This is a genomic window from Acinetobacter sp. AG1, from assembly GCF_001005525.1.
GTDB classification, from domain to species: domain Bacteria; phylum Pseudomonadota; class Gammaproteobacteria; order Pseudomonadales; family Moraxellaceae; genus Acinetobacter; species Acinetobacter modestus.
The window spans coordinates 1-56,978 of sequence record NZ_LBMZ01000101.1 but is presented as its reverse complement, the minus strand read 5'-3'; the positions used below and the strand labels follow the sequence as shown (position 1 = coordinate 56,978).

Below are 56,978 nucleotides of genomic sequence, written 5' to 3'. Positions count from 1 at the left end.
GTGAATTACGCCCATATGTACATATACGTTTCGGTATCAATGCATTAATCCAGAGACAAAGTTTTTATCATCTCGTGAACTATGGTTCTTTGTCTGAAAATGCTCAGGGTGAGGCTGTTTTAACGTTAAAAAGTGGTGATTTGATCTTGCATTTGAGCACCTGAGGTTTAAGCTTAAAAGATTAGATAAATTAGTGCTCACGTGTGTATGACAGCTGTTCAACCTATGCCTCTCTTATTGGATCCTATGCCACATGCATCTGCTGATGCGCCAATTGGGGTTTTTGATTCGGGTATTGGTGGATTATCGATTGCACAAGAAATTGCACAACATTTACCGAATGAACGCATTCTTTATTATGCAGATACAGCGCATGTTCCCTATGGTGCGCGTTCAGACCAAGAGATTCGCAAGCTTACTGCTCAAGCAATTGAGTGGTTGTATCGACAAGGTTGCAAAATTGCAGTTGTCGCTTGTAACACTGCTTCAGCTTTTAGTTTGGATTATTTGCGAGATTATTATGGTGAGCGTTTTCCAATCGTAGGTTTAGTTCCTGCGTTGAAGCCTGCTGTGATCCAAACCCAATCTAAAGTTGTAGCAGTGTTAGCAACACCAGCAACTTTTCGTGGTCAATTGATTAAAGATGTCATGCTCAAATTTGCTGAACCTGCTGGGGTGAAAGTTCTCGCTGTAACCAGTTTAAAACTGGTACCTTTTGTAGAGTCGGGCCAGCAAATGAGTCAAGATTGTTTGAATGTATTGCAAGAGATTTTACAGCCTGTTGTTGCTCAAGGTGCGGACTTTTTAGTGTTGGGTTGTACCCATTATCCCTTCCTAAAAGATGCGATTCGTCAGGTTTTTGGTGAAAAGTTAAAGTTAATTGACTCTGGGCAAGCGGTTGCACGACAAACAGCATATATTTTGATAAAAAATAGGTTATTATGTGACAAAATAAGTCATAATATTACACGTATTGAATGTTATGTCAGCGGTAATAATGCGATTGAGTTATCATTAGTGCTCAAACATCTAGTACCAGAACAAATAACATGGACGATTCGCAATTTGGATGAAATTACTGCTTAAGTGCGTAAAATCTAATCATATTTGTGGTTTTATCTAGGTTATCTATTAATAAAATTTAAGCAAAATAGCTTAAAATTATTGATCAGTGAATTGAGGCTTAGCCTATGCAGGATACCCGTTATCAAGTGTTTATTTCTACGTCTGGCAATGAAATGCAACCAGAGCGAGCAGTCTTGACTCAAACTTTGGTTGGGATGGGTTTCTTTTCGTGGGGCTTAGAACAGCGCACACCATTAAGTACCTCTATTGCTCGTCGTCAAATAGATGACTGTGATTACGTCGTAATCTTATTAGGTAGCCAGTATGGCGAACAATCCGTTTCAGGTGTTGGTTACATGCATCTGGAATATATTTACGCCATGACGAAGCAGAAACCTGTGATTGTATTCATGCATGAAGATCCAGAATCACGTGATGCTGTATTACATGATCATAAATTAGAATTAAGAGAAAAATTCAAAGAGTTTAGAAAACAGCTTCAACATGAAGTTGATCAAGTTTTTACTTATCGGACTTTGCGTGATTTAGAACTTGCGGTACGTTCGAATATGCCGCAAATGTTAGAGCGTTATCCAGTAGTCGGTTGGGTGCGTCCGCAAAATACGCAGGTTTTACAAGATGAAATTGACAGTTTGCGTGCAAAAGTAAAACAACTTGAAACTGAAGTTGGAAGTCGAGAAGTAGATCCGATTGCAACTGTTCCAAAGGTATCAATGCATGAGATTTATTCATTTGAATATCGTATGCATGCTTATCAAGATGGTAATTTCAAAGAAGTTAAACCATTTCGTAAAATGACATGGGCACAATTGCTGAATGTGTTAGGTGCCTCATTTGTAATTCCTACGCCCGAAGAATATTTTTCTAAACGTATGAATGAATTTTTAAATGAAACAGGTCTTGATGATGCACGTGTAGAAATGCCACGAGCGCATGCTGTCTCTCGCGCGCAAATTAATATTCGTGCACTCCATGAAATTAAAACACAAATGCGTCAAAATGAATGGATTGTACCAACTGGTCGTGATGATCGCCAACGGATGTTATGGCAATTGACCTCAAAAGGGCAGAAGTTATTAGAAAGTAACATTTTGGATAGTAATCGGGTTTTTCAATTTAAGACCATGCATTAATTCAATTTAAAAAATAATCATAAAACTGCTAAAGTAATTGAAGAAATTCAGCTATAGCGGAAGCGATCTATGTCAGCTACACCAAAACCAAAAGTGACTGTGGTTTTAGCAAATTTAGGTACGCCAGACGAAGCAACTGTCTCAGCAGTACGTCGATTTTTAAAACAATTTTTATCCGATACACGTGTAATTGAAATCCCGAAACCGATTTGGTGGATTATTTTACATTTATTTGTATTGACATTCCGTCCTAAAAGAGTGGCTGAAGCTTATGCTTCCGTATGGTCAAAAGATTCACCAATGCGAGAAATTGTGCTTGAGCAAACGGAATTGGTGAAGCAACGCTTACAATCGGAAAGTCAGCATTTTGATTTGACGGTTGTTCCTGCTATGACCTATGGGCAACCCAGCATATATGGTGTTTTTGAGCAGCTTGAAAAAAATCCACAAGAGCACGTTATCCTTTTACCTTTATTTCCGCAGTATTCCGCAACATCAACAGCCCCTCTGTATGATGCTTTTGCAAAATGGATTCCTAAACAACGCCATTTACCCGGCCTTACTTTAATCAAAGATTATTATCAACATCCTATGTTTATTCAGGCATTGGCAGATAGTGTTGTCGCTTATCAAGCCCAATATGGTAAACCTGAAAAATTATTGATGTCTTTTCATGGTATCCCGCAGCCGTATGCGGATAAAGGTGATCCCTATGCTGATCGTTGTCGTATGACAGCGAAACTCGTCGCTGAAGCCTTGCATTTAAATGAAGGCGAATGGGCAATTAGTTTCCAATCTCGCTTTGGTAAGCAAGAATGGGTCAAACCATATACGGATGTGGTCTTACAGCAGTGGGGTGAGCAAAAAGTTAAATCAGTGCAAGTGTTGAGCCCTGCATTTTCGGCAGATTGTTTAGAAACATTGGAAGAGTTGGCCATCCAGAATAAAGAACTGTTTCAACATGCGGGTGGTGGGGAATATGCTTATATTCCTGCTTTGAACAGCGATCAAGCGCATATTGATTTGCTTGCTAGTCTAGTTCAGGCTAATCTTGATGCCCTTACTCATACCTTAGCCCATCGTTAAATTGACGTTTTATTTCGCCAGAGGTTTTTATGCTGCAAGTCAAAATTGTACCCGTTACTGCATTTGCCCAAAATTGTTCTATTCTTTGGGATAGTGAAAGTAAAGATGCTGTTTTGATTGACGCAGGTGGTGATGCCGCGGTACTCAAACAACAAGTAGAAGCACTCGGTTTAAATGTTAAAGCACTTTGGTTAACACATGGGCATCTTGATCATGCAGGTGCGGTGGGTGAACTTGCTGAGACATGGAATATTCCAGTGATTGGGCCGCATAAAGAAGATCAATTTTGGTTGGATATGATTCAGGAAGTTTCAGCACGTTATGGTTTTCCAATTCCGCAACCTGTCAAAGTTGATCAGTGGCTTGAGGGCGGCGAAACATTGAAACTGGGTGAGGATGAGTTTGAAGTCCGTTTTGCGCCTGGTCATACTCCAGGTCATGTGATGTTCTATAATGCTAAACATGGTTTGCTATGGACCGGTGATGTATTGTTCAAAGGTTCGATTGGACGTACTGACTTTCCGAAAGGCAACCACCAACAACTGTTAGATTCGATTCAACGTGAATGCTTTAGCTTGCCTGATGAAACTCAGTTTATTTCAGGTCATGGACCGATGAGTACCATCGGCTATGAAAAGCAATTTAATCCTTTTGTGGCAAGTAAAGCGGGTTAGTCCTCGTAATCATCTTCTTGGCGTTGCAAGCCTGATTGAGGGGCATCTTGAGTAGGTAATTTGTATTCATCGCTCGCCCAAGCCCCGAGATCGATTAGTTTGCAACGCTCAGAGCAGAATGGACGAAATTCATTACCTTCCCAAGTGCTGGCTTCACCACAACGAGGACAGGGAAATGTACGTGGCATAGAAAATTCCTAAAACATAAAACAAATAGATTAGGCAAAAGTAAAGTGAGTTGTTAGACTTATGCCGATTTCTAGATAGTTTGATGAGATTATGTCGATTCGTCAATTTCAAGCACAACGTATGCAAGCCCCTCGTGATTTCATTGCCATTCCTAGTACACCGATTTGTGTCGAAATTGGTGCTGGAAAAGGCAAACATGCCTTGTTGTTTACGGGGCAAAATCCGCAAACCACGTTGTATGCGATTGAACGAACCAAAGAAAAATTTCTGGCTATGCAAAAACAGCATCAACTAGAACCGCGTGAATATCTCAATCCGATTCACGCCGATGCTTTACCTTGGATTGTGCATGCCTTATATCCTGCACAGGTCGAACAATTTTTTATTCTCTATCCAAATCCAGAACCGCATAATCCTGCACAACGTTGGCTGAATATGCCATTCTTTGAGTTCCTACTTTCTCGTCTTCAGCCCAATGGCTCGATTACGCTCGCAAGCAATATTCCTGAATATATTGATGAAGCTGAACACCAGTTGATTGAGCTGTGGAAATTGCCATATGAAAAGCAGAAAATTGCAGTAGATTCTGCACGTACTCATTTTGAAATTAAGTACTTAGAACGTGGTGAGTTGTGCCAACAATTGATCATTCGAAAACCAAAAGGTTATACAACTCGTTTTGATGATTTTGCACCATTGCAAGGGCAGAATATTCAAGAGAACCTTGATGTCTAAACGCATTGCGATTATTGGTGCAGGTCCAGCGGGCTTGATGGCTGCTGAAGTGTTGAGTCAATACAACTATCAAATTGATGTGTTTGAACAAAAGCCTTCTGCAGCGCGCAAGTTTTTAATGGCGGGCAAAACAGGTTTAAATATCTCACATGCTGAGCCTGTAGACGTATTTATACAACGCTATGATCGTACAGATTGGTTGAGCCCTTGGGTGAAACAATGGGATGCTCAGTGGATTCAAAATTGGATGCAAGGTCTTGGGATCGGTTCCTATGTTGGCAGTTCAGGACGTGTCTTCCCTGTAGAAATGAAAGCAGCACCGTTACTTCGTGCTTGGTTAAAGCGATTGATGAATGATGGCGTAAAATTTCATTATCGTCATCGTTGTGTGGATTTATCCAACAATCAACTCACGATAGAGAATCAGACTCAGCAATTTAGTGCAACTTATGATGCGATTGTGTTGGCTTGTGGTGCGGTATCATGGTCACAACTCGGCAGTGATGGCGCTTGGCAGCAATGGCTTTCTGCCGATGAAATTGAACCATTTCAGGCTAGCAATGCTGGGGTACTGAAACAATGGTCGCCGTTTATGCAAGATTGTTTCGGTCAGCCACTCAAACGTGTTGATGCGTGGGTGAATACAGAAAGCAAAACGCATGGTGATATCATCATTACGCACTATGGTTTTGAAAGTGGAGTGATTTATAAACTGGGGCGTGATCTCAGAGCACAGCTTGCCCAACAGCAACTTCTAAAACTTCACCTAGATTTACTTCCAGATCTCAGTATTGAACAATTAGAAAAGAAGCTACAAGGCAATAAGAAGCAGTCACTTACTAACCTTTGGCGTAAAGCAGGGTTGGATCAGGTCAAAATTAATCTGCTTCGGGAGATCGTCGATAAAAGCTTATGGTCAGATGCCAAGCAAATGGTGCAGCAGATCAAGCATCTCAGTATTTCTTTAGATGGCTTCCGTCCAATCGAAGAGGCAATTAGCTGTGCGGGCGGGGTCAAGCAAGATGTTTTATCTTCACAACTGCAATTGAAATCTAATCCTTATGTGTTTTGCTGTGGCGAAATGCTGGACTGGGATGCACCAACAGGCGGATATTTGCTGACGGCTTGTTTTGCCACAGGGCGAGCAGCAGGGCAAGGCGTACAACATTTTTTAAGCAGATAAATACGCTGTTTTGTACTTTGTTTGATATGTGAATAGTGTTAGTTTTGAGTAGTCAATAAATATAGGATGCATGATGGTATGTCTGAACAAACGCCAGTATATCAAGGGAGTTGTTTATGTCAGGGCATCCGCTACGAAATTCAGGGTGAAATTGGTGAGATAGTCCAATGCCATTGTCAGCGTTGCCGTAAAGCTAACGGGACGGCTTATGCCACCAATGCACCGATTAGTAGTAGAGATTTTAAAATTGTACAAGGTGAGCACCTCGTTAAAAAATTTGCTGTTGCAGGTGTTTATCGCTGGTTTTGTGGTGAATGTGGTTCACCACTCATTAGCTCACGTGATGCGCAGCCAGAATTGTATCGTTTAAGAATTGGTACGTTAGATACACCTTTACAGCAAAAACCAAGCATGCATATTTTCGCGGCGTCAAAAGCAGAATGGGACTGCATTACAGATGATTTACCACAATATACCGAACGCCCGTAAGTAGGTAGTGTAAGCATCATGATTTTTGAAACCTCTGAGTTAGATGCCAATCAGATCTATCGTTTGTTGGTTGGGGGAATTACGCCTAGACCCATCGCATGGATCAGTACAATTTCTGCTAGTGGCGTAGCCAATATAGCCCCTTATTCATTCTTTAACGTTGCGAGTTGTAATCCTCCCATTCTTTGGTATTCACAAGTCAATCCAAGAAATGGGCAAGATAAAGATACTTTGAGAAATTTAATCGAGACGCAACAATGTGCGATTCATATTGTAAATTCACACCTACTTGAACAGATGAATTTATCTTGTGCTTTATTGCCCCCAGAGCAAAGTGAGTTTGATTTTGCTGAGATTGAGTCTGAACCGAGCCATGCGGTCGCAGCCTTGGCAGTAAAATATGCACCAGTGCGTTATGAATGCCAATTAAGAGAGGTGATTCAACTCAGTAGCTTAGCATCTGGAGGTACAGTCGTATTGCTAGATGTCAAATCGATTTATGTTGATGATCGGTTATGGGATGGGCAGATGATTGATCAACAGCAACTCGATAGTGTTGGGAAAATGGGTGGCGATTTTTATAGTTTAACAACAAATTTATCTAAACTGGTTAGACCCAACATTACAATAGAAAATGATGCTAAAAAAGGAGGTTAAAGACCTCCTTTATCTTATTTTGCAGTCAGTGCTTTACCTTCAAACTTCACGCCATCCCAACCATTTTGCATAAACTGACGGATATTTTGATGATCTGTTGCTTCAGGTGTCGCTAATACAGATGCATAATGTTCCGCAAATAAACTGAGCGTATCCGCTTGATTTAAGCCTTCGATTTGAGCAAAGCTGAGTACTTTTGCGCTGCCTTGGTTTTCGGTTTCAGCATTTGATTGTGCGCCATTTTGAAAGGCTGTTGGCGTATGTTGATAACGCGCTTCAATAAATGCCAATACGTCTGCAAACTTTGCTGAACCATCTTTAAGTTGTGCCAATAAGCTTTGAGCCATTTCAAAATTCCATGTTTGATGAAGTAATGCCCGCATCATAACATTTAAAATACAGCATCGCATTTGAACTGGACGTTGTAATCTTGGCAGTTTATGCTCAAAGCGAGCATCAATCTTTTGAATAATAATGAATAGACACCGTTTAAAGTGGTCCTCACCATGGTCTACATTGCGATTTTTCGCGCCGATATTAAGCTGTCGTTATGTCTTGCAACTCCGTCGTATGATGATGCGCATACTTCCTTTTATGCGTTTACAAAGTCAGGTTAGCAATGTGGTTTATTTGTCTTGGTTGGTGGATGTTGAGCAAGTTCGCCAGCGTTATCCAGATCCTGTTGTGTTATGGGAAAAGCAGGGCAAAACCATTTTTACTATTTTAACTTATCAGCACCAGCACTTTGGCTTTACTTTCCTTGGAAAACTACGCCAGTTAATGCCTTCACCTCGGCAAAGTAATTGGCGCTTTTATTTAGATGAATCAAAGCCCAAGACTGTAATCTTTGAACAGGTGATCGTTGATCAAGCTCTGTATGTGATCGGTGGTCGCCTCGCCAGTGATGTGATGCCTGCACAATATGCACCAAATTTTCAGCATCAACGAGATGAAAATGCGATTCATACTCATATTCGCATGGATGAAGATTATTCTTTTAGCAGTGATATACACATCACTATGCAGAAACGTTTACCTGAGGCTTGGCAAAGCTTATTTTCCTCATGGGAGGAGGCTGTTCAATTTTTGGTGGATCAAGATCATGCGTGGGCTGAATGGATTGACCAACCGACTCGGATGTCGCAAGGGGATATCAACATGCCTGTGCAATTTCAACAAATTCAGGCTGCTGAGATTGATAAATTACAGGCTCCTCAATTGTTGCAACAATTTGGTTTAGATGATGATGCCGCAGTTTTCACTTTTGTGATTCCTAAACTGGATTTTTATGTGGTGGGAGAAAAAGTATTGCCAGAATCTCAATAAATTGTGGATAACTTTGTGTTTATACACAGCAGTTGAGTTGTCTAAAAATTATGTTATTTTAGAGCAAAGGAGATGGCATTCCTCCTATTACAAACCGCCGTTTTGGCTAATGATGCCTACGTTACCCTGAACAGGGGGCGTAGGTTTGTGCGTGCTCTGTTCCCATTTTGGAGTTCGCAAATGAAAAATTTTCAGAAAATTAGCTATAAACTCATGACGAATATCATTTTAGCTCCAGCGCAGTGTGTGGAGTAAATCATGTACTATCCTTTACTATCAATCGCACTTGGCTCGGTATTAGGTGCATGGTTACGTTGGTTTTTGGGATTAAAGCTGAATCCTATTTTTCCCAATATTCCTTTAGGAACGGTCACGGTCAACTTTGTTGGTGGCTTTATTATTGGTTTTGCAATTTCCTATTTTTCTCAAAGCTCATTGAGTCCCAATTACAAACTGTTCGTGATCACGGGCTTTTGTGGTGCATTGACCACGTTCTCAACATTTTCGGCTGAGATTATTACCTTATTGCAAAGTGGTAAATTGGGTTATGCCTGTGCTGCGATTTTGATTCATGTGCTTGGATCATTGCTGTTTACCATCTTAGGTATGAGCCTGCATCAATGGTTTAGTGCTACATAGCCAAGGAGTGATGAAATGAATGGATTTTTAATTACTTTTTATACAACACAAAACCATAATGTTCAGGGGAAACCGATTAGTGAATGGTTGTTGGCAGTCGCAAGTCAAATGAATTTGCGTGGGGCGACAGTATTAGCGGGTTTGGAGGGTGTTGATCATCAGGGTTTATTTCATTCTGCTCGTTTCTTTGAATTAGCAGATCGACCTATACAAATTCAATTTGCAGTAAGCTCTGAACAGGCAGTCGAATTATTGAGTTATCTGAATAGTAAAGAGATTTCTTTATTCTATGTGAAAACACCGATTGAATTTGGCATGGTGGGTAAATCAACTGATCGCTAGGATCTATAAAATCTAGACATAAAAAAAGAAGTCTAAGCGGAGGAGATATAACCTTAGACTTCCAATATTAATAGCTTAATGAATGAAACTTAAAACAAGATTAACCTTTGCGATTAAAACGTGCAAAGCGTTTGTTAAAGCTGGCAACACGACCTTCATTACTTGCTTGGCGTACTTCACCTGTATAAAACGGATGCGATGCACTTGAAATATCCAGGGTAACGTATGGATAGACTTTCCCTTGATATTCTTTGCTTTGTTTGGTTTGTAGTGTGCTACCAATTAAAAAGTAGGCATCAGCATTAGTATCATGAAACAAGACTTGTTGATAAGCAGGATGGATATCTTTACGCATTTTAAATGACTCCTATTTTTAAGGTATGTTATAACATAACAATATATGGAGTCAATTCTAATGCTTTCAAGTGAGTGATCTATAAATTGTAGGTAAAATATTTCACCCCCTTTATTCAAAATAAAGGGGGTGGTTTTTAGTAATTTGGAACAAGCTCTTCAAATAAATCATTTAAGTTGTCGTGAACTTTAAGGTGAATCAAGTTCCAATAATGTCCTGAAATCGTACGATTGACCATGAGCGTATCTGGAGAAGGTTTAAATACATCCCAATATTTCAGCGATTTTTTAACAAGTCGCATTCCATCGTGATGCGATGAATTTTCGGCAAAGTCATAATGTGTACTTAACGGACGTAACAGGATTTCAATCCATTGTGTATACAATTCAGTTGGAAATTTCTGCTTTTCAGCAATGGAATGCAGTTCAACCAATAAATCCTCAACCTGAGCAATATCCTCTTGGCGAGCTGCATTGACCAATGCTTTAAAGTGTTGAATGATTTCAGGGGATAGCGTTTTGACGCTACCGTAATCATAAATAATCACACTGCCATCTTCACGGAAAGCGAAGTTGCCTGGATGTGGATCACAATGAAAACGCTTCAAGAAAAACATTTCTTGTCCTAAAGCGCGAATCAAACGACGACCGATTTGATTACGGGTTTCAACTGACCATGTACTTGCAGTTTCAATGGAATCACCTTGTTCAAGGCTTAGCGTCAGTACGCGGCGAGACGAATAATCCTTATATACGGTTGGTATGATGATTTGATCATCCAACTTCTCATGAAAAATTTTAAAAACCTCGAGGTTTTGTGCTTCGATTTCGTAGTTCAATTCAGCAGAAAGGCTGTCCTGAATTTCTTGAAATAGTTGATCTTGTAGCTTCTTATCAATCTTAAGTACGCCCATTAAGCGTAATGCGAGGCGGACTTGCTTTAAGTCACTTTCACAGGCTTGGTCAACCCCTGGATATTGTACTTTCACCACAACTGCTTGCCCATTTGGAAGTACCGCACGATGTACTTGACCAATCGAAGCTGCTGCAAATGGTTCGGTTTCAAAAGAGCTAAAAATTTGGTTTAAGGGTTTGCCTAACTCTTTTTCGACTTGCTGCTGGATCGCAGCAAAAGGCATGGCAGGGGCTTGGCGTTGTAATTTAGCAATTGCTTTCGCCACTTCGGGTGGAAAGATATCTTTATACTGTGAGGCAATTTGCCCGACTTTCATCACAGCACCTTTCATTTCACCCAATGTATCGGCAATCTGTAAGCCAATATCTTGAAATAGTTGGCTGCGTGCTGCGTTTTTTTGTTCTTCATCTGCGGTGAGATTACGAATGGAGTTGGCAACACTTTTACTGGCAATACTTGCGGTCATACCAGCCAGTTTTAAAAAACGTCTACTGGGAGAGCTTGCATGTTTTGCCATATTCGCTTGACCTCATTCGATTCAGTTTTAAAGTGATATCCTGATCATAGGCGACAAAACTTAAATTGCCTAGATGGAAATGTTAAGGGATGTAAGTAGATATTGAGATTGGATTAGATCTCACAAGGATGCATAGGATATATATTGGTTGGAATCTTTAGATGTAATCTAGCCCGATCTTTTAAGATTTAGCCAAAGTTTTATTAGATTGATCGCACATTTTGATCAAATTGAAAGATGACATCCTTGTCATCTTTCAATTAAAAAATTAAACCAGCATTAAGTTTTTATGAGTTGAGATTAACGTGTTGCGCTAATCGTTTATTGTTTAAATATAAACGACCAATCAAGAATACGCAGGCAATACTTAAACCGATAATCAATCCTAACCAAACACCTGCAACACCCCAAATCGTATAACGCGCCAGATATAAGCCTATTGGGAAAGCAATGACCCAGTATGCCATAAGAGTAATCCACATTGGTGCTTGCGTGTCTTGCATGCCACGTAGACAGCCTGCAGCGCTTACTTGCCATGCATCCATTAGCTGATACGCCATTGCGAACCACAAGAGATACATCGCGACAGGAATAACATTAATATCATTGGTATAGATTGCCACAATATAGGGGCGTGCTACAGCAATCAGTGTCATGGTCAAAGCAGCAAAAACGGTTGCACTAATCAACCCTACTTTTTGAACTTGGCGCATCGCATACCAATTTTTCTCTCCATAATAAGTACCCACACGAATCGTGAGTGCAATGGCGAGAGATAAGGGAATCATAAATAACTGTGAAGTGACTGAAATCGCAATCTGATGTGCTGCAATCGCATTTTCACCAAGTGGGCTGAGTACAATTGCCCCCGTACTAAAAATACTCACTTCAAAGAAAACAGCTAAGCCGATTGGAAGCCCAAGTTTAAGAATTCGTTTGACCCAAAATAAATCCGGTTTTTCCCATTTTGTGAAAATGGGCGCTTGTTTATAAGCCTTAGCTTTTGAAATATAAATCGCCAGTGTAATAAACATCAGCCACTGTAAGATTGCTGTTGCAAAGCCACAACCCGCACTCCCTAAAGCAGGGATAGGTCCCAAACCGTACATAAAAATAAAGTTCAGTGGAATCAGAACCAACAATGCAATTAAGCTAATCGCAGTCACAGGTCGTGGGTGCCCTAAGGCTTCAGAATAACTACGTAAAGCTGCGTACATCATCACCGCAGGCATACCAAAGCCAATCGCATGTAAAAACAGGCTTGCTTTGGGTAATAAACTTTCAGGTACTCCAAAGAGAGGTAAAAACATCGGCATACATTGCAAAATCAACATAGCAACGATGCCGAGGATGACCGCAACCCATAAGGATTGACGTGCAATAGTCGGAATTTTCTCTGGTGTTCTTGCACCGCGTGCTTCAGCGACTAAAGGTGTTGTTGCGATCATAATTCCTGCAAATAACAACATAATTGGAATCCATAAACCAACACCGACAGCAATTGCTGCCAAATCAGCAGCAGAAAGATGACCTGCCATGATGGTGTCAATAAGACCAAGCCCAGCCTGAGCAAATTGGGTGATCAAGATCGGAAACATTAAATGAAATAATTGCTTAAGTTCAAACCGCTTGGTTGTCGCGTGAGACACAAAAAATACTCTTATTGAATTGAGGGAGAATTAGCGTTGTAGAGTGAATATCACACCAATAAAAATGACAATACTGCCGACAAGACGTTGCCAATTGATAGGTGTTTTTTCTGTACCTAACCAGCCGAAATGGTCAAGTAACATTGAAATGGTCAATTGGCCGAAAATAACTAAGCCTGAAAAAGTTAAAAAACCTAGTTTGGGTGCAGTATAAATGCTCATGCTGATGGCATAAACCCCAAGACATCCACCCACCCACAGAAACCATGGGATTTGGGATAGTTCTCCAAGACTCGGTTTTGCTGTGCTTTGAAAATAAACCATACATGCAAGCACAATCGTCCCTACCAAAAAAGATAATAAGGCAGCTTGAAGAGGTGAGTGTAAATGTTCTCTAAGTTGTGAATTAATTGCAGTTTGAAATGCCATTGCAATACCGACACCTAATGCAAGAGGAAGAATAAATAGCAATTGGCTGGTGATTTTGATCATTTTATCAATCTAATTGTTCTTCGTTGTTTCAGTCTAACCGAATAGTGAAGTGATGATAATAAGCGGATTGATAGAGTCATGTTAAAATAAAAGGGTTCTGTTGTTGAGCTTCCATTTTGAGTCATTTAAATCCAGCAAATATTCCACTTTCACTTTATATCCATATGCCTTGGTGTGTGCGTAAGTGCCCTTATTGTGACTTCAATTCACATGCTGTTCCTGATGGGGAATTGTCTGTGGATTTAGAGCAACAATATCTTGAGGCACTGGTGGCTGATTTTGAGACTCAAATTGAAATGGCGCAAGGTCGGTCAATTCATAGCGTATTTATTGGTGGTGGAACGCCGTCTTTAATTTCAGCACAAGGCTATCAGTGGTTGTTTAGTCAATTAAAGGCGCGATTAGACTTTGAAGTAGATTGTGAAATCACATTGGAAGCTAATCCTGGAACGGTTGAACATGATCCATTTGCGGATTATCTTGCTGTTGGCATCAACCGTTTATCATTAGGCGTACAAAGTTTTGATCCTGAGCATTTACAGAGATTGGGTCGTATTCATACAGCGAATAATGCTTTAGATGCAATCCAACAAGCGCGTCAAGCAGGCTTTGAGCGCGTTAATGTTGACCTCATGCATGGTTTATCACAGCAAACGCAAGAACAGGCTTTAGAAGACCTTAGATTAGCTGTAGAACATGGTGCAACACATATTAGTTGGTATCAACTGACCATTGAGCCAAATACGGTGTTCTTTAGAACCCAACCCGTATTGCCACAAGATGAAGTTTTAGAACATATCCAAGAATTAGGTGAGGCTTATTTAAAAGCGAATGGTTATATCAATTACGAAGTCTCAGCATGGCGTAAAGAAAAACCCTCAGCACATAATTTGAATTATTGGAGGTTTGGTGATTATTTAGCGATCGGTGCAGGTGCACATGGCAAAGTGACTCGCTCAGAGGGTATTTATCGTTTTCAAAAGACGCGGCTGCCAAAAGATTATTTGGCTAAAGTACCTGCTGAACATGTGCAAATGAAACGTATCGAAGCAGATGAATTGCCATTTGAATTTATGATGAATGCCTTGCGTTTAAATGATGGGGTGGATGCGAAATTTTATACTCAACGCACAGGGCTTGATTTGCAAGATATCAATGAGACGCTGAATCAATTACGTGACAAAAAACTTTTGGTCGATGATGTAAATCGAATTGCTTGCACAGAGCGGGGGCATATCTTTTTAAATTCGGTGTTGGAAAGTTTTTTATAATTTAGGTGAAAGATTGCTTTGAGCAAGGATGCTTAAAGCAATCTAATGGTTGTTGTCATCTTTTAGAAAGATAATTCGCACAAAATAAAAAACCTCATCATTTACGATGAGGTTTTTTAGAATCTGGTGGGTCGTCCGCGACTCGAACGCGGGACCAACGGATTAAAAGTCCGCTGCTCTACCAACTGAGCTAACGACCCATAAGGGTTCAAAACATTAGATGGTGGGTCGTCCGCGACTCGAACGCGGGACCAACGGATTAAAAGTCCGCTGCTCTACCAACTGAGCTAACGACCCATCTCGTTTTGATGTTGCGTATTCTAGCAACTTATTCAGCTAACACAAGAGGAAATTTAAAAACATCTGCATGATTGTTTATAAAAAGCACGATTTCCTCTTGTTTAGCTAAAAAATAAACTAGAAACGGTACTGATAGCTTTGAATGTTATCAAAGATTTCAGTATTTACATCACTATAGCTGTTTGTACCTGGTAATAAAACCAATAAACGTTCAGATGTTTTGCTCGGATTAAATGAGTCTTCTTTCAGTTTATTTTTTTGGTATTTAAATGTTCCAGTGGTTTCTACTTTGGCTTGAATGCGTAAAAATACTGGAATTGCATATGATGGTAAGCATTTTTTAAATACATTCACCATAGCGCTTAGATCAGCTTCGTTAAGCTCTGCACCATCAACCAACGTTATTGCTGCCATACCTGCACGACCATTGGTATTTGGAATCTCTACCCCGTATACCACAGCTTCCGCGATCTTTTCATATTCGCAGACCATATTTTCAACTTCAGTTGTAGAAACGTTTTCACCTTTCCAACGGAAAGTATCGCCTAAACGGTCTACAAACTGCGCATGACGGAAGCCGATGTCACGAACCAAGTCTCCAGTATTGAAGTATGAGTCACCCTTGTTAAACACATCTTTTAAAATCACAGATTTGTTCTTCTCTGGGTCTGTATAGCCATCGAAGGGTGATCGGCTAGTGATCTTACCGACGAGTAAGCCGACTTCACCTGTTTTGACCTTTTTACAGTTGCCTTTCTTATCGCGAACTAACTCATTCTTTTCTTTGTCGAATTCAACGATTGCATATGGGGTAGGAGAGAAGCCAACTGTATTGTCAAAGTTAAAGATATTACTAAAACCAACATTGCCTTCACTTGATGCATAAAGTTCAAGTACTTCTTGCACGCCAAAACGTTCTTTGAACTTACCCCAAATGTTTGGACGCATACCGTTACCAATCATTTTGGTAACACGATGAGCACGATCCTGTTCAGTTGCAGGCGCATCGATGAGGTAACGGCAAAGCTCACCGACATAACCAATCGCTGAAGCATTAAACTTCTGAACATCTTTCCAGAATGCGCTAGTTGAATATTTACGACGTACTGCAAGCGTTGCGCTACCTGCAATTACACCACACCAGCACACCACAACTCCCGTTGCATGGTAAAGCGGTAAGGTAACGTACATCACATCATCTTTACCGAGGTTAAGGATATGTCCATACGTACCGTAAGCTAGAGTCCAACGGCTGTGTGTGAAAATAACAGCTTTTGGTAGGCCAGTTGTACCAGAGGTATAGATATAAAATAAACCATCTTTACCCGTTACTGTACGCGTTGTAGATGGATTAAATTTTGGAAATTGATCAATTTGTTGTGCCAGATTGACATAACCCTTAGGTGCAATGCCTGCATTTTTTCGTGTTTCTAGATCAGCAAACCAGTGGAAACGATCTTGTGGCACTTTTAATTCTGGGCGAGCTTCATCAATCGCAGCACGGACTTCTTCACCTGCAATCACTGCAATTGGATTAACCAAATTAATGCTATGAGCAAGGACCTTACCGACTTGTGATGTGTTTACGAGTGCGATCGTGACACCAATTTTAGCTAAAGCAACAATCGTAGCAATCAGTTCAGGACGGTTTTCAACCATCACTGCAATTACATCACCCTTTTTAGCACCAAGCGATAAATAGTAATGCGCAATTTGGTTAGCCCATTCATTTAGTGCTTGGTAGCTGTAACTTTGATCTTCAAATAACAGTGCGATGCCTTGAGGGTTACGCTTGACTGCTTTTTCAAAGGCAATGCCTAAACCAGCAGGTGAAGTTGGCGTTCGTATATATGCTTGTTTAAGTCCATTGAGGATATGAGGTACTTTGGTGATGAAGTTTGGAAGTCTAGTAGCAACATCACTAAGGGTAATAATATCGGTCTGCGTAGTTTGGCTCATATCAATCCTGTTTATTTTTCGATCAGTCCAAAAATGGCTATCTGTTAGAACACAACCATTAACATCATTGTTGTTGATGCTGTTTTTACTGGTAAGTTCCTAGAGCAATCAACCTAATCTGACAAAATAACAAAAAAGCCTAGTCATCGAAATGACTAGGCTTTGCCTTATTGAGTGCAATTTAGCAAATTATTCATTGCCTGTTGTGCTCTTTTTAGGTGGTCTTCCACGAGGGCGACGAGGGCGGCTAGATTTTTCCTTTTCTGCCTTCGCTGCTTCATCCTCTAGTTCTGCTTCAGTTGGCTCAGCTTTTTCAACAGCTTGAACAGTTTCAGTCGTTTCAGAAACCACTTCAGCTACGATTTCAGCTTCAGCTGTTTCAGTCGATGTTACTGGCTCAGAAGCTTCAACTGGTGCAGCTTCTGCTGGCGTAACATCAGTACTGTCTAGTTCTAGTGGTTGTTGCGCTGGAGTGGTGGCTGTGGCTACTGTTTCATCTGCAACAATATTAACGACTGGTTCTGGCACTTCTTCTTTCGATTCAGTGCTTTCAACAGGTGCAGCAGTCGTATTTGCAGCGATATGAGCTTCCTTAGCTTGTTCAGCGGCAAGTTTAGCCAAGCGACGACGTTCGCGTGGATCATTTGCAACACGAGTAGCAGGTGCTTCTGGTGGAGTTAGTGCCAATACAGGTGCAGGTTCAACTTCTTCAGTTTGCTTTTGAGTTGGAAGTTCAGCATCACGGGTTACGGGACGTTTTTCTTCAGCAACAGCTTCAACCACTAAAGTGTTTGCATATTGCTCAGCAAACTTCTGTAATGCACGATTAAATGTTGTCACTAAGCCGAATTGCTCAATCAAAATAGTACAGTCTTCACCATATACATGACGAATCAGACTACTCATCGTGTACTGAGCTAACGTTGGAATTTGTGACGGTACAACTTTAGGCACAATGGCTTTAGGCGATGATTGTGAATCACGATGACGACGACGTGAACGTGGATCATTGCTAGCACGTTTTACGGGTGCTGGAGCGGCTTCAGTTGATGTCACTTCTTCAACTTCTGTAGCCACTTGTTCTGTTTGAACAGGTTCAATGACTTCAGTTTGTTCTACAGCAACAGGTGCTGTTTCAGTTTTTGTAACTGGATTAGCCTGTTGTTGATTTAATGCAACAATTTCACTCTGACCTTGATCAATATTTACGATCAATGCTGTGTTCATTGGTTCTGCACGAGGTGCATCAATCACATCAACTTTAATTTGTTGAGGATTCGCTACAGTTTCAGGTGTAGCGACAGCAGTTTCATTTAAAACACTTTGGTCACGATGACGGTTTGGTCGATTTGGACGCTGTTGGTTATTGCGATCACGACGTGGCAACGCGTTTGTATCATTACCATGTCCAGCATCTTGATGCTGCTGTTGGTTTTGATGTTCTTGTGGTTGCTGACGTTTTTGCTGACGCTTTAACTCACGTTGTTCTTGACGTGATGGTTGCTCTTGACGAGAAGAAACTTGAACATTTTCTTCCTGCACTTGATTTTGTTGTTCATGTGCATGTGAATGATGTTCACGTTGTTCTTTATGTTTACGTTTCTTCGGATTTTGCGATTGATTTGGGCGATGAGCTTTTTCATCTTTCTCAAATGTTTCGCGTGCTTCTTGTTTCACTGGTGATTGTGAAATGTAAGCATTATTTACGGCTGGTACTGCAGTTTCAGTGATAGCAGCAGGTGTATTCATTTGACCAAACTGACCACGGCTGACTGCACCGTTATTAATCATTTGTTCAATTGCTGCGGCAGCATTTTGTGCAGAACGTGATTGATCAGTCGTTTGTGCTTGCTTTTGAACGAATAAGTTCTCTAACCATGCGCAAGGGCTTGCTGACTTTTGTGCAACAGCTTGTTGTGCTTGCTTAGGTTGAGCAGCTTGTTGTTGAGTTGCTTTCTTTTGCTGTGCAGCTGCATTATTTTGTGCAGGTGCTGCATGGTGATGCTCTGCTTCTTCTAAATGCCATTCAGAAGACTCATACCCCAATTCTTTTTCACTTGAACGGGTTGCTTCAGTACGTTCATAACTCGATGGAGCAAAGCCATCAGGATTGTACTGGATTTGATAATGTGGGGTTTCTAAGTGCGGGTGAGGCAATATGGTCACACGAACATTTGATGTTTGCTCAAGATATACCAGACTGTGGCGCTTTTCATTTAATAAGAATGCTGCGATTTCAACTGGAACTTCAACTTGAACTTCACCTTGACGCTCGCGTAAAGCAATTTCTTCGACCTTGCGCATAATCGAAAGTGAGAGTGAACGTAAGTCACGTACCATACCTGTGCCATGACAGCGTGGGCAAACGTAGCCAGTCGCTTCTTCTAAAGAAGGGCGTAAACGTTGACGGCTCATTTCCATGAGGCCAAAACGTGACAGTTGACCGAATTGAATACGCGCACGATCGCTTTGCGTTGCTTCACGTAATTTCGCTTCGACCATACGTTGGTTACGGTCTTTGGTCATGTCGATAAAATCGATCACGACTAAACCACCAATATCGCGTAAACGAAGTTGACGTGCGATTTCTTCAGCTGCTTCCAAGTTGGTGTTTAACGCAGTTTCTTCAACATCATGACCACGTGTTGATTTCGCCGAGTTAATATCGATTGAAACTAAAGCTTCAGTTTGGTCAATCACGATTGAACCACCAGACGGAAGTTTAACTTCACGTTCATAAGCGGTTTGGATTTGGCTTTCAATACCGAAATGAGCAAATAAAGGCTCATTCAAGGTATAAGTTTTTAACTTATCAAGTTGGCGTGGCATGACTGCTTTTACGAAGTTATAGGCTTCGTTATAGGCTTGTTCACTATCAATCAGGATTTCTGCAACATCATCACGTAAGTAATCACGGATCGCGCGTGTCACTACACCTGCTTCTTGGTGAACTAACATTGGTGATGGGCCAGAACCTGCTGAACCTTGGATTTGAGCCCAAAGGTCAAGTAAATGTTGCAAATCAAGTTGCAATTCTTCTTGTGTACGACCAATACCCGCAGTACGAACAATGACGCTCATGCCACGAGGTACATTTAAAGAAGATAGAATTTCTTTGAGTTCTTCGCGCACAGAACCTGAAATCTGACGGCTAATACCGCCACCTTTCGGGTTGTTTGGCATAAGTACTAAATAACGGCCTGCAAGAGAAATAAAAGTAGAAAGCGCAGCACCTTTGTTGCCACGCTCTTCTTTTTCAACTTGAACCAATAATTCTGTGCCTTCAGTGATGAGTTCACGAATATTTGAAGTTTGACGAGGATCCGCTTTGAAATACGAGTTTGCAATTTCTCGCATAGATAAAAAGCCTTGACGCTGTGCGCCGTACTCAACGAAAACTGCTTCTAAAGAAGGTTCAACGCGAGTGACATGACCTTTATAAATATTTGATTTTTTTTGTTCACGAGTACGATTTTCTAAATCGAAATCGTAAAGACGATTACCAGTAATCAGTGCAACGCGAACTTCTTCGGCGTGGGTTGCATTAATCAACATACGTTTCATGGGTGTGACACCTAATAGTGATGCACACAAACAACCAGCCCGATACTTTTGAGCAAACATCAAATTGGCGCGATCAAGATTCAGAAGCAGCTTTGTACATGATGCTCTGAAACCACTGACTGTAAATATTCAGTTTGTGCTTTGATACGTTTATTTCGATGTCAGCAATAGTGCCTTAATCTTCAGCCTAATGATATTTCATCCATGTTTTGCATCTGTGAAATATCGTTAGACCCAGCATAATCAAAGTTCCTAGACGCTTCACTGGCGGGTGAGCGGTGCATTGGATGGTGACTTTCACTGTCATTAAGCATTGAAGTCGATCCATCTGGAAGTCTCGTGATACGGAATGATCATCGTATCTCTGCTTAGCAGTTCCAATGCATCAACGCTTTAGCCTGAATGCGACATCAGGGAGCAAATTGTCTGATGTGGATCAGTTTACGTTTAATAACCAACAAATTTGTTGGCAACATATTTTTTCTGAACAAACTGTATGTGCTGATGCACAATTAAACGCAACAGTTTGCCATTTTGCCGATATAATAAGCCTTCGGCGTCGGCATAATTCTTTAGGACCTATCCGAGTTATTGGTGAATATCTCGTCGATTTAAAATTTTATCTAAATAAAATTTCTGATCTGATGCTCACTTACGGTGGTATCCGTGCGCTGAATATATCAAACCTTGCGGCATCTGCCTATGGGCTAAGTTTAGGTTTCTTGTGAAATAACTTAGCTAAATGATCAATTTTTAATCATATTTAGCAAATCTTGGATTAATCGAGCGTATGAATTCTACACAACAATGGCAAAGTGTCACTTGGTTTGACGTGGATGAGCATCAAGACGGGCAGCGAATAGATAATTTTTTATTTACCCGATTAAAAGGTGTTCCGAAAAGTCGAATCTACCGTTTGATTCGTGAAGGACAAGTACGTGTAAACAAAAAAAGAATAAAAGCAGAAACACGTTTGAATATTGGCGATCAGATTCGTGTCGCACCAATTCGTTATGAACAAAAGGATGAAAGCGCGGCACCAGTGAGTGATGGCGTGGCGCAAAGCCTGCTTAGTCGTGTGGTTTACGAAGATGAAGGCTTATTAGTGGTGAATAAACCGTCTGGGATTGCCGTCCATGGCGGCAGTGGTGTGGCGTATGGTTTAATCGAAGCCTTGCGTGCCGCGACAGGTAAAAAATACTTGGAACTGATCCATCGTATTGACCGAGATACTTCGGGCTTGGTGATGATCAGTAAGAAACGTAGTACCTTAAAACTGCTTCAGGATTTACTACGCGAGCATAAAATTCAAAAAACGTATGCGGCGATTGTCAAAGGACAAGTCAGTTTGGATCAGCAATTGATTGATGCACCCTTATTACGTTATGAACTAGCGAATGGCGAACGTCGTGTTCGTGTGACTAAAGACGGTAAGCCGAGTAAGACTGACTGGAAAGTGGTTGAACGTTTTAAGACAGCGACTTTGGTGTATGCATCACCGCTTTCGGGACGTACCCATCAAATCCGTGTACATGGTTTAAGTATTGGCCATCCTTTAGTTGGGGATGATAAATATGGACATAACACAGACTATAAAGGCCCTGAAGCACGTCGTTTATGCCTACATGCCATGCGTTTAGACATTCCAAACTATCCAAGCATTGAAGCACCAATGCCAGAAGATATGCAACAAGTGATCAATGAATTGAGAAAACAGAAATGAGTCAAAATATCGAACTGGTGATTTTTGACTGGGATGGCACTTTATTCGATTCGGTTGGGCAAATCGTAGCTAGTCTGCAATATGCAGCACAGCAATTTGAACAACCTTTAACGGATGATGCCGCAAAAAGTATCATTGGCTTAGGTTTGCCTGAGGTCATGCAAATCTTATTTCCGCAGGTTCCAGATTTACAGCAAGATATTTTGCAATGTTATGCAGATCATTATGTTGAAAATTCAAAAGGCGATGCATGGTTTAATGGTGTGGCAGAGTTGTTGGCTGACTTAAAACAACAAGGGATCAAGCTTGCAGTTGCGACGGGTAAAAGTCGTAAAGGTTTAGATCGTGTATTAAGTCAAACCAATAGTCATCAGATTTTTGATATTACCCGTGCAGCCAGTGAAACCAAGTCTAAACCTGATCCATTGATGTTGCAGGAGATTCTTGCTGAGTTGGGTGTAGCAGTTGAATGCGCCATTATGGTGGGGGATACCAGTTACGATTTAGGAATGGCAGAAAATCTGAATATGCCACGTATTGGCGTAAGCTATGGGGTGCATAGTATTGAAACTTTGCAACAATACCAGCCTTTAACGATTGCTCATAATGTGCAGGATTTACATGTTTATTTGCAAAGTATATTAGAACGCGCAGCGATTACTGAAAGTTAAGCGATTCACATTATTTGCAAAGATAAGATGGTGAGAAAGCTGATTTTCTCATCATCAATAATAACAATAGGGATAGCATGAGTCGTTCTATTCGATTACTGAATTTATTACAACTACTTCGACAATATCGTTATCCAGTCACTGCACAAGTTTTGGCTGAGCGTTTGCAGATTAGTCAGCGTAGTGTTTATCGTGATATAGACACTTTGCGTGAACAAGGCGTTCAAATTGATGCAGCAGCAGGATTGGGGTTTCAGCTTAAAGAAGATTTTTTGCTTCCTCCAATGACCTTGAATGAAAATGAAATTGAAGCCATGTTTTTAGCCCTATATTGGCTCAAAAGTATTCCTGACCAAGCTTTGAATGAAGCATCAATTTCAGTGTTAGCAAAATTAAATGCGGTATTACCTGAACATCGACAAAGTTTATTACAGCAAACCACATTAAGAGCATTTAACGTGTGGTTACCTGTCAATCAAATATTGGTTGAGCAAGTCAGAGTATCGATTCGATCTCAAGTTAAAATTTTCTTTGATTATGTTGATGAACAGCAACGTATCAGTGCGAGAACCGTTTGGCCGTTTGCACTTGGGTATTTTAATGACAAGATTGTGCTCGCTGCTTGGTGTGAATTACGTAATGATTTCCGAAATTTTCGACTTGATCGTATGCAAAATCTAAGTTTAAGCCAAGAACTCTATCCACAATTCAAACAACAACTTTTTCAACAATGGTGGACTCAGGAAGTATGCCGTTCGACTACTGACAAAAACTGACAATGTGAACGATTAAGTTTTAATAACACCAATAAACAAGGAAATATGAAAAATGGCACTTCAATTTTATACAAATACTCAGTCGCGCGGTATGGTTGTTGATTGGTTGCTCATTGAACTGGGGGTTGCCTGTGAGCGAATAGAAGTAGCTTACCAGACAGAAATGAAGGCACCAGAATATTTAAAAATAAACCCTTTTGGAAAAGTTCCTGTTCTAGTCGATGGCGATATAGTGATTTATGAGCTTGGAGCCGTGTGTGCATATTTGACAGATAAGTTCGCAGATAAGGGCTTAGCACCAGCACTCAATGACCCTAAGCGAGGGTTGTACTATCGTTGGCTTATGTTTATTTCTGGACCTTGGGAAGCAGCATCGACCAACAAAATGTTGGGTGTAGAGATAAAATCTGATCAGAAAATGTTTGTTGGCTATGGTGATTATGAAGAAGCTTATCATGCCTTTATTCATGGCTTAAATGAGGCTGATCCATATTTATGCGGGCAACAATTTACCACAGCAGATGTGATGGTTGCAGCAATGTTATTTTGGCAGTTGAAAATTGGTCAAATACAAACTCATCCCGTAATAGAACAATATTTAGAAAATGTAAAACAGCGTGAAAGTTATCAAAAATTTGTAGCATTTTTTAGTGAACCAGCCTAAGTAGACAAACTAAAAGCCGATTTAAATCGGCTTTTTTCTTAGCTTGCATAAAGTGCTAACTGTTCTAGTTCGAAAACTTGTCTAATTTCTTCCAAAAATTCTTCCGCTGCTTGGCTTGGTGAAGTGCGATGGAAACTCATAAATACATCGAGACTCGGCAGAGGGTGGTTTAATGGGCGAACAGCGATTTGATCCGTCGCAAGTGCTTGCATATAAGAAGGTAAAATCGCGCAACTCAAACCACTATGTACTGCTTGAATACATTCAGCGATCGTGTTGGTTTCATGGAGCGATTTAAATTTAATTTGATGCTGATCTCTGTATTTCAGAATCGTTTGAGCCAGTGGTTGAGAAAGTTTATGTGATAGGATGGTCAGTTCCAATCCATTCAGTTGCTCAATATTTAACGCATTAAACTCCACTAAAGGATGCTGTTTGGGCAAGATAAAAATTAACGGTTCTTTCAAAACCAATTGACTGGCAAAATATTCATTTTGAAAGTCTTGATTAATAAAAATAATGTCTAAATCACCTTTTTTTAATTCTGCGATTTGATCACTTTCTTTTAAGTTTAATGTATTGATTTGCAGTTTAGGTGTTTTGAAACGTAACCTAGGGAAAATATAGGGAAAAATTCTAATTTCAGCAGAAGGTACAAATCCGATTCTAAGGCATTGTACTTTTGCTGCCGCAACTTGTCGCGCCATAGTAATGGCTTTGTCCGCTTGGTTTAAGGTTAAACGTGCTTGTTCTAAAAAAACCAGACCTTCCTCAGTCAATTCAACTTTACGTTTGGTGCGATAAAATAATTGAACACCAATATCATCCTCTAAATCTTTGATTTGTTGGCTTAAAGAGGGCTGAGCTGTATGCAATTTTACCGCAGCCTTACTGAAGCTTAATTCCTCGGCAACAGTAATAAAGTAACGTAAATGGCGTAATTCCATTAGACTGATCCAAATATGTCTTACTATTATTGTAAAGTATGAGTGTTAGAAAGTACTTCTCGATGTCCATTATATAATAGCTGTTTTTGTAAACAATATACTTTCTCTTAAAATATAAAAAATGTATTAGAGAAATAAAAAAACTATATAAGCTAAATAGTGGAAAAGTTTGATATGTACCCTAAAATTGTATTGACTCGACTGGATAAAATCAGCATAACTAACAAGCTTATGTTAGGATCAAGTTCGATTATTTAGAGACAGTTAAACCCTCTAAAAAAATCATACAATTAGATCGATTTTAAAAGTTAGAGTAAAGGACTGCTCATTATCCCAATTCTATCGGAATTTTGTGCGATTCAATTCCAGCAAAGAAGAAGTACATGAAAGATAAGCCGACATTAACCTATCAATTGCCGACCCAATCTTGCTTGAGCCATACTTGGGGGAAACCTCCATTTCCACATGAGCCTTCTGATCATTGTGGTATTGATCGTTTTTATAATTTAGAAAAACCGCTTACACCGTTTGACCGTAAAGGTTTATTTAAATGGCTAGCGACACGAAAATCTTATACTTGGAATGTTGATCGCGCACATGAGGCTAATTTGCGTAATCAAATGCTTGAGTTACCACAAAATAGACCACACGCAGATTTAAATAATTGGCAGATTTGGTTTGTAGGACATGCAACGGTTCTGATCCAAATAGGCCCTTACAACTTCTTAACCGATCCTGTTTGGTGTGACTATGTTAGCCCAAAGCAAGGTCAAGGCCCGCAACGAGTTTGCCCAGCAGGGATTGCTCTAGAAAAGCTTCCAACGATTCATGCAGTACTATTAAGCCATAATCATTATGACCATATGGACTTGGCAACGTTGGAGTGGCTGCATCAGAAATTTAAAATGCCGATTTATACGGGTTTAGGTAATGGTTACTACTTAGCAAAACATTTACATGTGATTGAAATGGATTGGTGGCAAGAGATTCCTTTTCATGACGAAATCAAGATAGCCTATACCCCAGCACAACATGCTTCTGGACGTGGGGCACGGGATCAAAATAGAGCTTTGTGGGGTGGTTTTTCGCTTCTAGCAAAGACAGGACATTGTTTCTTTGCGGGTGATACAGGTTACGCAGGGCACTTCAAACAAATTCATGAGCGATATGGTGATGCACGTATTGCATTATTACCCATAGGCGCTTATGAGCCACGAAAGTTAATGCGATATGTGCATATGAATCCACAAGATGCTTTTCACGCTCATTTAGATTTGCATGCGCATCGTTCATTGGCCATTCATTTTCGTACTTTCCAGCTTACTGATGAAGACCGCAATGCTCCTGAACATGAGTTACAACAAGCAATGAAATCTTCATCTAAATTAGTCAATCCATTTTATTGTATTCGTGAAGGACATTTCATTCGGGCTTAGTGTGAGTCTTTGCGTTGAGACACCAGATTGAAATCAGGGAAAGACTCCCTAATGCAATATTCATCACGACGGGATTAAATGCTTGGTAAATTTGATTTGGGTAAATGAATAGAATAAAAATAAATAACCCAACTAAACTCAAAATGCTGAGCCAGTGCAAATATTGATGTTTTATAAAGAGAAAGAGAATACCAAAAATGACCTCGCCAATCCCTGAAAGCGAGACTAACCATGGTATATACACATCAGGAATATGTAATTGTTGCCAAACGTATTGTTCACCCTCTACCTGAAAAATTAATTTAGGAATTAAACCTTGATAAATCCAAAGAAAGGCAATAATTAGCTGACAGAATTTTAAAATCTGTGCAATTGTAAGTTCAGCATTTCTCATCTTAAAACATCATCCAATAAGAAATGCTGTTTATCACTCGCTTGAATCACATAACAATCTTCAGTTTTACCAAAAAGTTGATAACGATTAAGGGCAATACGTCGATAAGTAAAGTCACGTACAAATTTTGGAACAAACTTGCCAAATCGTAATGTGTTGTAAGGAAAATCAAGGGATTCCATCACGCGTAAGAAAGCCGTTGATTCAGTGAATAATTGTCCCTTCTCAAGTAAGAGCATGGTTTCAAAATGGTCAGTTGGGAAATGATACTTTTTTAAGATTTGTTGCCCCAAATCTGATTGGACAGAAACGAGTTTGAATTGATAACGTGGATCATGCTTGATCATAAAATTTGCCCATGCTGAGCAAAGAACACATTTAGCATCAAATAAGATTAGGTTATAACTTTGGATGAGTTGATCTAATTGTTTTGACATGATTATTTTTCTATAAGAGATTGACTAAATTGTTACCTAAGTTCATAAAAAAAGCCATCCGCAGATGGCTTTTTATTTGGATGTTTTAGGGTTTAAAGAAAGCTTGGTAAATGGCGGGCTGGATCGGTTTCACGTGCTGCCTGAGCATCAGCAACACTAAGCCCCAGTGCTGCGGCAACACCTTCACCATAAGCTGGGTGGCAGGCATAGCAGTTACGAATATGACGATACTTGATGAAGTCTAAAGCATCGCCCATCGCACGTGCAGTATTACCAAACAGTGCTTGTTGTTGATCAGGTGTCATCAATTCAAACAATGCACGTGGTTGGCTGAAATAGTCATTGTCATCTTCACGATAATCCCAGAAATCAGCATCGCCATTAATTTTCAATGGGGGCTCTTTGAACTGAGGCTGCTCTTGCCATTGACCGAAGCTGTTTGGCTCATAATGTGGTAAGCCACCATAATTGGCGTCGGTACGGCCTTGACCATCGCGGTGATTACTGTGCACAGGGCAACGTGCGGCATTGACTGGAATCTGTTGGTAGTTCACACCGAGACGGTAGCGTTGAGCATCCGCATAGTTAAACAAACGTGCTTGTAACATACGGTCTGGTGAAACACTGATACCTGGCACCAAGTTGCTTGGTGCGAAAGCAGATTGTTCCACATCTAAGAAGAAGTTTTCAGAGTTACGATTCAGTTCAAATTCACCAACTTCAATCAATGGGTAGTCACCGTGAGGCCATACTTTGGTTAAATCGAATGGGTGATACGGAACTTTATCGGCATCTTGCTCTGGCATGATTTGTACAAAAAGCGTCCATTTTGGATAGTCTTGACGTTCGATGGCATCGAATAAATCACGTTGATGGCTTTCACGGTCTTGACCCACCAATTCACCAGCTTCTGCATCGGTTAGGTTTTTAATTCCTTGTTGCGTTCTAAAGTGGAATTTCACCCAGAAACGTTCATTGGCTGCATTAATGAAACTATAGGTATGGCTACTAAAACCATGCATATGTCGGTAACTTGCAGGAATACCGCGATCTGACATCACAATCGTGACTTGATGCAAGGCTTCTGGCAATAAAGTCCAGAAATCCCAGTTATTGGTGGCACTACGGAGATTGGTTTTTGGGTCGCGTTTTACTGCTTTGTTGAGATCTGGGAATTTGCGTGGATCACGTAAGAAGAATACAGGGGTATTATTACCTACCATATCCCAGTTACCTTCTTCAGTATAAAATTTTAAGGCAAAACCACGGATATCTCGTTCAGCATCTGCTGCGCCACGTTCACCTGCAACCGTGGTAAAACGAGCAAACATTTCTGTTTTTTTGCCGATTTCGCTAAAGATTTTAGCGCGGGTATATTGAGTAATATCATGGGTAACTGTAAATGTACCGAATGCACCAGAACCTTTAGCGTGCATACGGCGCTCAGGAATCACTTCACGGACAAAGTTGGCAAGTTTTTCATTTAGCCATAAATCTTGGGCTAATAAAGGACCCCGAGCACCTGCTGTCATACTATTTTGATTATCCACCACGGGTGCACCAAAATCAGTGGTTAAGTGGCTATAAGGACATTTTTTATCGTCTTGGCTCATGTTCTATCTCCATCAAGATGACCTGTGAGCTGGGTCATCCGAACTGTTTGACCGTTCAAAGATATGAATGTTTAACCGTATCAGCTACAAAATGGGTATCAAAAAATGAAGATGCCTAAATTGATTTGTAATGATGTGGTTTACATCCTTTGTATTTTTACTCTAGGTTGATGAAAGTTTTTTTTCCAATGGATTAAAGTTGATGTCATAAATGCTTTATCCGATTGAAGCTGTTTAAAGCTTAAACATGAACTGAGCTTTTGTAGATATGAAATTTGTTAAAAAAAGATAAAAGATAATGGAAAAATAAAGACTTACTGGATTGCTAGGTTTTAACTAGAAGTAGGAAAAAAGCTGACATTCAGAAGCAAGCTTTGATTAATTTCTTTCATTCAGGGACATCCTTACCATGTTGGAGTTATGTAAAATCACCTAAAAATAGCCATTTGAAAATGCGTTCGTTTAATCTTTTTTGACGTGAATGAGCGGATTTAGTGCCTGTTCTTATATTCAATTTTGGTATCTAAAAATATAAACTCGGTTGGAGATATGTAAAACCCCATGATATTAAAATTTGCTATGTTATTTTGAGCTTAATTTTGCAGAGATTAAAACAAATGAAGAAATTAGTGCTCGGTTTAGGACTATCTTTAACCGTTTTAGCAGGATGTACATCTATTATGCCACATTCAGATCAAACTAAAGCGGATGCGGCTCAATCGCTCAGTGTTGAATTTGTGGGACAAGGTGCTTATAACGTTGTACAACAACAAGGTACAGTTCGTTTATATGCAGTTGAAAACCGTATGGCAGATGTTCCAGCGACCTTGATCACACAAAAGAAAATACAAGTATCTCAGGTGCCTTTTACAATTGATTTGAATATTCCTGCAAATCATCGTCAAAGTATTCAGCCATCAGTTCGAGATAATGCAGAATTGAATTACTATATTACATGGGAACCTGATGTTAAAAATTTAACTGGTAAAGATCTGATTGCAATTGATTATGATCGAAAATTCCCAGCGGTCAGTTTGAATAAAACCAAACAACAGATCTATTTGCGACAGAATTAATAAATACTGAAAAATAAAAAAGCGATCAACTAAATGATGATCGCTTTTTTATTTTCTAAAATTATTTTAACTGACTAAACGATTTGATTTGACCATATCTGCAAGGCCATGAGTTTTAAAGTAGTGTTCAAGCCAACTTTTGATGACCAGAGGGTTATTCATGTGTAAAACATCGTCTAAGAGTTGTTTTGCATCACTCATTGGGACATGACAAATCGCTTTACGAACTCTTAATATATTGCTAGAACTCATGGAAAGTGTATTGAAACCCATCGCCATCAGTAGAATGGCAGATAATGGATCTCCTGCCATTTCACCACAGACACTGACTGGTTTTTGATAGATATGACAATCTTCTACTAAACGGTTTAAAGCGCGTAATACAGACGGATGAAAGTGCGAATATACGTTAGCTACATGAGGATTGTTACGATCAACAGCCAATAAATATTGGGTTAAGTCATTTGAACCAACTGAAAAGAAGTCGACCAGCTCAGCAAACTCACCAATTTGTAAAAGTACACTCGGTACTTCAACCATGATCCCAATTTTAGGCTTAGTGATTTTGACTTGTTCTTCTTCTTGTACAGCTAACCAGTCTCGTTCCAATAGATACAAGACTTCCTCAACTTCACTGACACTTGTCACCATCGGCAACAAAATATGCAAATTATTCAAACCAATACTAGCTTTTAGCATGGCACGGATTTGCGCTGAGAAAATTTCAGGATGATCCAGAGTAAAGCGTAGACCACGCCAACCTAATGCCGAGTTTTCTTCTTCAATGCTAAAATAAGGTAAATCTTTATCCGCACCGATATCTAGAGTCCGCATAATCACGGGCTTATTCGCAAAATGGCTCAACTGCTGACGATAGATGGCACGTTGTTCTTCTTCGCCTGGGAAGCGTTCGCGTAGCATAAATGGAATTTCGCTGCGATATAAACCGACACCTTTTGCACCACGTTGCACGCCACGAACAACGTCAATCATCAAACCTGTGTTTACGAATAAAGGAATAGAGACACCATCAGGTGTAATCGCATCTTTAGTTTCATATTGCTTCAAATCCTTGGCGATTTGTTCTTCTTCTTTCTGGACTTCTTTATATCGTTGACGTAGTCGACGTGGTGGATTAACAAAAACACGACCTTGATAGGCATCGACAATCATTTCAATATCATCAAGAGTCGTGATTGGTAATTCAGTCACACCGACAACAGTTGGAATACCTAACGCACGTGCAACGATCACCATATGTGAATTGGCTGCACCTTCAGAAGTTACAATCGCAGCGATTTTATCAACAGGAAGTTCAACTAAAGCTGCAGTGCTAATTTCCTCACCAATTAAAATACTGTCTGGGCTAAGTTCACGGTGACTGGAATCATTTTCTTGTAAACAAGCTAAAATTCGGCGACCAAGATCTTTGAGGTCAGAGACACGTTCACGTAAGTAATCGTCCTCCATTTGAGCAAATAGCGCGATATGTTTGTCGATGACTTTACGCACAGCACCTTGTGCCCAACTACCTGCACGAATATGGTCTTTGATTTCACTTGGCAATGCATTTTCATCTAACATTCGTAAAAACACGCTAAATAATGCGCGTTCTTCTGACATCAATGAGTCTTGCATTTTCTCATCTAGAGATTGGATCTCTAAACGTACTGCAGCAATCGCTTGATCTAATAGGTCAAGTTCATCACTGATATCTTCAGCTTCACGATCGGGAATTGCAGCAAGATCGGCTGGGGGATAGAGCACGATGGCGCGACCTAAAGCAATCCCTCCAGCACCTGAAACCCCTTGGAATGTTTTGTAAGATGAACCACTGGTCGGTTTGCGGAAAACATCAATATTTCCGACCGCATGTGCATGGGCAATTACCCCTGAGAGTTGTGCACATAAGGTGACCAGAAATGATTCAGCTGCTTCACTAAAGTCTTGAGACTCTTTATTTTGAACAACTAAAACGCCCATCACTTTACGGCGATACATCACGGGTACGCCAAGAAATGAGTTAAATAGCTCTTCACCTGTTTCAGGCAAATAAGCAAAGCGTTCATGCTTAGGTGCGTTATCTAGGTTTACAATTTCTTCACGTTTACCGACTAAGCCGACTAGACCTTCACCAACACTCAAAGAAACGTGTCCAACAGCTTCAGGTTTTAAGCCCTTTGAAGCCATGAGCACATAACGTTTGTTTCGTTCATCCAATAAATAAATGGAGCATACATCTACATGCATCGCTTCAGCCACATGATTGACCATAATGTCCAAAGAATCATGCAAACTGACGGACGCATTAATTTCTTGCACAATGCGTCTAAGCGTGTCGAGTTGCATGTTTGACATGGATGTTTACTCCAATTTATAAATCGTTATCGGTCTAGTTATAACAGCTCTATGATCAAAAATCATTGCTTAAAGTGATGATTTGTTGACGATTAACGCTGCGGTAATTGTAAACACAACTCCATCATGGCTCTGCGGTAAACATCTCTTTTGAAGTTCACTACTTGACCTAACGGATACCAGTAACTCACCCATTGCCATTCATCGAACTCGGGTGGGTCTGATAGATTTAACTGAATATGATGCGGCGATGCCGTTAATTTCAGTAAAAACCACTTTTGCTTTTGTCCAATACATACCGGATCAGAATCTGACCGAATGTACCGATGTGGCAAACGATAACGCAGCCAACTTTTAGTTTGCGCTATAATTTGGACGTGTTCGGGCAATAAACCGACTTCTTCTCTCAGTTCACGATAAAGTGCCTGTTCAGGGGTTTCTCCAAACTGGATCCCTCCTTGTGGAAATTGCCAAGCATTGTGACCAATGCGTTTTGCCCATAAAACTTGTCCGTCATCGTTTGCCAAAATGATCCCGACGTTGGGTCGGAAACCTTCTGAATCGATCATTTGGCTACCTAAATTTTCTCTATATCGTTGACTTTGATCTCGGGGACAGTCACTCTTCACGTCCAACTCGAAAAAGGTCAAAGTAAAATGTTTAAAATTGCTATGATCTTAACGAATTTTTAGTCACTTACGGAAATAGATTTACGTTTTTTTTCTTTAATTTGCATTTAAATGAGCATTTATATGAAATTGGCTTTGTTTGATTTAGATCACACCCTGTTAAATACCGATTCTGACCATTCATGGGGTGAATTTTTAGTTAATGAAGGTTTGGTTGATCCAGTTCATCATCGCCAAATGAATGATAAATTCTACGAGGACTATAAGGCAGGACAACTTGATCCGATTGCCTATAACGAATTTGTATTTGAATTTTTAACTAGACACGACAATGACTATTTAACTGAACTACATCAGTTGTTTATGCGAAAAGTGATTCGTCCCCAAATGCGTCCGAAAGGTTTTGATGCAATTAAAAAGCATCAAGATTTAGGTCATGCGATTGTAGGTATTACTGCAACGAGTGATTTTATTACGGCTCCGATTTTTCGTGAATTTGGTATTACTGAAATTATTGCGACGAATGCCGAAGTTCTTGATGGGAAGTATACGGGTAAGGTGACAGGTTTACCTTGTTATCAGAAAGGTAAGCTTGCTCGTTTAGATCAATGGTTACAGGGAAGAGCAGTTGATGAGTCTTGGGCGTATTCAGATTCGATTAATGATCGTTTTTTGCTTGAATATGCAACCCATGCGATTGCTGTAAATCCAGATGATCGTTTAGAGAAATTAGCTCAAGAAAAAAATTGGGACATCCAAGACTGGTCGATTTAAAATTATGGAGTTGGAAGAACAACGAGTCTATGATCGAGGTCTCCCAACTCCTGATCAATAATTGTTGCAATCATGTTCCAATCACCTTTGGCAAGTCCAGCACCAATCATTGGATAAGCTATTTTTGCTGTAGGGAAGTTTTGTTTAACTTGTTTAAAGATGTTTCGAATAGCATGATAATCAGCTTTAATACCTTGTCCGCGCCAATTAAACTGCGTATAAGCATTAAGAATAATAAAATTACAATCATCACGAATAATATTCGCTTCGCTGTATGTTCCTAGCTTTTCCTTATCGCCAGAAATGGTATTTAAGTCAGCATGGTAGGCTTCTGGAAACTCTTTTTTGATGATTTTTGCAATGCCAGCCCCCATGGTACAGAAACAATTGCAACCATGAATGATGACATCAAATTCTCCAGCTTGAGCAAGAGCAATTAAGTCTCCAGTAATTTTATTCATTTTAATATTCTCTAATTTAAAAATATAATATTTGAGGGATATATTATTAACCCTAATAAAAATATTGAATTATATTTCTGTCAATATTATAAGGATAACAAATAATTATCCTTTAAAATAATGAGTAAATAATGCCTAAAACACCACAAATTAAATTACCCAAACAACTTTGGACAGAAGACTGCATTGATCTTACTCGGCATAGTTATCAAGGTAAGTTACTGACAAAAACCGAAGGTTTTAAATTAGGAAAAGCGCAACGTCAAAAAGTTTCACGTGAACAGTTGTCACAACTATCGCAACGACCTAAAGGTCTAACGGCTTTAAATATCTATGATTGGAGTAACCAAGGACGTTTAGAGCAGCTTAAGCCGATTCGTGCAAAACGTATGAGTGTTTCTCCATTTACCTATTATCGCGGTATGCCTTCTTTAATGTTGTTTGATCAAGCATGGGAGCAGTTTAACTCAGGTTTATTCCAGCAAATTTGTGGTGATTGTCATTTAAGTAATTTTGGCGGCTTTGCCAGTCCTGAACGTAATTTATTATTTGGTATTAATGATTTTGATGAGACATTGGTTGCTCCCTTTGAATGGGATTTAAAACGTTTAGCAACGAGTTTTGTGATTGCCGCTCGTGATATTGATCTCGCCGATAAAGTGGGTTTAAAAGCAATTAAAACCATGTTGCATAGTTATCGTCAGCATTTATTAGAAAACTCGGAGTTGTCGCCACTACAGGTTTGGTATGACAAGGTCGATGCCACGACATTGCTAGAGAATACGGAATGCCGAAAGCTCAGAAAGAAAAGAGAGAAACATCTTGATTCAGCACAAAAGAGAAATGCACATTCGGTTTTGCCAAAGTTAACTGAAAAAAATGAGGATACGGGTTTTAGGCATTTTATTGATGACAAACCACTTTTATGGCACCCCAAAACAAATGAACCTTTTGCCCACAATCTTGATCAATTCTTTTCGTGTTATCGAGATTCATTAAAATTTGATCGACAAGTTTTATTTGATCGTTATCAACGCACAGACGTTGCACTCAAAGTGGTTGGGGTTGGAAGTGTTGGCACACGCTCTGCTGTTGCGCTGTTTCAAGATGCAGATCGAGAGCCATTGATATTACAAATGAAAGAAGCGAATCCTTCAATACTTAGCCCACTTTTCAAAGATAAGGTAGAGCATGAAGGTGAGCGAGTAATTCATGGTCAACAATTAATGCAGGCTGCTAGTGATATCTTCTTGGGATTTTCTACATTAGATAAACATTTCCACATCCGTCAGCTTAGAGATATGAAGATTTCTGTGGATTTAACAGATATGGATGACGAATATTTTTATGAATATGCTGAAAGTTGTGGCTTAGCGTTGGCGCATGCACATGCAAAATCTGGTAATGCTGATGTTCTAATGGGCTATCTAGGTGAAGGCAACAAGATTGTGGATGTTTTGCAAGAGTATGCTATGCAGTATGCTGAGCGCAATTTGAATGATTATCAGCAATTTATGAACGAGATAGCAGATGGCAAGCTTCAAATCGCTGGGGATGAAGCACTTTAAAAATAAGTAGCCAGTTATAGATTTAACGAAATAATTCAAAAGGGTTGAAACATGTTTAATAAAATTATGTCAAGTTTGGGTATTCAAGGCGTAACTGTAGAAACGCATTTGCATAATCCTACTTTACAGGCGGGTGAAACGCTTCACGGAGAAATTAGTTTTAAAGGTGGTTCATCAGATAAAGAAATCAATGCTTTGTACTTACAATTGATGACGATGGCTGAAGTCGAATCAGGTGATCACGAGTTTAATCAACCTTTGATTTTGGAACAGTGGCTAATTAGTTCTAATTTTTTGTTGGCTGCAAATCAATCACACAATATTCCTTTTACTATGGAAATCCCATATGAAACGCCTATCACTGAAGTTTCTTGTCGCCGTAATGGTACACGGGTTTGGATCAATACCCATCTAGATGTAGATTGGGGTATGGATGCAACAGATCGTGATTATTTAAGTATATTACCAACGCCAGCGATGCAAATGTTTTTACAGGCGATGCAACAATGTGGTTTTGTTTTATCGATTGTAGATGTAGAAAAAGGGCAACTCACTGCGCGTAACTTTAGGTCGACGATTGGTTGTTACCAAGAGCTTGAGTTTGTATCTTCACATCTGTTCAGCGGTTTTAATGAGGTAGAAGTTTCATTCGTTGCTGAACCACATCAAACCCATGTTATGCTTGAAGTAGATCGTCATTTTCGATCTGATCAATTATTGACGATGACTGTTCCGCATCATTTATTAGACGTAAATCAGATGGTTCAGCAAATTCGTCGACTATTACAAATCGCGTAGTGAATATTAAACCTCCTAGTTCGGGAGGTTTTTTGTCATCTCACTGTCATCTTTTCTTTATAAGATGACAGTATGAAAATAAAAATAAATCAGGAAGAACATACTTCCAGCATGCTTAATGCATTACTCAAATTAGAACGCCAGCAACCGATGATAAAAACACGCTGGATTATGTTACCTATCTTAGTCTTATTGCTCATGTATAGTTGGCAACAGCAGATCTTTACCGCTTGGGTTTTACTCCCATTAATATGGACAATTATTGTTTTAAACCATGTTTTGATCGCCAAGACTCGAAGGAATAAATTAGAGAAGATTGAGCAATTCAACATTGATCCAATATTTTGGAATAAATTAAAACAACAGTATCCCGAACTGAGCTTAAAACAACGTCGACTGATTGAACTGGGCTTTAAGGATTATTTGGCATTACACGTGATGCAAAAACAAGCCTATACCATGCCTTCACATGCTGTAGATGCTTTATGGCATGTGATGTTGCAATATCCAATCCAATATCAATATTTATGTAAGCAAACCATTGGCCGAACTTTGAATCATAGTCCTTATGAAGCAACCACTAAACCAGAAGAACAAGCACAGCAATTATTTGAAGCTTGGAAGTATAGTTGTATGTTACATGGATATAATCCAAGGAATACGATGCAATTGCCACGATTGTTTGCCATTGATCAGGCTTTGGGTTGGGAAAATGGACAATTATTTGAACTTGAACAAATGACTAAAGATTTTGCAAAATACATGCAAGATCAATCATCATCTTCATCCAGTTGCGGTAGTAGTTGTAGCAGTTGCGGTGGCGATTAAATGACTCAGCATCACTGCATCATATGAATTAATTCTTCCGCTGCTTTTGATTGGATTCGTGCGGGATGCCACACCATACCCAATTGGCGTTGCATATCGAGATTGAGATCGAGTTGTTTTAAATCTTGATTCACCAAAGTTTTGGGTAATACTGACCAACCTAAGCCAATAGAAACTAACATTCTAATCGACTCTAAGGGATTGTTACTCATACTAATTTTAGGTTTTAAGCCCTTTTTTTCAAACTCTGCTAATGTGATTTGACTGGTATAGGTGTGTGCTGCGGGTAAAAGGCTAGGATAAGCAATCAAATCTTCTAATTTAAGTTGTGATTGTTGTGCTAAAGGATGAAAAGGTGAGGCCACAAAAACCAAAGGATCATTCCAAATAGTCAAGTAACTTAGGCGCTCATCTCCAATTGGAGGAAGGGTTAAAAAAGCCAGTTCGAGTTCACCTGCTAAAACTTGTTCATGTGCCTGTTCTGAGTCTACAAAATGCACATCTAAAGTGACTTGTGGAAAAGATTGCACAAAAGCCTTCAGTGGGTCTGCGAGATGATGCAATCCGATATGATGACTCGTCCCAATTTTTAAACGACCTTGTACCTGATTCTGCTCATGACTCAGCGTATGGTGAATTTCACCTAATTCATTGAGCCATGTTCTCACTTTCGGTAATAAAGAATGGGCAGCATGGGTCGGTTGAATACCGCGTCCTGCGGATTCAAACAGTTTTACTCCAAAATATTCTTCAAGCGTATGAATTCGTTTGGTCACCGCAGGTTGAGTAATAAATAATTGTTCCGCCGCGATAGAAATTGAACCCGTTTCCATTACTTTTAAAAATGCTTCAAATGCAGCAAGATTCATACAGGCTTACTCAAATAACTTTAAAATAGGTGCTCAGATATTGAAGCGGAAAATTAGAAATAATTCCAAACTTTTTCATGGAAGAAAAAGGCAAAAGCTTGTACGGTCGGTTCAATTAAACTCAAGGTTGCAGCCATGATCAAATTCCCAGTAATCATATAGGCAACTATCATCGCAACACTAATATGCATGATGTAGTAACTCAAGGTTTTTTTTAAAGTCCGTTGATTGTTAATCACGAATTGCTGAATGTTTGCCATATCGCTCACCGTTTCAAATCCTATTTAATTAAATAATAATGATTATCATTTAAAAAGTAAAAAAGAAATTTCTACTCTCGATGATCGAAATTTTAGATAGATAAGGATTTATCTCTTTTAGTGAAAAAAATTGATGCGCAAATGAATTATTTATTCCAAAAAGTTTAATAACTAATAAAAATGATAAATTAGATTTATGTGAAAGCATTGCTATAATAAATTTAAGATTTAGTTACCCAGTCCTATGACAAGCACGTTGGAGAGCGACGACATGGCAGGCAAGACATTATATGACAAATTATGGGATGACCATTTAGTTAAGCAACGTGATGATGGTTCAAGCTTGATTTATATTGATCGTCATTTATTACATGAAGTGACTAGCCCTCAAGCATTTGAAGGCTTACAACTTGCTGATCGTCAGCCATGGCGTTTAAGTGCTAATGTCGCAACACCTGACCATAACGTTCCAACTTCTAAAAAAGAGCGTGAGCAAGGCATTGCTGGAATTGAAGATGATACATCTCGTATCCAAGTTCAAACTTTAGATGATAACTGTAAGACCTTTAATATCGTTGAATTTGGTATTAATGATATTCGTCAAGGTATCGCCCACGTGGTAGGACCAGAGCAAGGTTTAACTTTGCCGGGTATGACAGTGGTCTGTGGTGACTCACACACAGCTACACATGGCGCATTTGGTTGTTTAGCGCACGGTATTGGCACGTCAGAAGTTGAGCATGTGTTAGCAACTCAATGTTTAGTACAGAAAAAATCGAAAAACATGCTTGTTCGTGTTGATGGTGTATTAGGCAAAGGCGTGACGTCGAAAGATGTTGTTTTAGCGATTATCGGCAAAATTGGAACGGCTGGTGGTACAGGCTATGCCATTGAATTTGGTGGTCAAGTGTTCCGTGATATGTCGATCGAAGGGCGTATGACCGTATGTAACATGGCAATCGAAGCTGGTGCGCGCGTAGGTATGGTTGCTGTCGATGACAAAACGATTGCTTATGTCAAAGATCGTAACTATGCGCCTAAAGGCGAGCAGTGGGATCAAGCCGTAGAATACTGGAATACCTTACATTCAGACGAAGATGCTGTATTTGATGCAGTAGTCGTATTGAATGGTGCTGAGATTGAGCCACAAGTTTCTTGGGGAACATCTCCAGAAATGGTGATCCCTGTTTCGCAAGCAGTACCGACTTTAGAACAAGCAAAAGATGATGTTCAGCGTAATGACTGGACTCGTGCTTATCAATATATGGGTTTAACTGCTGGTCAAGCGTTGTCTGATATTCAATTGGATCGTGTCTTTATTGGTTCATGTACCAATTCTCGTATTGAAGATATTCGTGCTGCGGCAGATGTCGTGAAAGGGCGTAAAGTTGCATCTAGTATTAAACAGGCGATGATCGTTCCGGGTTCAGGTTTGGTGAAGCAACAAGCAGAGCAAGAAGGCTTGGATCAAATTTTCTTAGACGCTGGTTTTGAATGGCGTGAGCCAGGTTGTTCGATGTGCTTAGCAATGAACGCTGATAAATTACAACCAGGCGAACATTGTGCATCTACTTCGAATCGTAATTTTGAAGGTCGTCAGGGTAACGGTGGTCGTACACATTTAGTGAGCCCAGCAATGGCTGCAGCGGCTGCAATTGCAGGTCATTTTGTTGATGTACGTTCATTCTAAAGGAGCAAAATCATGAAAAAATACACTGTAGAACAAGGTATTGTTGCACCTTTAGATCGTGCAAATGTTGATACTGATTTAATCATTCCAAAACAGTTTTTGAAGTCAATTAAACGCACAGGTTTTGGCGACAACTTATTTGATGAATTGCGTTATTTAGATGAAGGCTATTTAGGGCAAGATATTAGCAAACGTCCAATTAACCCTGAATTTGTGTTGAATAAACCGCGTTATCAAGGTTCAACGATTTTATTGGCACGTACGAACTTTGGTTGTGGCTCTAGTCGTGAGCATGCACCTTGGGCTTTGAATGAGTATGGTTTCCGTACAGTGATTGCACCAAGCTTTGCAGATATTTTCTTTAATAACTGCTTTAAAAATGGCATGTTGCCTGTGATTTTATCTGAAGAGATTGCTGATCAGTTATTTATGGAATGTGCTGAAACAGAAGGTTATCAATTGACCATCGATTTAGAAGCTCAGGAAGTGCGCACACCAACAGGTGAAGCATTTAAATTTGAAATTGATCCATTCCGTAAGCACTGCTTATTAAATGGTTTGGATGATATTGGCTTAACTTTACAAGTGGCAGATGATATTCGCGCTTTTGAAGCCAAGGCAAAACAAGTACGTCCTTGGGTGTTTCAAGAGATAGAAGCTTAAGTTTTATTTATATTTCATCAATATAAACATAGCTTAATGTTTTAGTACATTTTAAATATAGCCATAGCGCAGACATGGAACTCTTGTTAACATGCGAGTAGATATATTCGCTTGCATGTTTGCATGATATAGGACTGGGCTTGAATAATGAAAAGAAGACTCGCTCGCAGTATTTTGCTGTGTTTAGGTGTTGGTATGACATTAACCGCATGTCAGAATTCTACGAATATGGTTGATCAGGTTCGTATTGCCCAAAATACAGTAGGCAATAAAGCGGAAAATGCAACTTTGTATTGTTCAGGCGTCGAAAATTGTGAGTTTGAACGAATCAATGACATTGCCGTGATCGATGCCAAATCGCACCGTATTAGCCAACAGGCGATGGAGCGAGGGATTGTACGATTGCATGGTTCGGTTTTTAGTAGAAAACAACAAGTCTACTTAAATGTACCAGCCAAACAATATGAAGTAGTCATTCGCTTTTATCCTATTTCACCAGACCGAGCTGAAACCTTCCATGTGATTCATGCGTTCAAGCCGCATCAAAGCTATACCTTTAAAATGTACCGAGACCGTGCATATCGTTCGGGTAGTTTATTAAATGTTTCTATACCTGAACCCTTATGTGTTGATTTGCAACAAGAACAGCATACGATTCGTCGATTCTGTCGCCCATATGATGTGAGCACAGGTTTGGGTGAATTTGTTGAGAAAAAGATTTAATCGGCTTGCAGTATGAAAGCTGCATATATGAAACTGGAAGAATAAATGTCTAAACATATTTTAATTTTAGCAGGCGATGGTATCGGTCCTGAGATTGTTGGTGCAGCTGAGCAAGTACTAACTAAGGTGAATCAAAAATTTAATTTAGGTTTGACATGGGAACAAGGTTTACTGGGTGGTGCAGCAATTGATGCTCACGGTGAACCGTATCCAGCTGTAACAAGCGAACAAGCTAAAAATGCTGATGCCATTTTATTGGGGGCGGTTGGTGGCCCTAAGTGGGATACCATTGAACGTTCGATTCGTCCAGAACGTGGTTTGCTTAAAATTCGTAGCGAATTGAATTTATTCGCAAATTTACGTCCTGCGATTCTTTATCCACAATTGGCTGATGCTTCAAGTTTAAAGCCAGAAATCGTTGCTGGTTTGGATATCCTAATTGTTCGTGAATTAACGGGGGGGATCTACTTTGGTCAACCACGTGGTATTCGCGAATTAGAAAATGGCGAAAAACAAGGTTATAACACTGATGTTTATTCAGAAAGTGAAATCAAGCGTATCGCCAAAGTTGCATTTGAGCTAGCAGGCTTGCGCGGTGGCAAAGTATGCTCGGTTGATAAAGCCAATGTATTGGAAGTGACTGAATTGTGGAAGCAAACGGTTACTGATTTACAGCAAGCACAATATTCAAATATTCAACTCTCACATATGTATGTTGACAATGCTGCGATGCAGTTAGTGCGTGCACCAAAGCAGTTTGATGTGATCGTCACAGGTAATTTATTTGGTGATATCTTATCGGATGAAGCAGCAATGTTGACAGGTTCGATCGGCATGTTGCCTTCTGCATCTTTAGATGAAAATGGCAAAGGCATGTATGAGCCATGTCATGGTTCTGCACCAGATATTGCTGGTCAAAATGTTGCTAATCCATTGGCAACTATTCTTTCAGTTGCGATGATGTTACGTTATACCTTCCGTGAAGAAGCTGCAGCAAAAGCAATTGAAGATGCTGTAGGTCAAGTATTAGATCAAGGTTTGCGTACAGCAGATATTATGTCTGAAGGCATGACAAAAGTTGGTACAGATGCTATGGGTGAAGCTGTAGTTTCAGCACTTAACTAAGTGTTATAGCCAATTAAAAACGCAGCTTAAGCTGCGTTTTTTTATAACTTAATGTATATAAGTGAACTAACAAGCCTTGCCTTCATAGCGAATAGAGCGAGCAATTTGTTGTTGGTCTAGCTCAAAAATGATGTGACATTTTAAATTGAGATCATAAGTACTATCTGCATTCCCAGCACTTTGAATTGGTATATTTTGAGCACCAAGTTCAGCCGATTGAGCAATAGGAATAGGAATACGAATTGGGCGAATGACACTGTAAATCAGCTGATTGCTTTGTTTGATTGGTTGGGCGATAGTCTGAAAACCTAGAGGTTTTAAATCGAACTGCTGTTGGATTATGGTTGCAGATTGCCCAATAAAAGGTTGTAAATAATCAGGTAGGCTGGTTCGATTTTGGTATGCAGTGGTACATGCTTGTAAAGATAATATGATTAGAAATAACAAATACTTAATTTTTTTCATTTTGATCAATCCTTATCCTCTCATCTGTTTTTATTCAATCCTTAAATTATGTTGGTGTCGAGTTCATTTGTGTGAATTGATAAAAATATACAAACTAGTCTATTTTTAGGCAATATTCAATTAAGTTCAAATGTGCTTAGATAGATAGCATATTAAGCGATTGAGAAAACTTGATGCACAAATTTATATTTGGACTGATGTGTGGCGCTTTAGCAACATTCAGTCATGCAGATAATTGTGATAAGGCACGCAATACGTATGATGATATTTATTGCACGAATAAAATTTATGCGAGTGCTGATGCTGATTTAAATAAAAATTACCAGCAATTACGTCACCAACTCAATGAGACACAACAAAAGATTCTTAAAAAGTCCCAGCTCGCATGGATTCATCATCGAGATGCAGAATGTACTGATGATCAAAAAAATAGCGTAAGCGTGCAATGTAGACTTACGACAACACAAGAGCGTAATCATTGGTTAGAGGAAAGATTGCGTGAGTGTCAAACGGTAGGATGTAAAACAACACGTTTGAGTGAGTAATAAGAATCAAGCATAAAAAAAGCCACAAACAAAATGTGGCTTTTTTGCATTCACGAATCTCTTAGCGCGCGCGATAAGTGATACGACCCTTTGTTAAGTCATAAGGTGTCATTTCTACTTTTACACTGTCACCCGTCAAAATACGGATATAGTGTTTGCGCATTTTACCAGAAATGTGAGCAATAACTTCGTGACCGTTTTCTAAACGTACACGGAACATCGTATTAGGAAGCGTTTCGGTGACAACGCCTTCGAACTCAATGAGTTCCTCTTTATTGGCCATAGCCTACCTGATGATCAAATTGGAAAGGGGCAAATTATAGTCAATTTATTTGAATTTTACAAGGTGAAGCTTATGTAAACCTTTTAGATCTTTATTAATAAAAACTGTCGGACAATTGACAATTTTTTTTAACAAAAGAAGCAGAATATTGTTGTCAGTTTGGTCAATCAACGTTAATCTAAAATTGTTGTTATTGTTACAAGAACGTATCTACAGGGAAGGGCACTGCGTGGGTCAGTTAACAGATGCATCAGTTGTATTGCGCTTTGGTTATCAGGCAATTCGTAAAGCAGGATTGCCAACTGAAGAGATTCTAACAAAAGCAGGGGTAGCGCTAAATCAAATTGATACCAATGCCAGAACGCCATTAAGTGCGCAAAATGCATTTTGGATTGCTGCACAGGAAGTCAGCAATGATCCTGATATTGGATTGCATTTAGGTGAGCATTTACCACTCTATCGTGGTCAGGTGATTGAGCATCTATTTATTAGTAGTGAAACATTTGGTGAGGGTCTAAAACGAGCTTTAGCTTATCAGCGTCTGATCAGTGATGCTTTTGATGCAAAACTCGTAGTTGAAGATGGTCGTTGTTATCTCACCAATGGTGAACAGTTTTGGTCAGATAATTTAGTCAATCGCCATTTCTCTGAATGTGCTATGTCAGGCATCTTACGTTTCTTTAAATTTATTACTGAAGGTCAGTTTCAGCCAATTTACATCGACTTTAATTTTAGTGATGGTGCTGATGATGATGAATATTTCCGAGTGTATGGTTGCCCTGTTAGCTTAGGACAAAAAGCGACACGTCTTTATTTTGATGTGGCAGTGCTTGATTACCCATTGTGGCAAGCTGAACCAGAACTACTACAATTACATGAACAACTAGCGATTGAGAAATTACAAGAGCTTGCACGGTATGATTTGGTTGGTGAAGTTCGCCGCGCGATTGGTTCAACTTTAGAAAGTGGTGAAACTACTTTGGAAACAGTTGCCGCTCAATTAAGCATCACGCCACGACGCTTAAGAACACAGCTTAGCGAGGCGAATACGAGCTTCCAGCAAATCCTTTCAGATTATCGTTGCCGTCTAGCGAAGAAATTATTGGCGAATACCAATGAAAGTGTAGAAAGAATTGTGTATTTAACGGGTTTTTCTGAACCAAGTACGTTCTATCGTGCATTTAAGCGTTGGACGAATGAAACCCCTGTCGAATATCGTAAGCGTAAACAGCGTTAATTTTTCTAAGAAAAAAGCCTTATCTCCCGATAAGGCTTTTTTTATTCAGGCAGATTTAACCATTGGGGACCTAAAGGCAGCTGTGGTAAATCAAACTCATCAGGATAATAGGACTGAATAAAATATAAACCATCAGGTGGGGCGGTGATGCCTGCAGCCGTACGGTCTTCTGCGGCAAACATGGTATCGATATGATCAATCTCGTACATACCTTGTCCGATTTCTAGTAAACATCCCATGATATTCCGTACCATATGATGTAAAAATCCATCGGCTTGAATATCTAATACTAAATAGCGTCCATGCTCAAATAGACGGCAGTGTTTTACATGACGTATGGGTTGATTGGATTGACAGGCAGCAGCTCGGAAGGTCTCGAAGTTATGCGTTCCCTCAAATTTTGCTGCCGCAGTAATCATCTTTTGTACGTCAAGCGTCTGATAAAGGTGGGTGACCTGTTTATGTAACAAGGCAGGACGAGTCGGAGCGTTATACACTATGTAGCGATAACGTCGTGCAATCGCTTTAAACCGTGCATGGAAGTTCTCATCCATGCATTTAATCCATTGAATTGAAATATCTTTTGGAAGTTGACTATTGGCACCACGAATCCAACCTTGTTCTGGTCGAATGGCTTCGGTGTCGAAATGAGCTACCATATTAGTTGCATGTACACCTGCATCAGTTCGTCCAGCACCATGCAAAATAATGGGCTCATTAGCAATACGGCTCAGCACTTTCTCGATGGTTTCCTGAACAGTTACAACGCCAGCCTGCTGGGTTTGCCAACCACGGTATTGCGTGCCACAAAATTCAATACCGATTGCATAACGTTGCATGTTTTAACCTCAAATATTAATGCTGATGCCAATTCGCGAACCATTGTTCGTGGCTCGGATATTTTAAATAGATTTGCAAGACTTTTGCATATAAATCAGCATGGCTATGGCAATCATTGATTAAAACTTTGGCAGATTGAATCCATGAACTGACGGCATAACGTTGATCTAGTTGCCCAAAGGTCACTTGGGTGCTGATAATAGGCAGACATTTTTTTTGATACAGTTGCTCAAACAGCATCAGAATTTCGTCATTTACTGCAATATTTCCCGTGCCAAATCCTTGTAGAATCAAGAAATTTGGTGGGTTAAGCAGAATATTTTTTAATTGTAGTATGAGTTGTTCTTTTGCAATCGGTTGCAACATTAAATTTAAAATGCTGAGTTCAGTTGCTTGCTGAATATATTCATTTTGAACAACAAGAGAATCTGCTGTGGTTTGACAACTTTGATCTGCTTTAACACCGACAAAAGCATCCAATTCAGTGGTATGTGCTTTTAAGGTCGTTTGTGCGTGAAAAACTTGTTCATGGAACGCCAGATAAACACCAGTTGGCAAAGAGAGAACTTGCTCTAATGCTAAATATAGGTTGCCTTTGGCATCTGTAAATTCACGGGTATCATTGCCTTCAACATTCAATAATGGGTATTGGCTACCTGTAATAATGGCATGACAAGAATGTCCCAAGAAACGAGCAAGTGTTGCTGCAGCGTAACTTAATGTGTCTGTCCCATGAATAATGACAAAATGTTGAAAACTATTGAGTTGCAATTGCTGGATTTGTTGTACTAACTTTAGCCAATCCGTTGCGGTGCAGGCACTACTGTCTTTGATACTTGGTGCAGCGAAGCATTCGACCTGTAAATGAGGTGGAATGATCTTAGCAAGTAAAGGTAAAAAATCCTGTTCTGGCATCGGCATCAATGGTTCGCCAACGCAACCAAACGTGCCACCCATATAAATTAAAGCGATTTTTTTCATCATAAAAAAAGCAGTCTGAGAGACTGCTTATATTAGACCGATCAAATTCAGGAAGCTATTTTATTCAGTAAACTTTGTGAATGTTGTTGTTGCTCTGCATTAAATGATGGGCTATTTTTTAATAATTCACGTGCAGAATCATAAGCGCCCAATTCAATATATTGCTCAGCAAGTTCTAGATTGAGCTGTGCTTCATCAAGTTTTTGTAAATCAGGAAATGATTGTACAAGAGGGTCATTGATTGCAACAGATGTAGTTTGAGGCGTGGTTTGAACAGGTTCAAGTTCAACAACTGATTCCGTAACTATTTCTGTAACTTCAACTTGCTTGTTTTCTGTCGGTTCAAAACTAAAATCTAACGTTGGTGCTGCTTCAGTTTTTTGTTCTGTAACTTCTAAGTTTGAAAAATTGAAATCTAATTCAGGTTTTGCTTCTTCAACTACAGGAGTGGTTGCAGGTGCAGCATCTAAATTGAATGAGAATTCTAAAGGAGCAGGCTCTTTATTCTCTTGTTGCTCGATTGTTGGCGCAGCTTCAGTTGTTTCCTTTTTCTCAAAGGAAAAATTAAAATCTAATGGCTGAACTTCTGGGACTTGTTCAACTGGTTTAGCTTCTTCTGCTGGTGCAACATATCCAGATTGTAAGTCATCAAATGATTGTGACGTTTTTGATGCGGCTAAAGCGTCAAAATCTGCGTTGTTTTGCTCTTTTGCTAAACTATCTGATGTACTGGTTTGCTGGAAATGGCTTGAGCTTGAACTGAACTCAATTGCATCAGGTTGTTTATTTTTTTCGTATTCACGTTGTTTTGCTTCAGCAGCTTGAGCAATATCATCAAGTTTCAAAGCATGAATATGTTTGATCAATTGATCAATTGCAAAATCATCTTTTTGAGCTAAGTGAATATCAAGGAGAAATAAATATAACTCATGTTGGGAGTTATCTTGTTTTAAAATCTGATTGATTTGTGCTTCTGCGCTTTGATAATTGCCGCTTTGAATTTGCTGTTCAATTTTCTGGCGTAAAGACTCTGGAATCGCGGTTGCGGCGGCTGGAACAGATTCTTGTTCTTCACGTGCTAATGTCGTACGTGAAGTTTTAGTTGTAGCTGCTTTCTTCGCTGATTTTGCTGTAGCACCTTTTTTAGATGTTGCAGTAGTTTGGTTGTCACTGCGTTTTTTTAAAACGATTGCAACAACTAATACGACGATTAGCAGTACAATTATTATAGTTGACATGATCTATACCCCTTAAAGATAGAGCCGCTTTGTTGCAAATTTATGAGAATCTTCTCGTAACCTAGCGTGTTGGCTTTTTAGTTTCCTGCTGCACTTTCAACTGATCTTGTAACTCTGCAAGCCGAGCATTTAATAGCTGAATACGTTGTTCCTTGTTACGTAATGCCAATTCTAACTGTGTTACGTTTCTTTGTAATGTAACGGTTTTTTCTCGTGCTGTCATAACTTTTAATGATAAATCTGCACTGGTTTTTTGCTGTAATGTGTCTTTTTTCGCACTTCCATTGCTTGAATCTTGGTTACTTTCAGCGATCAGTGACATTTCAGCTTGCTGCAGGCGATATTTGGCTTGACCTGATCGAGGATGCGTTGTCTGTGCTGCTATTTGGTTTATAGCTGTATTTTGACGAGATGGTGTTGTATTTAGATTGAAATTTAAACGAGACCCTTGTCTTAAACGATTTGCGTTGCCACCAATAAAAGCATGCTCATTCTGTGCTTTGATCTGATTCATAACTTTAGCAACAGGCTGTTGTGTTTGTGATGCGATTTGTTGCGCAATACTCCATAAAGATTCGTTACGCTGCACGACATGCTGTTGAGCTGAGTTATTAGATGCAGTCATGGAGTTGCTATTTGTGGCTGGTGCTTTCTTTTTAACTTGTTGTGTATTTTGCGTAGGTTGTTGTTTTTTAATTTTTTCTTGTGGTTCAACTGGTTTTGTGTCAAGTGGTTTTGATTCTTTTTCGATTGGTGTTGGTGGTTGACTCGCAGTTTGAACTGGCTGAGCTGAGACTTGAACAATAGGCTTTTTAGTTATGGTAGGAGTTGGATTTGATTCAATTTTTACTGGTGCAGTCGTATTTATATTATTTGTTTCGATTTTAGGGCTAATTTTTGCAGTTACAGTGTCCTGATTCTGGCTCGACATCGGCGTTGTAACAACGGATATTGCTATTGGAGAGCTTTGCTTTGATTGTGAGCTATTTAATACTGGTGGTAAAGCTGAGGAAACATTTAATAAATTTTCTTGCTTTAAATTAAGCTCTTTTGCATTTGTTGCAATTGGTGAACTGAAGCGAGTGCTTTCGGGCAAATTGAGTGCAATATCTTTTTCACTGACAATATATTTAGGTGAAAGCGTTTTTTCATTTGCAGCTGCTTTAGCGGATATCGCTCTCGAACTTTGTCCTATAGGCTGCTTAATATGCTTTAAATGTGCTGCACCACTTTCTTGTATTTTAAGAATAATATTAAGTTCACTGTCTGTCATTGGACGTGTAGAGGTAATAACAATCACCCCTTCACCTTGTGAATTACGACGTGTATAAAAATTTAGGCCACTCGGAGGCTGATGAGCAGCGCCCATCATTAAAAGATCTTCAGGTGTTGCTAAGCCTACATCTAATTTTGCGGTAGGATCGGCTTGATGAAAACTCATTTCTGCGTAGAGTAATTCACCAGGTGCAGATTGGATTTGCAATGGATCGAGTGTAATCGCATAAAGGTGTTGCGAAGAAATGATGGCTAAAATGGCAACTTTTAATTTGTTATAAACAGTCATCTCGATCCATGAAAAAGTGATGTTTTAGTCAATTCAAAAGTATACATTACCGTGATGTAAATGAATTGTAAAATATTCATGTTTGATAAAAAACAAAAGCCGATCAAATGTGATCGGCTTTTGTTTTTTAAATGTTTTTGCTTAAGCGTTCTTGTATTCAACCAAAATACGAAGCATACGGCGTAAAGGTTCAGCAGCACCCCAAAGTAATTGGTCACCCACAGTGAATGCGCCTAAATACTCTTTACCCATATTGAGCTTACGTAAACGACCAACTGGAACTGTTAAAGTACCAGTTACAGCAACAGGAGTAAGGTCAGTCATAGAGGCTTCACGGGTATTTGGAACCACTTTCGCCCATTGGCTTGATTGACGAATCATATCTTCGATTTCATCAAGCGCAACATCTTTTTTCAACTTCAAAGTAATGGCTTGAGAGTGACAACGCATTGCACCAATACGAACACAATGACCATCAATTGGAACAATCTGTTGATTGCCTAAGATCTTGTTAGTTTCAACTTGACCTTTCCATTCCTCTTTTGATTGACCACTTTCAAGCTGTTTATCGATATATGGGATCAATGAACCTGCTAATGGCACACCAAAGTTAGACTTTGGAAAACCTTCGCCACGTTGCAACTCGGCAATTTGACGGTCAATATCAAGAATTGCAGATTTTGGATCATCCAATAACGTTTTAGTATTGTTATATAAATAGCCCATTCCAGTGATCAATTCACGCATGTTTTGCGCGCCCGCACCAGAAGCTGCTTGATAAGTCATCGAAGTTGCCCATTCCACTAAATTATTTTGGAACAGAGAGCCTAAACCCATCAACATTAAAGAAACGGTACAGTTACCGCCAACGAAAGTTTTAGTGCCGTTGACTAAACCATCTTTAATCACGTTTAAATTGACTGGATCAAGTACGATGATTGCATCATCTGCCATACGTAGTGTAGAGGCAGCATCAATCCAGTAACCATCCCAACCTTCAGCTTTCAGCTTAGGGAAAATTTCAGATGTATAATCACCACCTTGACAGGTTAAAATGACATCCATTTGCTTCAGACTGTTAATGTCGGACGCATCCATAAGTGCTGGTGCAGTCTTACCACCAAATGAAGGTGCTTCGCCACCTGCATTACTGGTAGAAAAATAGAATGGCTCAATGTGAGCAAAATCATTCTCTTCAACCATACGTTGCATGAGGACAGAACCAACCATCCCACGCCAACCGACCAGACCTACTTTCATGTCATTGTGCCTCGGTATGTAAAAAACTTTAAAGGGGTTTGAGTGTATCAAAAGCGACCACAACTGCAAGCTTTACGTAAATAAAACGATAATTTTATTGAGTGGAATAACTTGTTTGTATTAGATAAAAAATTGATAAAGCTATAACTTCTTTAAAAAATCCAAGATAACCCTAAGAGTACAATTAACATGATATGGATCGAATTTTGTGCGGTACTGGTTATTTGGCTGAGCCTATGGTCCTTGATTCCTCGTGATGAATGGTGGTTTCGCGGTGCAGATTTTCCTCGTTTGCAAATATTGGCAATAGGAATAATCGCCCTATTGGGTTTGCTATTTATGCAAACAGAATGGACTTTAACGCGAGAAGTACTGCTTTTGGGGCTTATCGCAGCGGTCGCATTCCAATTAAAAATGGTTTTGCCTTACACGCCAATATGGCGTAAACAAGTTCAGCAGGTGAAACAAGAGCAATTAAATCCAGAACAGCAAATTTCTTTGTTGGTTGCTAATGTACTTACACCTAATCATCAATATGATTTATTATTGAAACATATTGATGATTTACAACCAGATCTAATACTGACATTAGAGTCCGATCAGAATTGGCAAGATGCATTACAGTCTATAGAAAAACAATATCCTTATCGTGTTGCAGTGCCATTGGATAATTTATATGGCATGCATTTGTATAGCCGTTTATGTTTAGATGATTCTGAAATTAAATTTATTTTAAGCGATGAAATTCCATCTATTCACGCCTCGGTAACATTACGTTCAGGTATCCAAGTACAGTTATATTGTTTGCACCCTAAACCACCAAGCCCAACTGAAGCCAAAGATTCAACTTTAAGAGATGCTGAGCTTTTAATTATTGGCGATCGAATAAAAGATTTGGATGAAAGTTGTATTGTCATGGGGGATCTTAATGATGTGGCATGGTCACGCACCACGCGATTATTTCAACGAATCAGTGGTTTGCTAGATCCACGGGTAGGTCGCTATTTCATGAATACTTTCCACGCAGATTATCGGCTTTTACGTTGGTCTTTAGACCATATCTTTCATAGTACTGACTTTGGCTTAGTGGAAATGAAACGTTTATCTCATATAGGTTCTGATCATTTTCCAATTTATGTCGTTTTACAGACGGGTCGTATTTTTGAGCAACAGCAGAAAGAACTAGAACAAAGCGCTGAAGATGAACAAGAGGCTGAAGAGGCGATTCGGGATGGTATAGAAAAAGCAGAACAAGAGCACAAACAAGTTGTAGATGAATTGGCTCAGCCTTATAAGTGACTCAATAGAATGAAATGGCAAATATCGTGATGTAAGCAATATCGTACATTGATTTAAGTCTACGGCGAATAGTCGAGTTTGATCAAAAGGTTTATTCTAAATACATCAGCACAAGGACGCAGGAAAGGATTTCCGATTAAGGATAGCGACGCTGAGATGGAAAACGCATCAAGGATATGATGCATGCGATGGAAGCAAGATAATAAAAATGACGTGAAAGCACAACCTCATTTGCCCGAGTTTTGCAGGATGCGAAACTCGGGTTTTAATCTTCTCTAAATATTAATAAATTTTCTCGTAACCTTCTGCTCGGGTTTTGAATCTACGGTGAAACCACATCCATTGAGTTGGTGCGATACGCAATTGAGCTTCAATGATTCTATTCACCCGAATTGCATCATCGAGTTCATTTTCACTCGGCATATTTTCAACAATAGGCTCAATCAGAACTTTGTATTGTGGATTACGAACATCGCCATAACGATAAAAATAAAGCGGGATTGCAACAGATTTGGAGATTTTTAATAGACGACGATGTGCAGTAACAGTTGCAGCAGGAACACCAAAAAAAGGCGCCATGACACCTTGTTTTAAGCCAAAATCTTGGTCTGGACTATACCAAATCGCACCGCCATCTTTTAAGCGACGAACCAAGCCACGCATATCATCATGATCAATTTGCTGTTGATAAATGGTTGCGCGACAACGATAAATCAGCATATCCAACATCGGATTATTCTGAGGACGATAGACCACATCAGGCTCAAAATATTGAGCACAAATATAACCACCGGCATCCAATAAAGTACTGTGTGTACCTAGCAATAAGATACCTTTGCCTTGTGCTTTGGCTGAGTTGATGTGCTCTAGACCTTCAATACTATGGCGTCCTTTAAACCAATTTGGACAATACCAAGCATTTAATGTTTCAAATACCCCCAACATCATGTCGACAAACACTTGTTTTGCTTGTGCTTCAACCTCAACAGGAGACCATTCAGGGAAGCAAACTTCCAAATTTCTGATTGTGGTTTTTCGACGTGATTTGAGCAAGTGCCAGCATAATGAGGCTAAACCATGTGCCAAGCGCCATTGAATTGCCCAAGGTAAGATTGCTAAGAGCATGAGAAAAGTGATGGCGATCCAGATTTTCCAATACTTAGGGAGTAAAAATTCCCATTGAAACTCACCAGGAATATAAGACGATTGTTGGCTCATAAACTAGAAATATGAATGATATTGAATTTTGAAGCAGTGTAACATGAAGTCGGTTTTACGACTTTAAATCTAAAAGATAAAGCACAGCCTTTTTGTGTATAGATAAATAAATATTTTGATCAGGAGACCATGTTGAAACAGATAAGCATACGTAAGGGAGATATTACTCAAATCGCAGTGGAAGCTATCATCAATGCAGCAAATACCTCGCTTTTAGGTGGAGGTGGGGTGGATGGTGCAATTCATCGTCGCGGGGGAGCCGCGATTTTGGCAGAGTGCCAAAAAATCCGTGCCAAACAGGGTGGTTGTGCAGTAGGTGAAGCGGTGATAACCACCGCAGGAAATCTACCAGCAAAATATGTGATCCATACTGTTGGACCAACATGGTTAAATGGTGAGAAAAACGAACCAATTTTATTAGAAAATGCTTATCGTAATAGTTTTAAACTCGCTGATCATCTGGGTTTAAAAACAATTACCTTTCCAAATATTTCAACAGGAATTTATCGGTTTCCTAAACGGCTTGCTGCTCAAATCGCATTTAAAGTGATTAATGACGAGTTAAAACAAAGTCAGTCAGTCCAAGAAGTAATTTTTGTTTGTTTTGATGATGAAAATTTTAATATTTATCAGTCATTAAAAGATGATTTTGAAATCTAAGCATTCATTGGATTTTAATAGAGCATCTATCCACATAATGATAGATGCTCATCATCTGATTAATTGCCTTTCGACATATTTTCTAAGATGTCCCAACGTTCCAATTTCTCAAGCAAAGATTCTTCAATTTCTGCTAAACGTTGACTCGCTAAAGTTGCAGTATTAGCGTCAGAGACAAACCAAGAACCATCTGCAAGTTTTGCTGAAAGTTCGGCTTGTTCTTTTTCTAGCTTTTCCATCTCAGCAGGGAGTTGTTCTAACTCACGCTGATCTTTATAACTCAGCTTGACCTTCTTCGGTACTGATGCTGCGGCAGCCGCTGCTTCGGCTTTGGCTTGTGCTTTTTTCACATCACTTTTCTGATCAACCACTTTTTGGTCAGGGCGTTGTTCCAAGTAATCTTGATAGCCACCAATGTACTCATCAATATTGCCCTTACCATCGAATACCCAAGTCGAAGTCACAACATTGTCCATGAAAGCACGGTCATGCGAGATCAGTAACAAAGTGCCTTTGTAGTCAGACAGCATTTCTTCAAGCAACTCAAGTGTCACCATATCCAAGTCATTAGTAGGCTCATCCATCACGATCAAGTTTGATGGCTTGAGTAACAGTTTTGCTAATAGGATACGGTTTCTCTCACCACCAGACAGTGCTTTGACTGGCGTACGGGCACGTTCTGGTGAGAATAAAAAATCTTGTAAATAGCTATAGATATGACGGCGGTTACCATTCACATCGACAAAATCAGAACCTTCAGACACGTTGGCCATCACGGTTTTTTCAAGATCAAGTGCATTACGCAGTTGGTCAAAATAAGCCACTTCCAGTTGAGTACCGGTTTTCACCGCACCGCTATGTTCGATTTCACCTAAAATCGCTTTGATCAGGGTGGTTTTACCCACACCATTATCGCCGACTAAACCGATACGATCACCACGTAATACGATCGCTGAGAAGTCTTTGATTAACGGTTGCTCACCATAACTGACGCTTAGATTTTCAATCTCAAACACTAACTTACCAGAACGATGAGCTTCTTGTGTCGCCATACTGACCTTGCCTTGCTGTGAACGACGTGCTTTAGATTGTTCACGTAAGTCTTTTAAGGCACGGACACGGCCTTCATTACGGGTACGGCGTGCTTTGATGCCTTGACGAATCCACGCTTCTTCTTCAGCTAATTTTTTATCAAATAAAGCATTTTGTTTTTCTTCAGCTTCCATTTGCTGAGCTTTGAGCTCTAAATAGCGTGAATAATTGCCTTCATAGGCACGTAAAACACCTCGATCGAGTTCAACAATACGTGTTGCAATGCTATCTACAAATGAACGGTCATGTGAAATAAATAAAAGAGTTAGATTATTTTGATCAAGTAAGAACTTTTCTAACCATTCGATACTTTCTACATCTAAATGGTTTGTCGGTTCGTCCAGTAATAACACATCAGGTTGGGTAAGTAGGGCACGTGCCAAGAGCACACGACGCTTACGTCCACCTGATAGATCTGCTAAATCTGCATTTGGATCTAGCCCCATTTTACCTAAAATCGTATTTACTTTGTTTTCAAGTGCCCAACCATCGAGCTGATCGAGTTTATGCTGCAACATGCCCATACGATCGCAAGCTTCCATATCGCCTAATACACAGGCATCACTTGCTTCATGGTAGTCTTTGAGTACGGTTGCAGCTTCACCTGCGCCATCAGCAACAATATCGGCCACTTTGCCTGAATCCATAGGCACGTCTTGGGCTAACATTGAAACAGTTAAACCATTTTGAATCGAAACTTCACCTGTATCAGGTAATAAACTTCCCTCAATCAGTTTTAATAAAGTAGACTTGCCTTCGCCATTACGACCAATTAAACAGACTCGTTCGCCACGTTCTAGGTTAAAGTTCGCGCCGTCGAGTAGGGCAGGTCCGCCAAATGCGAGATGGACATCCCTTAAAGTAATGTAGGCCATAATGTTTCCTAAGAGTTCAGATGAGGTCTGAAATGACTAAACCACAAAAATTTGATGATCACGCGTCATTGTCCGCACCCATTGAAGATTTGCAAGTCCGAATTGCATTTTTAGACGATTTAGTTGAACAATTAAATCAACAGCTCGCAATTCAGACTCAAGAAATTGCAATTTTAAAAAAACAAATGCAACTTTTATATCGTCGAGTTGAATCTTCTGATTTATCGGAAGGGATTGCGCCTTTTGATCCAATGAGTAATAAACCACCACATTATTGATGGTGATAATATTGAATAATAAAAGTGTAATTTTAAAGTTCGTCATTCATTGAATGAATAATATTTTAAAACTTTAAATTAACCCGAATCGCGGATAAG

At 39.6% G+C, this 56,978-nt stretch carries 59 protein-coding genes, 2 tRNA genes and 1 riboswitch (1 of these 62 running past the window's edge); of the genes, 33 read left to right on the top strand and 28 right to left on the bottom strand.

The genetic code is table 11. From position 1 onward, the window contains the following. From AAV96_RS05995 to AAV96_RS05975, 5 genes are all read left to right on the top strand, one after another. Positions 1-164, top strand: partial view of a DUF1285 domain-containing protein gene (locus tag AAV96_RS05995; RefSeq protein ID WP_004659187.1) — the final stretch only. 460 nt of this gene lie to the left of the window's left edge; the window shows 164 of its 624 coding nt (coding positions 461-624); its start codon lies beyond the left edge, outside the window; it ends in the stop codon at positions 162-164. Positions 165-207: 43 nt separating this feature from the next. Beyond that, a complete protein-coding gene (gene murI / locus AAV96_RS05990) occupies positions 208-1,086 on the top strand; it encodes a glutamate racemase (RefSeq protein WP_004659185.1) in 879 nt (292 codons plus the stop codon). 104 nt (positions 1,087-1,190) lie between these two features. Continuing rightward, complete coding sequence (locus AAV96_RS05985; RefSeq protein WP_005218527.1) at positions 1,191-2,219, top strand: DUF4062 domain-containing protein; 1,029 nt, start codon at positions 1,191-1,193, stop codon at positions 2,217-2,219. A 69-nt stretch (positions 2,220-2,288) separates the two neighbouring features. Beyond that, positions 2,289-3,305, top strand: coding sequence for a ferrochelatase (gene hemH / locus AAV96_RS05980; protein WP_046738659.1), 1,017 nt, complete (start codon positions 2,289-2,291; stop codon positions 3,303-3,305). A 29-nt stretch (positions 3,306-3,334) separates the two neighbouring features. Then, positions 3,335-3,979, top strand: a complete 645-nt coding sequence (locus AAV96_RS05975) for an MBL fold metallo-hydrolase (protein ID WP_046738658.1) — start codon at positions 3,335-3,337, stop codon at positions 3,977-3,979. Here the strand turns inward: AAV96_RS05975 and AAV96_RS05970 are convergent. Further along, a complete protein-coding gene (locus tag AAV96_RS05970) occupies positions 3,976-4,167 on the bottom strand; it encodes a DNA gyrase inhibitor YacG (RefSeq protein ID WP_005162768.1) in 192 nt (63 codons plus the stop codon). The two genes, AAV96_RS05975 and AAV96_RS05970, sit on opposite strands and share 4 nt — an antisense overlap. A 91-nt stretch (positions 4,168-4,258) precedes the next feature. Between AAV96_RS05970 and AAV96_RS05965 the strand changes: the two genes are divergently transcribed. The 4 genes from AAV96_RS05965 (at position 4,259) to AAV96_RS05950 (ending at position 7,232) form a co-directional block, all read left to right on the top strand. Then, complete coding sequence (locus AAV96_RS05965; RefSeq protein WP_046738657.1) at positions 4,259-4,903, top strand: SAM-dependent methyltransferase; 645 nt, start codon at positions 4,259-4,261, stop codon at positions 4,901-4,903. Next, complete coding sequence (locus tag AAV96_RS05960) at positions 4,896-6,086, top strand: TIGR03862 family flavoprotein (protein WP_005218519.1); 1,191 nt, start codon at positions 4,896-4,898, stop codon at positions 6,084-6,086. Before AAV96_RS05965 ends, AAV96_RS05960 begins: the two co-directional genes overlap by 8 nt. A 78-nt stretch (positions 6,087-6,164) precedes the next feature. After that, positions 6,165-6,575, top strand: a complete 411-nt coding sequence (locus AAV96_RS05955) for a GFA family protein (RefSeq protein ID WP_046738656.1) — start codon at positions 6,165-6,167, stop codon at positions 6,573-6,575. An 18-nt stretch (positions 6,576-6,593) separates the two neighbouring features. Next, positions 6,594-7,232: a flavin reductase family protein gene (locus tag AAV96_RS05950; RefSeq protein WP_046738655.1), complete on the top strand. Its 639-nt coding sequence runs from the start codon at positions 6,594-6,596 to the stop codon at positions 7,230-7,232. Between the two features lie 14 nt (positions 7,233-7,246). Here AAV96_RS05950 and AAV96_RS05945 read toward each other — a convergent pair whose 3' ends face one another. Further along, entirely contained in the window at positions 7,247-7,579 is a 333-nt protein-coding gene (locus AAV96_RS05945; RefSeq protein WP_004659167.1) for a HopJ type III effector protein, read from the bottom strand. Positions 7,580-7,706: 127 nt separating this feature from the next. Between AAV96_RS05945 and AAV96_RS05940 the strand changes: the two genes are divergently transcribed. From AAV96_RS05940 to AAV96_RS05925, 3 genes are all read left to right on the top strand, one after another. Beyond that, positions 7,707-8,558 (top strand): DUF2071 domain-containing protein, encoded by an 852-nt coding sequence (locus AAV96_RS05940; RefSeq protein ID WP_046738654.1) that lies wholly within the window; start codon positions 7,707-7,709, stop codon positions 8,556-8,558. A 59-nt stretch (positions 8,559-8,617) separates the two neighbouring features. Then, positions 8,618-8,684, top strand: a riboswitch (Fluoride riboswitch). Positions 8,685-8,816: 132 nt separating this feature from the next. Next, entirely contained in the window at positions 8,817-9,197 is a 381-nt protein-coding gene (gene crcB, locus AAV96_RS05930; protein WP_046738652.1) for a fluoride efflux transporter CrcB, read from the top strand. 15 nt (positions 9,198-9,212) lie between these two features. Continuing rightward, positions 9,213-9,539 carry a DUF190 domain-containing protein gene (locus AAV96_RS05925; protein ID WP_046738651.1) on the top strand — a complete coding sequence of 109 codons (327 nt, stop codon included), beginning with the start codon at positions 9,213-9,215 and terminating at the stop codon, positions 9,537-9,539. A 100-nt stretch (positions 9,540-9,639) separates the two neighbouring features. Here AAV96_RS05925 and AAV96_RS05920 read toward each other — a convergent pair whose 3' ends face one another. The 4 genes from AAV96_RS05920 to AAV96_RS05905 form a co-directional block, all read right to left on the bottom strand. Then, positions 9,640-9,894: a type B 50S ribosomal protein L31 gene (locus AAV96_RS05920; RefSeq protein WP_005218504.1), complete on the bottom strand. Its 255-nt coding sequence runs from the start codon at positions 9,892-9,894 to the stop codon at positions 9,640-9,642. 136 nt (positions 9,895-10,030) lie between these two features. After that, on the bottom strand, positions 10,031-11,326 hold the full coding sequence (locus AAV96_RS05915) for an ABC1 kinase family protein (protein WP_004659160.1): 1,296 nt from the start codon (positions 11,324-11,326) through the stop codon (positions 10,031-10,033). A gap of 287 nt (positions 11,327-11,613) precedes the next feature. Next, a complete protein-coding gene (locus tag AAV96_RS05910; RefSeq protein ID WP_046738650.1) occupies positions 11,614-12,975 on the bottom strand; it encodes an MATE family efflux transporter in 1,362 nt (453 codons plus the stop codon). Between the two features lie 30 nt (positions 12,976-13,005). Beyond that, positions 13,006-13,467 carry a DMT family transporter gene (locus tag AAV96_RS05905; protein WP_004659157.1) on the bottom strand — a complete coding sequence of 154 codons (462 nt, stop codon included), beginning with the start codon at positions 13,465-13,467 and terminating at the stop codon, positions 13,006-13,008. 116 nt (positions 13,468-13,583) lie between these two features. Here AAV96_RS05905 and hemW point away from each other — a divergent pair, with 116 nt between their 5' ends. After that, on the top strand, positions 13,584-14,738 hold the full coding sequence (gene hemW, locus AAV96_RS05900) for a radical SAM family heme chaperone HemW (RefSeq protein ID WP_046738649.1): 1,155 nt from the start codon (positions 13,584-13,586) through the stop codon (positions 14,736-14,738). A gap of 124 nt (positions 14,739-14,862) precedes the next feature. Here hemW and AAV96_RS05895 read toward each other — a convergent pair. The 4 genes from AAV96_RS05895 to AAV96_RS05880 all read right to left on the bottom strand — a co-directional run bounded on the left by AAV96_RS05895 (position 14,863) and on the right by AAV96_RS05880 (position 20,561). Beyond that, a tRNA-Lys gene (locus tag AAV96_RS05895) sits at positions 14,863-14,938 on the bottom strand. A gap of 21 nt (positions 14,939-14,959) precedes the next feature. Continuing rightward, positions 14,960-15,035 (bottom strand) — tRNA-Lys (locus AAV96_RS05890). Positions 15,036-15,155: 120 nt separating this feature from the next. Continuing rightward, the gene (locus AAV96_RS05885) at positions 15,156-16,997 is read right to left on the bottom strand and encodes a long-chain-acyl-CoA synthetase (protein WP_004659155.1); all 1,842 of its coding nucleotides are present in this window, start codon (positions 16,995-16,997) and stop codon (positions 15,156-15,158) included. Positions 16,998-17,186: 189 nt separating this feature from the next. Then, positions 17,187-20,561, bottom strand: a complete 3,375-nt coding sequence (locus AAV96_RS05880) for an Rne/Rng family ribonuclease (protein ID WP_046738648.1) — start codon at positions 20,559-20,561, stop codon at positions 17,187-17,189. Between the two features lie 380 nt (positions 20,562-20,941). Between AAV96_RS05880 and AAV96_RS05875 the strand changes: the two genes are divergently transcribed. The 5 genes from AAV96_RS05875 to AAV96_RS05855 all read left to right on the top strand — a co-directional run bounded on the left by AAV96_RS05875 (position 20,942) and on the right by AAV96_RS05855 (position 24,395). Then, positions 20,942-21,289, top strand: coding sequence for a hypothetical protein (locus tag AAV96_RS05875; protein ID WP_004659153.1), 348 nt, complete (start codon positions 20,942-20,944; stop codon positions 21,287-21,289). A gap of 62 nt (positions 21,290-21,351) precedes the next feature. Further along, the gene (locus tag AAV96_RS05870) at positions 21,352-22,284 is read left to right on the top strand and encodes an RluA family pseudouridine synthase (protein WP_046738647.1); all 933 of its coding nucleotides are present in this window, start codon (positions 21,352-21,354) and stop codon (positions 22,282-22,284) included. Continuing rightward, entirely contained in the window at positions 22,281-22,955 is a 675-nt protein-coding gene (locus AAV96_RS05865; RefSeq protein WP_046738646.1) for an HAD-IA family hydrolase, read from the top strand. Before AAV96_RS05870 ends, AAV96_RS05865 begins: the two co-directional genes overlap by 4 nt. Positions 22,956-23,032: 77 nt before the next feature. Further along, positions 23,033-23,731 carry a helix-turn-helix transcriptional regulator gene (locus AAV96_RS05860; protein WP_046738645.1) on the top strand — a complete coding sequence of 233 codons (699 nt, stop codon included), beginning with the start codon at positions 23,033-23,035 and terminating at the stop codon, positions 23,729-23,731. Positions 23,732-23,783: 52 nt separating this feature from the next. After that, on the top strand, positions 23,784-24,395 hold the full coding sequence (locus AAV96_RS05855; protein WP_046738644.1) for a glutathione S-transferase family protein: 612 nt from the start codon (positions 23,784-23,786) through the stop codon (positions 24,393-24,395). Between the two features lie 38 nt (positions 24,396-24,433). Here the strand turns inward: AAV96_RS05855 and AAV96_RS05850 are convergent, their stop codons facing one another. After that, the gene (locus tag AAV96_RS05850; RefSeq protein WP_046738643.1) at positions 24,434-25,342 is read right to left on the bottom strand and encodes a LysR substrate-binding domain-containing protein; all 909 of its coding nucleotides are present in this window, start codon (positions 25,340-25,342) and stop codon (positions 24,434-24,436) included. A gap of 383 nt (positions 25,343-25,725) precedes the next feature. On the opposite strand from AAV96_RS05850, the gene AAV96_RS05845 reads away from it, so the two are divergent. Continuing rightward, the gene (locus AAV96_RS05845) at positions 25,726-26,778 is read left to right on the top strand and encodes an MBL fold metallo-hydrolase (protein WP_005218487.1); all 1,053 of its coding nucleotides are present in this window, start codon (positions 25,726-25,728) and stop codon (positions 26,776-26,778) included. On the opposite strand, the gene AAV96_RS05840 is transcribed toward AAV96_RS05845, so the two are convergent. The 3 genes from AAV96_RS05840 to AAV96_RS05830 all read right to left on the bottom strand — a co-directional run bounded on the left by AAV96_RS05840 (position 26,765) and on the right by AAV96_RS05830 (position 29,222). Beyond that, the gene (locus AAV96_RS05840; protein WP_046738642.1) at positions 26,765-27,172 is read right to left on the bottom strand and encodes a DoxX-like family protein; all 408 of its coding nucleotides are present in this window, start codon (positions 27,170-27,172) and stop codon (positions 26,765-26,767) included. The two genes, AAV96_RS05845 and AAV96_RS05840, sit on opposite strands and share 14 nt — an antisense overlap. Beyond that, positions 27,169-27,609 carry a thiol-disulfide oxidoreductase DCC family protein gene (locus AAV96_RS05835; RefSeq protein WP_046738641.1) on the bottom strand — a complete coding sequence of 147 codons (441 nt, stop codon included), beginning with the start codon at positions 27,607-27,609 and terminating at the stop codon, positions 27,169-27,171. Before AAV96_RS05835 ends, AAV96_RS05840 begins: the two co-directional genes overlap by 4 nt. Positions 27,610-27,701: 92 nt before the next feature. Next, a complete protein-coding gene (locus tag AAV96_RS05830; RefSeq protein WP_046738640.1) occupies positions 27,702-29,222 on the bottom strand; it encodes a catalase in 1,521 nt (506 codons plus the stop codon). A 617-nt stretch (positions 29,223-29,839) separates the two neighbouring features. On the opposite strand from AAV96_RS05830, the gene AAV96_RS05825 reads away from it, so the two are divergent. Next, the gene (locus tag AAV96_RS05825; RefSeq protein WP_046738639.1) at positions 29,840-30,298 is read left to right on the top strand and encodes a hypothetical protein; all 459 of its coding nucleotides are present in this window, start codon (positions 29,840-29,842) and stop codon (positions 30,296-30,298) included. A 66-nt stretch (positions 30,299-30,364) separates the two neighbouring features. Here the strand turns inward: AAV96_RS05825 and ptsP are convergent, their stop codons facing one another. Together ptsP and AAV96_RS05815 are read right to left on the bottom strand one after the other, a co-directional pair. Further along, the gene (gene ptsP / locus AAV96_RS05820) at positions 30,365-32,656 is read right to left on the bottom strand and encodes a phosphoenolpyruvate--protein phosphotransferase (protein WP_004659134.1); all 2,292 of its coding nucleotides are present in this window, start codon (positions 32,654-32,656) and stop codon (positions 30,365-30,367) included. Between the two features lie 92 nt (positions 32,657-32,748). Continuing rightward, positions 32,749-33,225, bottom strand: coding sequence for an RNA pyrophosphohydrolase (locus AAV96_RS05815; protein WP_004659132.1), 477 nt, complete (start codon positions 33,223-33,225; stop codon positions 32,749-32,751). Positions 33,226-33,408: 183 nt separating this feature from the next. Between AAV96_RS05815 and AAV96_RS05810 the strand changes: the two genes are divergently transcribed. Beyond that, on the top strand, positions 33,409-34,059 hold the full coding sequence (locus tag AAV96_RS05810) for an HAD family hydrolase (RefSeq protein ID WP_046738638.1): 651 nt from the start codon (positions 33,409-33,411) through the stop codon (positions 34,057-34,059). 2 nt (positions 34,060-34,061) lie between these two features. Here the strand turns inward: AAV96_RS05810 and AAV96_RS05805 are convergent, their stop codons facing one another. After that, positions 34,062-34,520 carry a macro domain-containing protein gene (locus tag AAV96_RS05805; RefSeq protein WP_046738637.1) on the bottom strand — a complete coding sequence of 153 codons (459 nt, stop codon included), beginning with the start codon at positions 34,518-34,520 and terminating at the stop codon, positions 34,062-34,064. Between the two features lie 131 nt (positions 34,521-34,651). Here AAV96_RS05805 and AAV96_RS05800 point away from each other — a divergent pair, with 131 nt between their 5' ends. The 3 genes from AAV96_RS05800 to AAV96_RS05790 all read left to right on the top strand — a co-directional run bounded on the left by AAV96_RS05800 (position 34,652) and on the right by AAV96_RS05790 (position 37,714). Further along, positions 34,652-36,088, top strand: a complete 1,437-nt coding sequence (locus AAV96_RS05800; RefSeq protein ID WP_046738636.1) for a DUF2252 domain-containing protein — start codon at positions 34,652-34,654, stop codon at positions 36,086-36,088. A gap of 51 nt (positions 36,089-36,139) precedes the next feature. Further along, the gene (locus AAV96_RS05795; protein ID WP_046738635.1) at positions 36,140-36,886 is read left to right on the top strand and encodes a sporulation protein; all 747 of its coding nucleotides are present in this window, start codon (positions 36,140-36,142) and stop codon (positions 36,884-36,886) included. A 72-nt stretch (positions 36,887-36,958) separates the two neighbouring features. Further along, positions 36,959-37,714: a hypothetical protein gene (locus AAV96_RS05790; RefSeq protein WP_046738634.1), complete on the top strand. Its 756-nt coding sequence runs from the start codon at positions 36,959-36,961 to the stop codon at positions 37,712-37,714. 11 nt (positions 37,715-37,725) lie between these two features. On the opposite strand, the gene AAV96_RS05785 is transcribed toward AAV96_RS05790, so the two are convergent. Beyond that, the gene (locus tag AAV96_RS05785; RefSeq protein WP_046738633.1) at positions 37,726-38,583 is read right to left on the bottom strand and encodes a LysR family transcriptional regulator; all 858 of its coding nucleotides are present in this window, start codon (positions 38,581-38,583) and stop codon (positions 37,726-37,728) included. Between the two features lie 53 nt (positions 38,584-38,636). After that, complete coding sequence (locus AAV96_RS05780) at positions 38,637-38,843, bottom strand: DUF2061 domain-containing protein (RefSeq protein ID WP_004674543.1); 207 nt, start codon at positions 38,841-38,843, stop codon at positions 38,637-38,639. Positions 38,844-39,114: 271 nt separating this feature from the next. Here AAV96_RS05780 and leuC point away from each other — a divergent pair, with 271 nt between their 5' ends. From leuC to leuB, 4 genes are all read left to right on the top strand, one after another. Next, a complete protein-coding gene (gene leuC / locus AAV96_RS05775; protein ID WP_004659116.1) occupies positions 39,115-40,533 on the top strand; it encodes a 3-isopropylmalate dehydratase large subunit in 1,419 nt (472 codons plus the stop codon). Between the two features lie 12 nt (positions 40,534-40,545). Further along, on the top strand, positions 40,546-41,196 hold the full coding sequence (gene leuD, locus AAV96_RS05770; RefSeq protein ID WP_046738632.1) for a 3-isopropylmalate dehydratase small subunit: 651 nt from the start codon (positions 40,546-40,548) through the stop codon (positions 41,194-41,196). A gap of 147 nt (positions 41,197-41,343) precedes the next feature. Further along, positions 41,344-41,919, top strand: a complete 576-nt coding sequence (locus AAV96_RS05765; protein WP_004659113.1) for a hypothetical protein — start codon at positions 41,344-41,346, stop codon at positions 41,917-41,919. A 45-nt stretch (positions 41,920-41,964) separates the two neighbouring features. Next, complete coding sequence (gene leuB, locus AAV96_RS05760; protein ID WP_005218467.1) at positions 41,965-43,044, top strand: 3-isopropylmalate dehydrogenase; 1,080 nt, start codon at positions 41,965-41,967, stop codon at positions 43,042-43,044. A 66-nt stretch (positions 43,045-43,110) separates the two neighbouring features. Here the strand turns inward: leuB and AAV96_RS05755 are convergent, their stop codons facing one another. After that, positions 43,111-43,509, bottom strand: a complete 399-nt coding sequence (locus AAV96_RS05755; RefSeq protein WP_046738631.1) for a hypothetical protein — start codon at positions 43,507-43,509, stop codon at positions 43,111-43,113. Positions 43,510-43,682: 173 nt separating this feature from the next. Between AAV96_RS05755 and AAV96_RS05750 the strand changes: the two genes are divergently transcribed. Then, the gene (locus AAV96_RS05750) at positions 43,683-44,054 is read left to right on the top strand and encodes a lysozyme inhibitor LprI family protein (protein WP_004659107.1); all 372 of its coding nucleotides are present in this window, start codon (positions 43,683-43,685) and stop codon (positions 44,052-44,054) included. 61 nt (positions 44,055-44,115) lie between these two features. Here the strand turns inward: AAV96_RS05750 and infA are convergent, their stop codons facing one another. Beyond that, positions 44,116-44,337, bottom strand: coding sequence for a translation initiation factor IF-1 (infA, locus tag AAV96_RS05745; RefSeq protein WP_001284370.1), 222 nt, complete (start codon positions 44,335-44,337; stop codon positions 44,116-44,118). 229 nt (positions 44,338-44,566) lie between these two features. On the opposite strand from infA, the gene AAV96_RS05740 reads away from it, so the two are divergent. Next, entirely contained in the window at positions 44,567-45,574 is a 1,008-nt protein-coding gene (locus AAV96_RS05740) for an AraC family transcriptional regulator (RefSeq protein WP_004659105.1), read from the top strand. A gap of 41 nt (positions 45,575-45,615) precedes the next feature. Here AAV96_RS05740 and truA read toward each other — a convergent pair whose 3' ends face one another. The 5 genes from truA to asd all read right to left on the bottom strand — a co-directional run bounded on the left by truA (position 45,616) and on the right by asd (position 51,457). After that, the gene (truA, locus tag AAV96_RS05735; RefSeq protein ID WP_046738630.1) at positions 45,616-46,413 is read right to left on the bottom strand and encodes a tRNA pseudouridine(38-40) synthase TruA; all 798 of its coding nucleotides are present in this window, start codon (positions 46,411-46,413) and stop codon (positions 45,616-45,618) included. Between the two features lie 16 nt (positions 46,414-46,429). Next, on the bottom strand, positions 46,430-47,398 hold the full coding sequence (locus AAV96_RS05730; protein ID WP_171249125.1) for an asparaginase domain-containing protein: 969 nt from the start codon (positions 47,396-47,398) through the stop codon (positions 46,430-46,432). Positions 47,399-47,442: 44 nt separating this feature from the next. Beyond that, the gene (locus tag AAV96_RS05725; protein WP_046738629.1) at positions 47,443-48,633 is read right to left on the bottom strand and encodes a FimV domain-containing protein; all 1,191 of its coding nucleotides are present in this window, start codon (positions 48,631-48,633) and stop codon (positions 47,443-47,445) included. 61 nt (positions 48,634-48,694) lie between these two features. After that, positions 48,695-50,197: a FimV domain-containing protein gene (locus AAV96_RS05720; RefSeq protein WP_046738628.1), complete on the bottom strand. Its 1,503-nt coding sequence runs from the start codon at positions 50,195-50,197 to the stop codon at positions 48,695-48,697. Positions 50,198-50,338: 141 nt separating this feature from the next. Next, on the bottom strand, positions 50,339-51,457 hold the full coding sequence (asd, locus tag AAV96_RS05715; RefSeq protein WP_004659097.1) for an aspartate-semialdehyde dehydrogenase: 1,119 nt from the start codon (positions 51,455-51,457) through the stop codon (positions 50,339-50,341). Between the two features lie 189 nt (positions 51,458-51,646). Between asd and AAV96_RS05710 the strand changes: the two genes are divergently transcribed. Further along, positions 51,647-52,756 carry an endonuclease/exonuclease/phosphatase family protein gene (locus AAV96_RS05710; protein WP_046738627.1) on the top strand — a complete coding sequence of 370 codons (1,110 nt, stop codon included), beginning with the start codon at positions 51,647-51,649 and terminating at the stop codon, positions 52,754-52,756. A 282-nt stretch (positions 52,757-53,038) separates the two neighbouring features. Here the strand turns inward: AAV96_RS05710 and AAV96_RS05705 are convergent, their stop codons facing one another. Further along, entirely contained in the window at positions 53,039-53,974 is a 936-nt protein-coding gene (locus tag AAV96_RS05705; RefSeq protein ID WP_004659087.1) for a hypothetical protein, read from the bottom strand. Positions 53,975-54,103: 129 nt separating this feature from the next. Here AAV96_RS05705 and AAV96_RS05700 point away from each other — a divergent pair, with 129 nt between their 5' ends. Continuing rightward, complete coding sequence (locus AAV96_RS05700; RefSeq protein ID WP_046738626.1) at positions 54,104-54,634, top strand: O-acetyl-ADP-ribose deacetylase; 531 nt, start codon at positions 54,104-54,106, stop codon at positions 54,632-54,634. 59 nt (positions 54,635-54,693) lie between these two features. Here AAV96_RS05700 and AAV96_RS05695 read toward each other — a convergent pair whose 3' ends face one another. Next, positions 54,694-56,601, bottom strand: a complete 1,908-nt coding sequence (locus AAV96_RS05695) for an ATP-binding cassette domain-containing protein (protein ID WP_046738625.1) — start codon at positions 56,599-56,601, stop codon at positions 54,694-54,696. Between the two features lie 32 nt (positions 56,602-56,633). On the opposite strand from AAV96_RS05695, the gene AAV96_RS05690 reads away from it, so the two are divergent. Continuing rightward, positions 56,634-56,879 (top strand): SlyX family protein, encoded by a 246-nt coding sequence (locus tag AAV96_RS05690; protein ID WP_004659082.1) that lies wholly within the window; start codon positions 56,634-56,636, stop codon positions 56,877-56,879. Positions 56,880-56,978: the final 99 nt, after the last annotated feature.

Coding starts and splice junctions, on each gene's coding strand:
- murI (WP_004659185.1), top strand. CDS start 208: ATGACAGCTGTTCAACCTATGCCTCTCTTATTGGATCCTATGCCACAT.
- AAV96_RS05985 (WP_005218527.1), top strand. CDS start 1,191: ATGCAGGATACCCGTTATCAAGTGTTTATTTCTACGTCTGGCAATGAA.
- hemH (WP_046738659.1), top strand. CDS start 2,289: ATGTCAGCTACACCAAAACCAAAAGTGACTGTGGTTTTAGCAAATTTA.
- AAV96_RS05975 (WP_046738658.1), top strand. CDS start 3,335: ATGCTGCAAGTCAAAATTGTACCCGTTACTGCATTTGCCCAAAATTGT.
- AAV96_RS05970 (WP_005162768.1), bottom strand. CDS start 4,167: ATGCCACGTACATTTCCCTGTCCTCGTTGTGGTGAAGCCAGCACTTGG.
- AAV96_RS05965 (WP_046738657.1), top strand. CDS start 4,259: ATGTCGATTCGTCAATTTCAAGCACAACGTATGCAAGCCCCTCGTGAT.
- AAV96_RS05960 (WP_005218519.1), top strand. CDS start 4,896: ATGTCTAAACGCATTGCGATTATTGGTGCAGGTCCAGCGGGCTTGATG.
- AAV96_RS05955 (WP_046738656.1), top strand. CDS start 6,165: ATGTCTGAACAAACGCCAGTATATCAAGGGAGTTGTTTATGTCAGGGC.
- AAV96_RS05950 (WP_046738655.1), top strand. CDS start 6,594: ATGATTTTTGAAACCTCTGAGTTAGATGCCAATCAGATCTATCGTTTG.
- AAV96_RS05945 (WP_004659167.1), bottom strand. CDS start 7,579: ATGGCTCAAAGCTTATTGGCACAACTTAAAGATGGTTCAGCAAAGTTT.
- AAV96_RS05940 (WP_046738654.1), top strand. CDS start 7,707: ATGAATAGACACCGTTTAAAGTGGTCCTCACCATGGTCTACATTGCGA.
- crcB (WP_046738652.1), top strand. CDS start 8,817: ATGTACTATCCTTTACTATCAATCGCACTTGGCTCGGTATTAGGTGCA.
- AAV96_RS05925 (WP_046738651.1), top strand. CDS start 9,213: ATGAATGGATTTTTAATTACTTTTTATACAACACAAAACCATAATGTT.
- AAV96_RS05920 (WP_005218504.1), bottom strand. CDS start 9,894: ATGCGTAAAGATATCCATCCTGCTTATCAACAAGTCTTGTTTCATGAT.
- AAV96_RS05915 (WP_004659160.1), bottom strand. CDS start 11,326: ATGGCAAAACATGCAAGCTCTCCCAGTAGACGTTTTTTAAAACTGGCT.
- AAV96_RS05905 (WP_004659157.1), bottom strand. CDS start 13,467: ATGATCAAAATCACCAGCCAATTGCTATTTATTCTTCCTCTTGCATTA.
- AAV96_RS05885 (WP_004659155.1), bottom strand. CDS start 16,997: ATGAGCCAAACTACGCAGACCGATATTATTACCCTTAGTGATGTTGCT.
- AAV96_RS05880 (WP_046738648.1), bottom strand. CDS start 20,561: ATGAAACGTATGTTGATTAATGCAACCCACGCCGAAGAAGTTCGCGTT.
- AAV96_RS05875 (WP_004659153.1), top strand. CDS start 20,942: ATGCATCAACGCTTTAGCCTGAATGCGACATCAGGGAGCAAATTGTCT.
- AAV96_RS05870 (WP_046738647.1), top strand. CDS start 21,352: ATGAATTCTACACAACAATGGCAAAGTGTCACTTGGTTTGACGTGGAT.
- AAV96_RS05865 (WP_046738646.1), top strand. CDS start 22,281: ATGAGTCAAAATATCGAACTGGTGATTTTTGACTGGGATGGCACTTTA.
- AAV96_RS05860 (WP_046738645.1), top strand. CDS start 23,033: ATGAGTCGTTCTATTCGATTACTGAATTTATTACAACTACTTCGACAA.
- AAV96_RS05855 (WP_046738644.1), top strand. CDS start 23,784: ATGGCACTTCAATTTTATACAAATACTCAGTCGCGCGGTATGGTTGTT.
- AAV96_RS05850 (WP_046738643.1), bottom strand. CDS start 25,342: ATGGAATTACGCCATTTACGTTACTTTATTACTGTTGCCGAGGAATTA.
- AAV96_RS05845 (WP_005218487.1), top strand. CDS start 25,726: ATGAAAGATAAGCCGACATTAACCTATCAATTGCCGACCCAATCTTGC.
- AAV96_RS05840 (WP_046738642.1), bottom strand. CDS start 27,172: ATGAGAAATGCTGAACTTACAATTGCACAGATTTTAAAATTCTGTCAG.
- AAV96_RS05835 (WP_046738641.1), bottom strand. CDS start 27,609: ATGTCAAAACAATTAGATCAACTCATCCAAAGTTATAACCTAATCTTA.
- AAV96_RS05830 (WP_046738640.1), bottom strand. CDS start 29,222: ATGAGCCAAGACGATAAAAAATGTCCTTATAGCCACTTAACCACTGAT.
- AAV96_RS05825 (WP_046738639.1), top strand. CDS start 29,840: ATGAAGAAATTAGTGCTCGGTTTAGGACTATCTTTAACCGTTTTAGCA.
- ptsP (WP_004659134.1), bottom strand. CDS start 32,656: ATGTCAAACATGCAACTCGACACGCTTAGACGCATTGTGCAAGAAATT.
- AAV96_RS05815 (WP_004659132.1), bottom strand. CDS start 33,225: ATGATCGATTCAGAAGGTTTCCGACCCAACGTCGGGATCATTTTGGCA.
- AAV96_RS05810 (WP_046738638.1), top strand. CDS start 33,409: ATGAAATTGGCTTTGTTTGATTTAGATCACACCCTGTTAAATACCGAT.
- AAV96_RS05805 (WP_046738637.1), bottom strand. CDS start 34,520: ATGAATAAAATTACTGGAGACTTAATTGCTCTTGCTCAAGCTGGAGAA.
- AAV96_RS05800 (WP_046738636.1), top strand. CDS start 34,652: ATGCCTAAAACACCACAAATTAAATTACCCAAACAACTTTGGACAGAA.
- AAV96_RS05795 (WP_046738635.1), top strand. CDS start 36,140: ATGTTTAATAAAATTATGTCAAGTTTGGGTATTCAAGGCGTAACTGTA.
- AAV96_RS05790 (WP_046738634.1), top strand. CDS start 36,959: ATGAAAATAAAAATAAATCAGGAAGAACATACTTCCAGCATGCTTAAT.
- AAV96_RS05785 (WP_046738633.1), bottom strand. CDS start 38,583: ATGAATCTTGCTGCATTTGAAGCATTTTTAAAAGTAATGGAAACGGGT.
- AAV96_RS05780 (WP_004674543.1), bottom strand. CDS start 38,843: ATGGCAAACATTCAGCAATTCGTGATTAACAATCAACGGACTTTAAAA.
- leuC (WP_004659116.1), top strand. CDS start 39,115: ATGGCAGGCAAGACATTATATGACAAATTATGGGATGACCATTTAGTT.
- leuD (WP_046738632.1), top strand. CDS start 40,546: ATGAAAAAATACACTGTAGAACAAGGTATTGTTGCACCTTTAGATCGT.
- AAV96_RS05765 (WP_004659113.1), top strand. CDS start 41,344: ATGAAAAGAAGACTCGCTCGCAGTATTTTGCTGTGTTTAGGTGTTGGT.
- leuB (WP_005218467.1), top strand. CDS start 41,965: ATGTCTAAACATATTTTAATTTTAGCAGGCGATGGTATCGGTCCTGAG.
- AAV96_RS05755 (WP_046738631.1), bottom strand. CDS start 43,509: ATGAAAAAAATTAAGTATTTGTTATTTCTAATCATATTATCTTTACAA.
- AAV96_RS05750 (WP_004659107.1), top strand. CDS start 43,683: ATGCACAAATTTATATTTGGACTGATGTGTGGCGCTTTAGCAACATTC.
- infA (WP_001284370.1), bottom strand. CDS start 44,337: ATGGCCAATAAAGAGGAACTCATTGAGTTCGAAGGCGTTGTCACCGAA.
- truA (WP_046738630.1), bottom strand. CDS start 46,413: ATGCAACGTTATGCAATCGGTATTGAATTTTGTGGCACGCAATACCGT.
- AAV96_RS05730 (WP_171249125.1), bottom strand. CDS start 47,398: ATGATGAAAAAAATCGCTTTAATTTATATGGGTGGCACGTTTGGTTGC.
- AAV96_RS05725 (WP_046738629.1), bottom strand. CDS start 48,633: ATGTCAACTATAATAATTGTACTGCTAATCGTCGTATTAGTTGTTGCA.
- AAV96_RS05720 (WP_046738628.1), bottom strand. CDS start 50,197: ATGACTGTTTATAACAAATTAAAAGTTGCCATTTTAGCCATCATTTCT.
- asd (WP_004659097.1), bottom strand. CDS start 51,457: ATGAAAGTAGGTCTGGTCGGTTGGCGTGGGATGGTTGGTTCTGTCCTC.
- AAV96_RS05710 (WP_046738627.1), top strand. CDS start 51,647: ATGATATGGATCGAATTTTGTGCGGTACTGGTTATTTGGCTGAGCCTA.
- AAV96_RS05705 (WP_004659087.1), bottom strand. CDS start 53,974: ATGAGCCAACAATCGTCTTATATTCCTGGTGAGTTTCAATGGGAATTT.
- AAV96_RS05700 (WP_046738626.1), top strand. CDS start 54,104: ATGTTGAAACAGATAAGCATACGTAAGGGAGATATTACTCAAATCGCA.
- AAV96_RS05695 (WP_046738625.1), bottom strand. CDS start 56,601: ATGGCCTACATTACTTTAAGGGATGTCCATCTCGCATTTGGCGGACCT.
- AAV96_RS05690 (WP_004659082.1), top strand. CDS start 56,634: ATGACTAAACCACAAAAATTTGATGATCACGCGTCATTGTCCGCACCC.